The sequence below is a fragment of the Microvirga guangxiensis genome (genome assembly GCF_900102135.1).
GTDB classification, from domain to species: Bacteria; Pseudomonadota; Alphaproteobacteria; order Rhizobiales; family Beijerinckiaceae; genus Microvirga; species Microvirga guangxiensis.
On sequence record NZ_FMVJ01000005.1, the window covers coordinates 269,939 to 324,968 of the forward strand.

Genomic DNA, 55,030 nt, shown 5'->3' on the forward strand with positions numbered 1-55,030 from the left:
GGCGGCGGCGGATCCAGAAATGAAAAAGGCCGGCGCATAGCGTGAGCACGACAAGCAGGAGCCACACGCCCTGGGCGATGTGATTCAGGCTCATCATGCCTGTGAGGAGGATCCCTGACGTCCAGGTCTCCATCAGCCATAGTGCTGCGAACACGATGGCCGCGACCTTCCATTCGTAATGGCGCCAGGTCTCCGGCAGGCCGGTCATGCCGAGATCGCTCGGGAACTGCTCGTCCAGTGAATCGTCGTCGTCGTGCCAAGCGTATGAGCGCTTAGAGCTTCGTTCCATAGCAATGCTTCCGTAATGTTATAGCTTGGCATTAACATTACGGAAGCCGTTTGCAACCTCCGAGAACGGAGGGGATTTTTATCCAAGGAGCAGAAAAGTAACCGGCTCTTACTGTTGGTTGCTCTTCGTATTCTGCGCCTTGTTGTTGTCCTGCTTGGTAGAGTCGTTGCGGTTCTTCATGGTGCCGCCCGAGCCGCGGATGTGATCGCCGGGATGCTTCTTGCTCTCGCCGGAATTGTCGCCGTTCATCTTGCCTTTACCCATGGGGAAGCCTCCTTTGGTGTCGGAGGTCAATGAGCCGTGCCGAACCCGGTTCCTGCGAAAATTCACCACAGCAGGTAATGCGCCAAACCCACGCCGGGGGCGAGAAGGGCGAAGGACCATACCGAAGCCGAGGCCATGTTGGCCGCCTGGAAGAGCACGCGAGGCATCAGGAAGATGCCGGCGATCAGGGGCAGCGTGGCGCGGGTGGGGCCGAAGAAACGGCCGAGGAACATGGCCCAGGGACCGAAGCGGAGAAAGAATTTCTCTCCCTTCTCGATCAGGTCGGGCCTGCGCGAGAGGGGCCAGATTCCATAAGCCCGCTTCTTCACCTTGTGACCGATCTCATAGGAGATCCAGGCGCTCAGGAAGGCACCTGCCGCAGCCCCAAGCCACACATGCCAGAAGGTCACGTCGGCCGCCGCCAGGGCGAAGCCCACGGCCACGAGGATCGTGATCATCGGCAGAACGAGCGAGATGAAGGCGAATGATTCCCCGAAGGTCATGAGGCCTACGATCAAGGGCGCATAGGCCTGATGGGCCCGAATGAACTCGATGATGGTGCCGGTAATGGTCTCAAGATTCACGCGTGGCGTCTCCTTCATGCCTTCCTGCGGCGAACGCGCGGACCTCATGCCACGATCCAGCATCCTCGTGATGAAAAAGATCACATCACGTCATTTGAAGCCGGACCGGCGATGCGCTAACCGAAAGAGAGAAGGGGCTATAGCCATGAATGTTCTCTCGATCCAGTCACATGTCGCTTATGGTCATGTAGGCAACGCATCCGCCGTGTTTCCGATGCAGCGTCTCGGCGTCGAGGTCTGGCCCATTCATACGGTGCAGTTCTCCAATCATACAGGCTACGGCTCCTGGAAGGGCCGGGTCTTCGACGGGCCGGCCATCGAGGAGCTGGTCGAGGGGATCGCGGATCGCGGCGTGCTCAACCGCTGCGACGGCGTGCTCTCCGGCTATATGGGCTCGGCCGATATCGGCAATGCGATCCTTGCCGCCGTTGCAAGGGTGCGAGGGCTCAACCCCGACGCGCTCTATTGCTGCGATCCTGTGATCGGCGATGTGGGGCGCGGCGTCTTCGTGCGTCCCGGCATTCCCGAATTCATGCGCGATCAGGCGGTCCCCGCCGCAGACATCATCACTCCGAACCATTTCGAGCTGGATTATCTCTCGGGCCTCACGACGGAAACCTTGAACGATGTGAAGAAGGCTATCGCTGTGGTGCAGCAGCTCGGACCCCGGGTCGTGCTCGCGACCTCCGTCGAGGCCAAAGAGACTCCCGACGGCTCCATCGATCTCATCGCGGGCGAGGGCGGTCGCTTCTGGCGGGTGCGGACGCCCAAGCTCTCGCTGAGCATCAACGGGGCAGGGGATGCGATCGCGGCGCTGTTCTTCGTCCATTATGCGCGCTCGGGCTCCGCAGCAACGGCCCTTGCCGAAGCATCCGCCTCCGTCTACGGCTTGCTGAAGCGCACGGAGGAGGCAGGAGCCCGGGAGATCCTCACCATCGCCGCGCAGGACGAGTTCGTCTCGCCGACTTACCGTTTCCGCCCGGAAGAGGTTTGATCCGTATGGCCCGTCGCTTCATCACCCTCGACGTCTTCACGTCCGAGCGCTTCACCGGAAATCCCCTGGCCGTCGTTCTGGATGCGGAAGGTCTCGACGACGCGCGCATGCAGACCATCGCGAAGGAGTTCAACCTCTCCGAGACGGTCTTCGTATTCCCGCCCGAGGATTCTCACCAGAGGGCCGATATCCGCATTTTCACGCCGGGCCGCGAGCTTCCCTTCGCAGGCCACCCGACCGTGGGGACGGCGGTGCTTCTCGCGCTGTTGGACCAGAGCGGACAGCCCGGCGCCGTTGCCTTCGGCCTGAAGGAAAAGGTCGGCATCGTGCCTTGCGTGGTTGAGGTGAAGGACGAGCTGAGCGGCATGGCGCGCTTTCGCCTGCCGCGTCTGCCCTCGTCCTGGGGCGAGGGCAAGGAAAGCACCGATTGCGCTTGGGCGCTCGGCCTCGATCCGACGGAAATCGGTTTCGACCGTCACGTGCCGAGTCGTCACTCGGCAGGCGTCGATTACGATCTCGTGCCCGTCGCATCCCTCGATGCTCTGGCGCGCGCCTATCCGAAGGGCGAGGCCTTCGACAAGACTTTCGGCGACAGTAACCATCCGTCGGCCTATGTCTATACGCGTGTGCCGCAGGCCGAAGGCCTTCGCTTCCGGGCACGCATGTTCGGGCCGGGAATGGGCATCCTCGAAGATCCCGCGACGGGCTCCGCCGCGGCCACGTTCGCCGGCGCCCTCATGCAATGCGAGCCTCTGGGCGATGGTGAGCACAACATCATCATCGAGCAGGGTGTCGAGATGGGGCGCCCGAGCGAAATCGCCTTGCAGATGACGATCAAGAACGGCGCGCTCGTGTCCGCCGAGATCGGCGGCTTCGCCGTCATGGTCATGCGCGGCGAGATCGTCGCGTGACATCGGACATTCTCATCACACGCGTATCGCGCGTCGAAGCGAAATCCGTGCCCATGAAATGGGAATGGGCCGAGGCGAACCGCACCTTCATCGAGACGAACTGGAAGCGTCGTACGGCGGATACGCCGAAGATGTTCAATGGTCGCGTCCTGCTGCTCAACGACCTGAAGTTCGAGCAGGGCCTCTGCCGCACCACCTATTTCGAAACGGACTACGCGGATTTCATTGCCTGGATCGACAGCGGCTATCCGGACAAGAGCATCGCCAACGGCTTCGCCATGGGAGCTCTGCGCGGTTCGGACGGCGCTTTCATCTGCGGTGTCATGTCCGCGCATACGGCGAATGCGGGGCGTATCTACTTTCCTGCGGGAACGCCCGACCTCGCCGATCTCAGGCCCGATGGCACCGTCGATCTTGCGGAAAGCCTGACCCGTGAGCTGATCGAGGAAACGGGCCTTCGGGACGGCGAGTTTCACGTGGACGATGAGTGGATCATCGTCCAGCGCTGGCCGACGATCGCGCTGCTGCGCATGGTCACCATGCCGATGACGGCGGAGGAAGGCGCGGCCTTGATCCGCGCCAACATCGCCAAGGAATCCGAGCCTGAACTGCAGGATGTGCGGATCGTCCGCAGCGTGGACGACATCGATGCCGAGATGATGCCTCTCTTCCTGCAGTCCTTTTTCGAATGGGTCTTCACTCACACATAGCCATGACGCGCCTTCGTGGCCCGGATCATGCGCTGTGCCTCCGCATCGCGCCCGGCGGCGCAGGCAGCCTCGGCCTGGCCGATCTCCCGGTCGACCCGGTTGTAGACACTCTGGCCTACATGGCCCATGGCGAGGTCGTTGCTCATGACCGCCCGGTAGCGGGCGATCTCACCCTGACAGCCTGATCCGCCCGGCATCTGGAAGCTCGAGGGCGTGACATTCGTGCTGGCAGGGCCGGAAGCCGTCTGGTTGCAGGCGGCAAGCGGCAGGGCCACAAGACCGGTCAGGCAAAGGCCGCGGATCGCATTCTTCATTCAGGATACCTCTTCTTGGGTTATGCGGCTGGGTAAAAGCCAGGCTTGCTCTGATCTAGAGCATTTCGGCGGCTGGCCAGAGCCTCGGCTCAAAGGAACTTTCGGATACAATCGCCGAGCTTGGACTTTTCGTTTGTTTCAACCGCTTGCCATTCGAAGCCTCGCCCGTTACAACTGTGCCGTTGTTCGCGGGCTTGAGCCGCGGCTTTTGGAGGAATGGGCAGCGATGGCAATCGGCTCCCACAGCGCTGGCAAGAACGGTACCGCTTCCGCGGCCGACCGCGCGCTCCTCCTTGGCCTCCTTCTCCTTAGCCGCCCCTGAGGGTCGTCTGGGCATCGGTGCCTGGACTCTCAGGGGAACAGAAGGCTTCAAGAACAACCTCCGAGCGCCCGGCATACGAACACCTCAATGGCGCTTCTCCCGAGAAGGACCGACACGATGACCGCCTCCAAAGACCGCGTACTGATTTTCGACACCACCCTGCGTGACGGCGAGCAATGCCCCGGCGCGACCATGACGCTCGAAGAAAAGCTCGATGTCGCTGCCCTGCTCGACGCCATGGGCGTCGACATCATCGAGGCGGGCTTCCCCATTGCCTCCAATGGCGATTTCGAGGCTGTGTCGCTCATCGCGCAGCAGGTGAAGAACGCGACTGTCGCCGGTCTCGCCCGCGCCATCTCGGCGGATATCGCCCGCGCAGGCGAAGCCGTGCGCCACGCCAAGAAGCCGCGCATTCACACCTTCGTCTCCACCTCGCCGATCCACTTGCAGCACCAGATGCGCAAGACCGAGGAAGAGGTGCTGGAGATCATCACGGCCACTGTCACGCAGGCGCGCAACCTGATCGAGGACATTGAGTGGTCGGCCATGGACGCCACGCGCACGCCCATCGATTACCTGTGCCGCTGCGTGGAAGCCGCCATCAAGTCAGGCGCCACCACCATCAACCTGCCGGACACGGTGGGCTATGCGACGCCGGATGAATACCGCGCCATGTTCCGCGCCGTGCGCGAGCGCGTGCCGAATGCGGACAAGGCGATCTTCTCCGCTCACTGCCACAACGATCTGGGCCTCGCCGTCGCGAACTCGCTCGCAGCGTTGGAAGGTGGCGCGCGTCAGATCGAGTGCACCCTCAACGGCATCGGCGAGCGCGCGGGCAACGCGGCTTTGGAAGAGGTCGTGATGGCGATCAAGACGCGCGGCGACGTGCTGCCCTACGAGACGGGCATCGAAGCCACCATGCTGACGCGTGCATCGAAGCTCGCTTCCGCGGCCACTTCGTTCCCGGTGCAGTACAACAAGGCCATCGTGGGCCGGAACGCCTTCGCGCATGAAAGCGGCATCCACCAGGACGGTATGCTGAAGAACGCGCAGACCTATGAGATCATGACGCCGGAAAGCGTCGGCGTGTCGAAGACATCGCTGGTCATGGGCAAGCATTCGGGCCGCGCAGCCTTCCGCAACAAGCTGGAGGAGTTGGGCTACAGCCTCTCCGACAACCAGTTCCAGGATGCGTTCGAGCGATTCAAGGATCTGGCCGACCGCAAGAAGCACGTCTACGATGAGGACATTGAGGCGCTGGTCGATCAGAACATCGCCACCGCCCATGACCGCATCAAGCTGGTTTCTCTCTCCATCGTCGCCGGCACACGCGGTCCGCAGCGCGCTACCATGCGCCTGCAGGTGGACAGCAACACGGTGATCGAGGAGCAGGAAGGCAACGGGCCGGTGGATGCGACCTTCAACGCCATCAAGGCGCTGGTGCCGCACGAGGCCGTGCTGGAGCTCTACCAGGTGCATGCGGTGACGGAAGGCACGGATGCACAGGCCGAAGTGTCGGTGCGCCTCTCCGCCGACGGCCGCAGCGTGACGGCACGCGCCGCCGATCCCGACACGCTCGTTGCGTCCGCGCAGGCCTATCTCGGTGCGCTCAACAAGCTGATGAGCCGAGGCGCAAGACTGCACGCGCAGCACGCTGCCGAGTGATCTTTCACGCAGCTCGCAATCAAGATGCCCGGCCTTGCGCCGGGCATTTTTGCTTTAGCACACAAACCTGATCTCCCTTCCCTTTGTCCCTGTTCTCGGAGTGTCTCGCCCATCACAAGGTATGGCGCAGATTTCCCTCCCTCTTGCGGGGAGGGCCAGGGTGGGGGTGTCGGCGTCACGTCTTGGAGCAGTGGCGCTTACACCCCCACCTCCAACTCCTCCCCACAAGGGGGAGGAGGGTTAAGACGGCGTTTCATGAGCCAGCTCCTCAAGATGAGGACAGTGAAATGGAGGGTATTAGAGAAGTCCCACGTGCAGCTGGAGGTGGCGTAACTTCTGCCTAATCCGATACCGGAATCGGACTTGGCGGCTTGATCGTTGAGAGCACGAAGCTCGAGCGCACATCCGCCACACCGGGTAGGGTGAGCAGGCGGTTCATAGTGAACTCGCCGAAGCTCTCGATGTCGCGGGCCACCGCATGGACGATGATATCCACCTCGCCGGCAAGCGCATGGCAGGCGATGACCTCCTCATAGCCCTTTAGCCGCTCCACGAGGCGTGTGCGCCAGCCGGGCTCCGATTGCTCGAGCTTGATGAAAACGAAAGCCTCCACCTCGAAGCCGACGGCCTTGCGGTTCACCATGGCCCTGTAGCCTTCGATGATGCCGTCTTCCTCCAGCGCCTTCAGTCGTCGCAGGCAGGGGGAGGCGGCAAGGCCGACCTTCTCTGCCAAGGTAGAGTTTGGAATGCGTCCATCCCCCTGAATGGCCCGCAGAATTCGACGGTCTGAAGGAGACAGGTGGCGTTTCATCTATGCCTCATGGATTGCGGCCCCCAGGTCATTTTATGACGGCTCCGGCGCTAATCCAGGCGACTTTCGGCGGAAAATGACCCAATGAGAGTGCTATCCTAACGTCACAATAAAGACGGAGGAAACGCCATGAACACCGCCACCGGCAGCGACGATCCGCGCGATTACATGCGTGATCAGGGCTTCGAGAACTACACCGAGGCCGATCATGCCACCTGGAGCATTCTGGCCAAGCGCCAGCGGGAGCTCCTGCAAGGCCGCATCGCCGACCAGTTCCTGGAAGGTCTCGACCATCTCGGTATCGGCGACGAGGGCATCCCCGATTTTCGCGTGATGAACCAACGCCTCAAGGCGGCGACCGGCTGGGAAGTTGTCGCGGTGCCGGGTCTCATCCCGGACCTTGCCTTCTTCCGCATGCTGGCGAACCGCCAGTTTCCCGCGGGCTTCTGGATCCGCAAGCCGGAGCAGCTCGACTATATCGAGGAACCGGACATCTTCCATGACGTGTTCGGCCATGTGCCGCTGATCATGCAGCCGATCTATGCGGATTATCTCGAATCCTACGGCAAGGCAGGCCTTGTGGCCGCCGAGCACGGGGCGCTGAAGTACCTGGCGCGGCTTTACTGGTACACGGTGGAATTCAGCCTCGCGCAGACGCCTGACGGCATGCGCATCGTCGGGGCAGGCATCGCCTCGTCACCAGGCGAGACGATCTTCGCGCTCGAGAGCCCATCCCCTAACCGGGTCGCCTTCGATCTCGGCCGTGTCATGCGCACTCTTTACCGGATCGACGATTACCAGGAGACCTACTTCGTGCTCGATGGGGTCGAAGCCTGGCCCAGCCTCGACATCGACCGCCTGATCCCCTTGTGGAAGGAGCTGGAAGGGCAGGGAGAGATCAAGCCCGGAGAGATCCAGCCTGAGGACCGGGTTTTGACACAGGGTGACGGCAGCTACCATCGGTCGAAATCGAAATCCGCAGCTTAAGGAAAAAACCTCTCCAAATGGGCTAGACAGGGGCCGTACGGTTTGTTACACGCACGGCCTCTTCAGCGGAAACCGCGCCGCTGAAAACGTTTGGGACGGGTGATTAGCTCAGTTGGTAGAGCAGCTGACTCTTAATCAGCGGGTCGTAGGTTCGAGCCCTACATCACCCACCAAATTTTTCCAATATCTCCAAATTTTGACTTTGTTTGGCCCTTCAGCCGAATGATGTCTTTGCTGATGAAGCTCTTCCAGTGAGCAGCACTCGCTCGCGAGTAAGACACGGTCATCGGTTATCGCGCGTCCCTTCGAAGCCCCCGGCCTGAGGATTGGTCAAGATCGAAGGGGCAATCGCAGCCTTCGTGCCGATCGACTTGAGATAGGGTAAGGCAGAGGCATGAATTTCGATATGCCGAGTGCCACGAGCATGCGGTTGCTTTCGCAGCGCCGATTCGTCCTCCTTGCCCGGTCTATTTTAGAAACCAACGCGGAGCGAGGCCGTTATCTACGATCCTTTGTCGATCAAAGTCATGGCCAGCATGCTTCCACGGCAATTCTCCACGCCCATTCTTCTTTCCTGCTTCGTTATTGCATGTCCTGTGCAGTTTCAGCTCGATCTGACGTCCGCCAATTGGCTTGGCTTGGTGGATAGCCCTGCCTTTGCCAAGGGGGGGAACGGAGGAAACGGCGGCAACGGTAACGGTGGTAATGGCAACGGTGGGAATGGCGGCAAGGGAGGAAACGGCGGTAACGCGGGCAATAGCGGAAATGGAGGGAACGCCGGGAATAGCGGGAACGCTGGAGGTGGAAACGGCAACGGCAACGGTAATTCCGGTCGAGGAGGGGGCTCCAGCAGCGCAGGTTCTAACGGGAATGGCCAAGGCAATGGCGGTGCCGGTGGCAATCGCGGAGGCGCAAGCAATGCCAATGGTGGGAGCCAAGGCAATAATGGTAGCAGTCCGGGCAGTAATTCCGGCCGTGGCAATTCCGGGGGCGGTCAAGGGCAGGCGGCTGGAAACTCGGGCGGTGCTTCTTCGAATGGCGGCGGCAAGGGGCGTGGCGGCGCTTCCAATGCCGGTTCTGGCGGCAATGGATCTACCCAGAGCGCATCCGCATCGAAGAACTCCAAGGCCGCGTCCAACTCCGTAGCGCCTCATGGCTTGTCGGCTCTCTTCGGCGCCATTGCAGAGAGGTTCCGCCCAGTCGACACGCGAGCCGCGCCGGCACCAGCCAGGGTGAACTCGCCACAGCGGGGCGCGAAGGCTGCATCATCGCGCAGCAGAGCAGGCAAGGCCCAAGCAGGTAAAAGCCGTGCAGGGTCCAAAGAAGCAAGCGCCAGGACTTCTAGCCGGAAAGCTCAAGCTTCAGCCGAGCGCGCTGCCAGTCAAAAACGCCTTTCGAAGCCGCGCTACGCACCTCGCTCCATCGTCGCAGCGGGATTGTCGCCCGCACAACTGGAGCGGTTGGCAGCGCAGGGCATTCGGGGCGAAAGTTTAACCAAAGGATCGATCGCGAGCGTGGTGCGGCTCAGTGTTCCTCGGGGGATGTCTCTTGCAAAAGCACAGAGGGTCGTCCGTACGGTTGATGCCGCCGCTGCCACCGATCTCGATCACTACTACTACACGGACGAGGGACCATCAGCGTGCGAGGGACAGACCTGTGAGATGGCCGCGCTCGTCGATTGGAATCCGATGGCGGCAGATCAATGCGCGGCAATTCCCGAAATTGGATTGATCGATACGGCCGTCGATCTCAATCATCGGGCTTTGAAGGGGCAATCGATCGATGTGGTCGAGATTGCAAAGGAGGGAGCTCGCACCTCCCAGCCCGACCATGGAACGGCGATTGCCGCACTTCTTGCAGGACGCAGCGATAGCGGAATTCCCGGGCTGCTGCCGAAGGTCAAGATTGTGTCGGTCGATGCTTTTTCGAATGATGGCGGAGGACGTGACCGGACTGACGTGGTGGCGCTTGTGAAGGCCCTTGAAGCTCTTGCCGAACGTCAGGTGCGGATCATCAACATGAGCCTGTCCGGGCCGCCGAACAACGTGCTCAAGCAAGCCATTCAAGCTGCGCAGAAAAAGGGCATCATTATTATCGCCGCCGCAGGCAACAATGGCCCCGGCGCCGAGCCGTCCTATCCTGCGGCCTATGAAGGCGTCATCGCCGTCACTGCGGTTGATCATCAGCGCAAGGTTTATTCGCGTGCGACACGCGGGCCATATGTGGATCTGGCCGCTCCCGGCGTCGGCATCAGAACGGCATCTGCCACTGAAACGGTCGCTGTCCGCAGCGGCACATCCTACGCGGTACCTTACATCACAGCCGCTGCCGCCTTGGCCCGGGCGCATGATCCCGGAATGGATGTCGCGCAAGTCCGGGCGCGTTTGGAGGAGAGCGCACAGGATCTCGGCGAGCCTGGACGCGACACGACATACGGCTATGGCCTCATCCAGATGTCGCGCCTATGCATGTTGCCAAATGATGAGCAACCTGTTGCGCAATCCCAGCATGCGCTCGATATGGGCGTTCCCTGACAAGGCGTGTCTGCGTCGAAGGCTCTCGGCTTTACTTGGATAACCTGGACAGAATTTCTTTCTCTGCCGGAGGCTCCAGCGGGTCTCCTGCTTTCATGCTCTGCAAGTAAGAACCCATGAGATCGCTTCCATCAGCCGGGGCGTAGCTGGAGGTCTGGGCAGGCTCGAGCAAGGCGAATGTGATGTTCCAGTCGGTGTTCGAGCGACAGGCCACGGCGTTTGCCTTGCCTGATGCATCCTGGAGGATGAACTCCCGACAAATCGCCCCATTGTCGGATCTGTATGTCGCCACGATCCGAAGCTGAGCCGCGCCAAGGCCATGCTGCTGGCCGGAGGCGGCCGTGCTGAGCGTCTCCTTGACGGGCACGCTGTTCAAGCGGGCGATCAAGGATTGATCCGCAGGCTCATGATCGTTCTTCATCCACTGCCCTGCGAAGAAGGCAGCCGTCCCGATTGCAAGGACAGCCAAGGAAGCCGCCAGGCGCATCGTGTTGCGCGAGAAGTATGAACTGGAAGGGGCTGTTGACTGGTTCACTGCAGGCTTGGCTGCCGCTGCTGTCTCGACGCTCTTCAATCTCGCTCCTTCGACAGCCAGCACCTGCCGGATGATTGCGGAGTGCAGAGCGGGAGGCACAGCGAGATGGTCCTCAGAGGACAGGGCGGTTTGAACCAAGCGCCGGCTCTCGATGTATGCCGCGATCCGCCAACCGATTTGAGCATCCTTAGCCATAGCTTGTTCAACGACACGTCTGACGGTTTCGTCGAGCTCGCCATCGGCAAAGGCCATGAGGATTTCGTCAGTTAAATGGACCTGTGACAACGCTTCCCCCTCTCTCTTCGGTTTGTCTTCTCAGGCGGCATGGGTTGCCTCGAAAATGCGTTTCCGCGCACGAGCCAATCGGCTCATGACGGTGCCAACAGGAACTCCCAGAATCTCAGCGGCTTCCCGATAGGCGAGATCTTCCACGCAAACGAGGACGAGGACTTCTCTTTGTTCGGTCGGCAGCTCCGCTATCGCACGCTGAACATCGGTCAACGTGAGCTTGCTGATGACTTCGTGTTCACCGTGGCTATGGTCCATGAGGCGATCTTCGTGGTTTCGCACATCGTCCAGAATTACGTCGGCCTTGTGCTGACGTAAGTGATCGATCCAGGCATTGTGCAGAATGCGGAAAACCCAGGCATCCAGACGAGTGCCCGGAGTCCACTGCTCGGCATTGAGAAGTGCTTTCTCGCAGGCGCTCTGCACCATATCGTCGGCAAGGGAAGGAGACCGGGTCAAGGCCAAGGCAAACCGCCTAAGCCGCGGTAAGAGACTTACCAACTCATGCCCGATCGCCGCCATACACCCTCTCTCGATGCCGGATCCACCGAAGAACGGTGATCAGGCGAAGTTTATTCCCGCTTATGGAAGATTTTTGCCCCCGGACCTGAACAGTAAAGATGCGAGGGTGCGATTGGTGAAAATTTTTCTCAGGAAGCGGAATAAACAGCATCCCGCATCCGTTCTCGTGCGTCGACGGAGAATTCATGATGAACGCCGAGTCAGAATTCGAATGGAAGGAAACCTATCGAGCCCGTCTCAATGGCTTGGAGAGTGTGCTTGCGGCTATTGTCGAGCTTCTTGCCTCCGAAAACGCGGCTATGCGGAAAGATCTCTCCCAGCGCCTGGATCTGCTTCAGGTGTTGATGCGAGAGCAAAATGCTCATCTGGCAAGCCTTGAGGTTGTCAACCGATTCCAGGTTTTGGTTTCGGAGGAAGTCAGGGATCCGATAGCTCTCTCATGGTCGTCTGATAGTTGAAGAACAGCTATAGTTTCGGATTTATACGAATTTCCTATGGCTCGGATTGCTATATTCGACCGCTAATAGATTTTATTTTGTTCAATCAGTATAATTCTATTTTATATTTAAAGATAAAGTAATTATTGATGAACTTTGATTGCTTTGATGTGTTTTATCGTCAGGAAATCCTCAAATAGGATATTGATGATGAGAAATACACAGTCGAGCGACATTATTGAGGTGCCCACCGAAGTATCGGGCGTGGCTCCGATGTCTCTTCAAAAGGCCTCTATCGCATTCACGGCATCCGTGTCTGCGTTCATCGGAATAAGCCTTCTCTTGGCAAGCGTTTGATCATGCCACAAGGAAGCCGCGCATCCCCTTCGACGTTCAAGGGAATGCGCGGCTCGGCTTAATAAGCCAGGGCGTGGGATCCGATAGCGATAACTCTTATGCAAGTACCGCGCCGCCAAAGCCTGCGTTCTTCAGGTCCTCTCAATTGACCAAGCATTCCCTCCCCATGCACTCGGGTAGCCATGGCTGAGCCTTGGCATTAGCTGCTTCTTGTGCTGCCAGGAGGGCATCCAGCAAGGTATCCTGAGCCTTCGATATGCCTGCTGCCGCGCTCGCTGTTCTCAGGCGGTACAGAAAACATTCATTAGCCGTCAGGAGCGTGCGGCCTCCACGTAAAAGAGGCTTGAAGGTGAGGCCTTGAACAAGCGGTTAGGACTAAGAAAACCCTTCAATTCAAGGTGTAAATGATCACGTGTGACGCAGCATCGACAATGAAGCGCTGATCGCCAACGACTGCATAGCGGTACGATTTGTGCCCGGGAATTTCAGTAAGCTCAGCCTGATCAATAGATATGGAATCGACTGACATAGGCTCTCCATTCGAGATGCCTAAGAGGCGTACGATGGGCGACAGTGAGCTTTGGCGAGCACTCGCTGTGACGGCTTCAAAAGCTATGCTGCCTGAATCTCTGCCGGATGCTGCATGAAAGTCGAGATGCGCCCCCAATGTGGAGCCGCCAAGCACGAGACTCATGAGAAGTAAATGACAGGGAACACGCATAACTGCCAGCCACCACTGATACGCCCACTCGAGAACGAATGGGAAGCGGCGCTTATTCCCCTACGCTGAAAATTATCGCTTCCATGGAGCGTTTTTAGCTGGGCCTTCTCTGTCTATATGCGTTGATCCGCCGTAGAACCCGTCCGCATGCCACTTATGTGCCTATATTGACGCGTTGTTTGAGCCTTTATAGGCAATTGTGCATTTAGGCTTCGTTCATGTAGCTGAATGCTTCATAAAACTGTGGCTGAACTCCAAAAAGTTTGAAACTACACCGGGCGGTGCGCGTTTGCTGGGCAACGGATGTTCGATCCGGAACAACTTCAGGAGCCTCAAATGTACAAGAAGATCCTTGTGACTAGCGCCCTTCTCGCAACCCTCGCACCTGCTGCCGCATTCGCGCAATCGGGCGGCGCGGCTGCAGGCGCTGCAACCGGCGCCGTGGGCGGCGCTATCGTAGGTGGTCCGGTCGGAGCCGCAGTCGGTGGCGTGACGGGCGCAATCGTGGGCGGCATCGCCGACCAGCAGAAGCCTGAGTTCCGTCAGTACGTCACGACGCAGAGCGTCCCTTCCTACACCTATAAGGAAGAAGTCCGCGTCGGCGCTGTCCTCCCTGAATCGGGCGTCGTCTATCACGAGGTCCCGGCTCAGTATAACGTGAAGGGCTACCGTTACACGGTGGTGAACGATACGCCGGTTCTGGTTGAGCCCAGCACGCGCAAGATCGTTCAGGTCATTCGCTAATACTCAAGCGATCCGGATGCACGGAAGGGCGGCCTGGAAAGGCCGCCCACGTGGGTCTGTTGCCGGCCATCAAGAGATCCGTGCGCTTTGAAGTCGCCAGCTGTCTGCGCGTTCCTGACAACGCCGCCGCAGAGATGCAGCTGAAGCGCGCCGGTTCACATAATTTCATATCTGACTGCATGACATTCTAGGAGAGCCATCAATGCGCAATATCCTGCTTTCGACGGCTGCTGTGGTAGCGCTGTCTCTAGGCGCTGCTCCTGTGATCGCCCAAACGCAATCACCTGGGTCGTCCGAAACTGCGCCCGGGCAAATCAAACCTCCCGCCACGTCCTCGGAAACTCCTGGAAAGTCCGAAAGCGCGCCGGGGCAGAATCGCCCAAGCGCTTCTTCGGCCGTGCCCGGCCAATCGGAAGCTGCTCCCGGTCGCAGCCAGAGCTCCACCGTGTCTTCTGGTGCATCATCGGGGCAGCAGGCTCAGCCGCAACAGCGTGAGGGTTCGTCTTCTCGGGATGCCTCGAACGCCGCTTCGACCCAGCGTCAGAACCCCGATGAGGCAGGGACTGCAAAGTCGCAGGGCACAAGCACCGCTTCTGAAAGCCCGATGCGCTCCCAGCAGAATACATCGCAATCCGCCAGCGGCACTCAGGAAAGACGGGCGCCGGATTCCACCTCCACCTCCACCTCCGAGACGTCCGGCACTGCTCAGCAGCGGTCGACGACAAGCAGCTCCCAGCAGAGCACGCAATCGGAATCGGCCACATCTGCTCAGCAGAACAGCGCGGCCCAGCAGAGCGGCTCGACCGGATCGTCCACCAATGCCGTAGCGAAGCTGGACACCGAGAAGCGCACGGAAGTCACGCAGGCGTTCAGCAGCACGAACGTCAATACGGTGACGAAGGTGAATTTCAACGTGTCGGTCGGCACCACGATCACGGAAGAAGTCCGCCTTGCTCCGCTGCCTGCGGAAGTGATCCGGATCGTTCCTCAGTACCGGGGCTACAGCTATGTGGTGGTGCGTGACGAGATCGTGATCGTCGAGCCTCGGACCAAGAAGATCGTCGAGGTGATCCACAAGTCGGGTAGCCCGCGCAAGTCGGCTTCAATCAGCCTGAGCAGCGAACAACGCAAGAAGTTCAAGACGACGGTTGAGACGACTGGCTCGACGCGGACCTCCACATCGAAGATCGAGATCCGCGAAGGTGTCACGCTTCCGCAGGAAGTCGAGATCCTCGACGTGCCGCAAACCATTATCTCGGATGTACCGGAGCTGCGTACCTATCGCTACGTTGTCATCGGCGATGAGATTGCACTTGTTGAACCGGAAACCCGCCGTGTGATCGAAGTCATCGAATAAGTAACCGGTAGCCTCTACCAACATCGGACCGTGCCTTCGGCACAATATTGTGAAGAGGGTACGGTCTTTGTTTGCGCGCTGTCGAGAAACGGAGGCGCGCTCATTCGATCCTTGCGCGACATATGAGGTCGCATTAAGTTCAACCATATTGGGTGACTTGGTGTTACCTTTGCGAGAGCATGCCGAATGTCGCTATTGTCTCCGGAACAATGCAGAGCTGCCCGCGGTCTCCTCGACTGGACACAGGAGGAGCTTGCCGAACGGGCGGACGTCTCGCGCAGCACAATCCGTGATTTTGAGAACGGTCGCCATCACCTCCATCCCGCGACAGCAACCCAGGTCGTAGCGGCCCTCGAAAAGGGCGGAGCGCTGCTGATCTCATCCGATGAGGCGGGGCCTGGGGTGAGGCTTCGGAAGCCTTTGCCTTAAGACCGATCCGCTTTTTCGAGCGGATGAGCTTATCCTTGCTGAGGCGGGAGCGGATTTTCCGCTGCATCGGCTGGCGGAACGTCGCTGCTGCCCTCCGTGCGATCACGATAAAGGGCAGCCCTGGCGAGCAGCATCAGCGTCACCGGCGTTGTGCATGTGACGAAGACAGCGATCAGGATTTCATGCACCACTGGCCGGGTTTCGAGCACGCTGAAAAAGAGCGCCGATCCGACCAGGATAGCCCCCATCCCGAACGTCGCGCCGAGTGTCGGGGCATGTACGCGCGCATAGAAGTTGCCGAGGCGAAGAAGCCCGATCGATCCGATAAGGGTGACCGCAGAACCCGCCAGCACGCACAACGCGACCAGCCATGCTGCCCAGTCAGGAAAATCTCCCAACGTCGTCATTCGATCACCTCGCCGCGCATGAGAAACTTTGCAAGCGCAACGGTCGCGACAAAGCCGAGAAGGCCGATGATAAGCGCTGCCTCGAAATAAAGAGTGCTGCCTGTGCGAATGCCAAACGAGACAAGCATCAGCATCGCGTTCACATAAAGCGTATCCAGTCCGAGGATACGGTCCTGCGCTCTTGGTCCCGTGATGAGACGGAAGGTTGCGCAGCACATCGCGAGGCCGAGCAGAACCTGAGCGATGACGAGCGACCACATCAGGATGGACAGGCTCATTCGAAGATCTCCATCAGCAGCCGCTCGTAGCGGCCCTTGATCGTCTCGATCCACACAGTCTCGTCGACCAGATCGAGCACGTGCAGCATAAGGGTTCCTTTGGCGGCATCGTAGTCGAGCCAGATCGTGCCTGGCGTCGATGTAATGATGAGCGACAGCACTGCCAGTCCTTGATGGCTTCGCATATCGAGCGGGATCGTCAGGAAGCCGGCATTCATGCCGGGCTCGCGCGAACGCACGATAATTCTCCCAACGGCGATGTTGGAGCGCAGGATGTCGAACAGCACGATACCTGCGAGGCGCAATGCTGCTCCAGGTCTGCGGATGCGGGGCTTTTCGGGTCGCAGGGCCGCCATAACCCAGGATGCGAGAATGGCGATCACAGAGCCGAGCACGATATGACCAGGCGAGATGCTCTGGTTCAGCAGGAGCCATAACGCGAGCAATGCTGCCGACAGCAGGGGATAGGGGAGAAGCCAGTTCATTGGGCCGTCTCCCGCTGGGAACCGGCCCTCGGCGCCTGCAGCACACCTGTGGTGTAGTCCTGCGGAGCGCGCAGGGATTGCGTTGTCGCTTCCATGTAGCGCATGGCGGGGCCGCCGCCGATGGTGAGGCCGAGGCAGAGAAGAAGAAGGCCCACCACCGGAGCCATCTCGATGACGCGCACGCGGGGAATGCTTTCGTCCATGCGGGCCCAGAAGGAGCTGATCCCCGTTCGCGTCATGGCAATCAGCGTGGCCAAGCCCGACACAGTCAGGAGGCCGATCAGCGCCCAGGTCGAGGCGTGGACCGAGGCGCCGTCCATCTTCAGCATTGCCGCCATCATGCCGAATTTCGCGACGAAGCCGGATAAGGGCGGCAGACCTGCCAGAAGCAGGGCGCAGGCGATGAAGCTGCCGCCCAGAATGGCCACGGTCGCAGGAATCGCCACGCCGACCTCTTCCTCGGGGTCGTCGTCACTCTCGCCATAAGCCTCCATCGTGACGGCCAGAACGTCGGCGCCGGGATCGCGCATGCGTTCGACCAGTTCGACGAGGAGGAAAAGAGCCGCAATGCCCAAGGTGGAGCTGATGAGATAGAACAGGGCGGAGCCGATGACGGCTCCGCTTCCGGTGCCGATGGCGGCAATCAATGTTCCGGACGACACGAGCACGCTGTAGCCGGCGAGACGCGGCAGAGATTGTGACGCCAGCACGCCGATCGTGCCGAACGCGATGCTCAGCATGCCTCCGAACAACAGCCAATTTCCTCCGAAACCGGCGAGCGATCCGGCATCCCCGTTGAACATCAGCATCCACAGGCGCAGGATGACGTAGACGCCGACCTTGCTCATGATGGCGAAGAGAGCCGCCGCAGGGGCCGATGCTGCCGCATAGGTGGTCGGGAGCCAGAAATTGAGCGGCCATGCGCCGGCCTTCATCAGGAAGGCGGTGCCGAGGATTGCCGCTGCCGCCGCAAAGAGGGCCGCATCCGCCGGAGCAAGGTGGGGAATGCGATTGGCGAGATCCGCCATGTTGAGCGTCCCGGTAACCCCATAGGCCAGGCTGGCGCCTATCAGGAAGAGCAGCGATGCCGTGAGATTGATGGCGATGTAGGCAAGTCCCGCCTTGACCCGGGCCGTTCCGTCTCCATGCAGGACGAGGCCATAGGAAGCGGCGAGCAACACCTCGAAGAACACGAACAGATTGAAGAGGTCGCCCGTGAGAAAGGCGCCGTTGAGACCCATGAGCTGAAGCTGAAAGATCGTGTGGAACCGGGGTCCCACTCGGTGCCAGCGCGCGAGCGAGTACAGCAGCGCCGCGATGGCGAGCACGCTCGTCAGCACCAGCATGAGGGCGGAGAGGCGATCCAGCACCAGAACGATTCCGAAAGGCGCGGGCCAGTTGCCGAGCTGATACGTCCGAACGCTGGATGTCGCCGGCATCGCGTCCGCCTGTTGCAGCAGGCCAACGGATACGGTCAGTAGGACAAGCGTCGTCGCAATTCCGATTCCGCCTTTGAGCGCGCGGCTGCGCTCTGCAAGAAGCAGCATCACCGCGCCGGAGATGAGCGGCAGCAGGATCGGTACGATGATGAGATGGTCGATCACGCCGGCCATCATGTATCCTCCCGGCCATCAACGTGGTCCGTTCCCGTCAGGCCGCGTGAGGCCAGCAGGACGACCAGGAACAGTGCCGTCATGGCAAAGTTGATGACGATGGCCGTGAGAACCAGCGCTTGAGGGAGAGGGTCGGCATAGAGCGCCGGATCGATGGCTTCGGCGTTCTCCAGAACGGGCGGCGCTCCAACCTGCAATCGGCCCATGCCGAAGATGAAGAGGTTCACCGCGTAGGAGAGCAGGGACAGGCCGATGATGACCTGGAAAGTACGCGGGCGCAGCAGGAGCCACACGCCTGAGGCGGTGAGGATTCCGACCGCGACCGCGAAGACGAGCTCGTTCATGCTTCCTCCTTCAACGCAACGGGGGGCGGGGCGGGGATTCCAGGACGCGCGGCGCGCGGGGTACGGAGCGACTGGTGCGCCAGGGCGATCAGGATGAGCACCGTGGCCCCGACGACAACGGAAAAGACGCCAAAGTCGAACAGGAGCGCAGTGGCTGCGGGTACTTTGCCGATGGCAGGAAGCTCCACATACTGGAAATAAGAGGTCAGGAACGGATAGCCGAACACCCAGGCGCCTATTCCGGTGGAGACCGCACACAGGAGGCCGAGGCCCATCCAGCGGATCGGCCTGATTCGCAGCCGCGCCTCGATCCAGCGCGTGCCGCCCGCCATGTATTGAAGGATCAGCGCAATCGACATGGTCACGCCGGCTGCGAAACCTCCGCCCGGCAGGTCGTGGCCGCGCAGGAAGAGGTAAATGGCAACCACGATGATCACCGGGAACAGCCACTGCATGATCACGCTGGGGATCGTGAGATAATCGGCGAGCGTATCGCCCACGGCCCGATCCGGACGAGCCGTGTCATAGGCATCCTGAAGCTGCTGCTGCTCCGGAGCATCGACGCTTTCCGGTGCAGGGCGGAACCTGCGCAGCAGGGAAAAGACCGTGATCGCCACAACAGCGAGCACCACGATCTCGCCGAAGGTGTCGAAACCGCGGAAGTCCACCAGGATCACATTGACGACGTTGCGCCCGCCGCCTTCAGAATACGCATTCTCGATGAAGTAGCGCGAGATCGTATCCGGAAGAGGCCGCGTGAGCATCGCGTAGACGATCAGCGACATGCCGATGCCAGCGGCCAGAGCCAGCATCAGATCGCGCATTCGTCGGACCCGGGCCTGCGTCCCCATGGTGACGTCCTCGCCCGCGGTCTCGATCCGCTTCGGCAGCCAGCGCAGGCCGAGCAGGATCAGCACCGTCGTGACGATCTCGACGAGAAGCTGAGTGATGGCGAGGTCAGGAGCCGAGAACCACACGAAGGTGATGCAGGTGACGAGCCCCGCGCCACCCAACAGGACCATGGCGGCGAGGCGGTGGAATTTGGCCTGGTAGGCCGCTCCGATGGCGCATATTCCGCCGACGATCCAGAGCATGAGGAAGGCCGGGTCTAAGGCCGTGGCCGGGCGGGAACCTGCCTCGAGGCCTTGGCGGTAGAGGGGCCAAAGCGACGCGACCACTGCGAAGGCCACCAGGAGCCGCAATTGCGGTTGAAGCCGTTGAGTGCCCAACAGACGTTCGAGCGAGCGCGCCCATCGCCATGACAGCTCGACGAGCAGGCGCTCGAAGATCCGCTGGCCCTTGAGGCGACGCATCAGAGGAGGGCCTTCGATCCCCTTGGCGAGATATCCTTGCAAGAGCCAATACAGGATGATGCCGCCAGTCAGCGCAATCAGGCTCATGAGCAGGGGTTCGTTGAAGCCATGCCATACGGCAAGGCTGTAGTAAGGCGTCTCTGGCCCGAGAACCGCATGGACGGCGGCCGAGAGGAAGGGCTTGATGGTCATCGCCGGAAGGATGCCGACGAGCAGGCACACGAGCACGAGAAGCTCAATGGGGAAACGCATCCAGTGCGGCGGTTCGTGCGGTATACGCGGCAGGTCCTTCGCGGGAGGACCAAAGAACACGCCGTGAATGAAGCGCAGGGAATAGGTCACGCTGAAGGCGCTGAACAGCATGGCGAAGTAGGGCAGCGACTGGTCGAGAAGAGAATCCACATGGAAGGCCGCTGCCTCGGCGAAGAACATCTCCTTGGACAGGAAGCCGTTGAGCAGGGGCACGCCGGCCATGGCGGCCGCCGCGACCATCGCCAGAGTGGCGGTGATCGGCATGTACCGGAACAGCCCGCTCAAGCGCCGGATGTCGCGGGTGCCGGACTCATGGTCGATGATGCCGGCTGCCATGAAGAGCGAGGCCTTGAAGGTCGCATGGTTGATCGTGTGGAAGATCGCCGCCACGGCGGCGAGCGGGCTGCCGAGTCCGAGCAGAAGCGTGATCAGGCCCAGGTGGCTGATGGTGGAATAAGCCAGAAGGCCTTTGAGGTCCTGCTGGAAAATGGCTGCGTAGGAACCCAGAAGGAGGGTGCAGAGACCTGCCGACACCACGATGTAGAACCACGCCTCCGTACCGGAGAGCACGGGCCAGAGCAGGGTGAGCAGGAACACGCCGGCCTTCACCATGGTGGCCGAGTGGAGATAGGCCGATACCGGTGTGGGCGCGGCCATGGCGTGCGGCAGCCAGAAGTGGAAGGGGAATTGGGCGCTCTTGGTCAGGGCGCCGAGCAGGACGAGGATCAGCGTCGGCAGGTAAAGATCGCTGCCCCGAACGAGATCCCCGGAGGCAAGGACCTTATCGAGATCATAGCTGCCGACGATGTGCCCGATCAGCAGGACACCCACGAGCAGGCACAACCCGCCCGTGGCCGTGACTGTCAGCGCCATGCGAGCGCCGTCGCGCGCGCTGGCGTTGTGATGCCAGTAGCCGATGAGCAGGAACGAGAAGAGGCTGGTCAGTTCCCAGAAGAAGACGAGCTGGATCAGGTTGCCCGAGAGCACGATGCCAAGCATGGCCCCCATGAATGCAAGCAGGAACGCAAAGAAGCGCGGCACTGGATCGGCAGGTGACATGTAGTAGCGGGCGTAGAGCGCTACCAGAAAACCGATTCCCGTTACCAGCATGGTGAACAGCCACGTGTAGCCGTCCATTCGCAATGTGAAGTTCAGACCAAGGCTTGGTATCCACTCGATCCCGGCATGTAGAACCCTGCCATTTCCAACCGCTGGATATTGGGCGGCCGTCAGGACAGCGCCGCAGAACGCGATCGTCCCAGCAAGGAAGGCAGCGCCGTTTCGTGCATCTTGACGCAGGAAGGTCGCGACAAGGCTCCCGATGAAGGGAAGGACGACGATGGCCAGAAGAGGCATGCCGCTGGACATGGATGAGGTTGTCTCCTTCCGGGTGGGAGCGTGAGCGAAACTCCGGCTTTTTAGGGCTTATGTCGCCCAATATGGTTGAACTAAGTGCTTAGATGCAAGGGCAGGATCCAATAAAAATAATGTCAGACGATGCTGAGAGATGCGGACCTGGAGTGCAATCACCCCTCCTTATTAAAATGTCAGGGTCAGCAGTTTCGGACTAGGGCAGGGAATTCGAGGATAGCAGGACACATCCTCCCGCCTAAGCCAAGGGACGATAGCGGATCCGGATCTGTGTCCTTGCCGCTCCGATCCTGCCCGCTGGCCTTTGATATTCAGAAGGCAGCGAAAGGCTTTCGCAAGGCCATGCTTACTGAGGCTGGACAATCCGTAGGGGGCGGCCATGGCTGACGAAGGAGTAGGTCGCCGTTCCCTGCGTGCCGATCATCACGGCTTCGATGACGGGTTCGCTGATCGGTCCGTCCGCCGCCCAGTCGACCATGAAGTTGGCTCCCATTCCGGCCCTGCGGTCCTCGCCTGCGATGAACATCTCGATGGTGCCGAGCGGCTTGAGAGCCACGGGCTCGTCCAGATAGGTCTGGATCAGGCCTCCATCGGTATTGTGATAATCGACCCGCTCCAGGACGAGCGGCTTATCCCTGGAGGTATTGTGGATGCTCAATGTGGTCGCGAGATCGACGCGCGAACGGCCGCTCGTGATGCGTATGGTCGAGTAGGCTGGTACGTAGACGGTGCGGCGTACCTGCACATTGGCTGGGGAAGCCTCGGCAAGAGACACTTGGAAAAGATCGAGCGGATCCGCTAGCTGCTCGTGAACGGAGCCCCTCCGCAACTCCGATACCGCCATTTTTCCCTGCTCGCGAACTTGAGCAATGTGGGCCGGGTGACGCCCCAGGCCCCAGACGAGGAGACCTCCTGCGACGAGTAGAAGCGCGACGGCTTCGAAGGTGCGTTTGTGCATGACATCCTCCCTGGCGTGGCCTCGTCGCGAACTATAGCTTCCAGGGGTGGCGCTTGTCAGGCAGGGTTCTTTCAAAACAGGGATGAGGAGGGCTGCTGACGAAGGACTTTTCTCTGTACAGATGGCCTCCAGCCCTGGGCTTCCCGGACCGGAATCGGGCTCGGAAGCCCTCACATCGCCATGAAAAAAGCCCGCCTTTGAGGCGAGCTTTCAGGAGGCATTTATGCCTTACGGCATATATTGTCCGCCGTTCAGCTCGATCGTCTGGCCATTGATATAGCCGCTCATCGCGTTGCTCGCGAGGAAGAGGAACACGCCGACGGCGTCTTCTGGAGTGCCGATCCGTGCCATGGGAATCGTCTTGCGCTGCGCCTCGATCCACTCGGGGCTCGAGAAGCGCTCATGGAATGGAGTCATGATGACGCCCGGGGAGACACCGTTCACGCGGATGTTACTGGGAGCAAGCTCCTTGGCCATGTTCCGTGTGATGTTGAGCACGAAGGCTTTCGCGCCCGCATAAAGGCCTGCGCCCGGTCCGCCGCCATTGCGCGCTGCGATGGAGCTCATGTTGATGATCACGCCGCCGCCATCGGCTTTGCTGAGATAGGGCAGGGCGGCTTTCGAGGTCATGACGACGGAGCGGATGTTGGTGTCCAGAACCCGGTCGTACAGCTCGTCATCGATCTCCTGCAACGGCGAACGCTTGATCATCGCGCCGGCATTATTGATCAGGACATCGAGCCCACCGAGCTTGGCAACCGTGTCTTCCACCAGTTGAGCCGCCGCTGCGGAGCGTGAGACGTCGGCCTGGAGGGCATAAGCCTCGCCGCCAGTGTCCTTGATGTCGCGCACGACAGCCTCGGCTTCGCCCACACTCGCATTGTAATGCACGATGACGCGCGCCCCACGGGCAGCGAAGGCTTTGGCGACTGCTGCGCCCATCCCCGTGCTCGATCCGGTGACAAGAACGCGCTTGCCCTTCAAATCGTCTAGCATCTCTTCAAAACTCCTTATCGATGCGTGTCTTCGAAAGCGGCGTAGTCACTCGGGAAGGAATGACCGGCTGCTACCAGTTCGACATTGCCTGCTATGCCGGGAGCCTCGCTCCACGGCTTGGCGAGAGACACGGTGAGGGCGTTGATCTCGTTCATATAGCGGGTCGCCTCATCGTCGAGCTGCCGTTCCATGGCTGCAACGTCGGGATAAGCATCGAACGACGGCCACCAGATCGCGCGGCCGGCCAGGTAGCCATTGGCTCCGGCGCGATAGGCGAAGGTCAGGACGCGGCGGAAGACTTCCATGCTTGCGCCTGCGCTCAGCATCACCCACGGCTTGTCGATGATCTGGGAGATCTGGTTGAACAGCGCCTGAGCCTCGCGGGTCTCCGGGCTGTCCACGTCCGGATCGGGAAGGGCCGACGCGACGACCGGGCTTTCGAGCTTGTAGATGTCGACCCCGTATTCCGGGCTTGCGAAATCTCTCAGGCTCTGCAGCACGAGTTCGGGATACTTCTCTTTGTTCTCCGTATAATCCGTGGTGTGCCCTTGCGAGCCCTTGAACGGATAAACGAGAAGTTCGAGCAGGAAGGGGATGTCGTACTTGCGGCAGGCATCGCCGACCTCGCGCACGAGATTCTTCTGATGCGTGACGACATCCTGCGTCGCATCGGGACGGTACCAGAGCAGGAGCTTGACGCCATCGGCGCCCATGCGCTTGATCTTGCCGACGCTCCAGTTCTTCATGAGGCTCGTCTTGCGACCTTCCGACGTCTCGGAGAAGTTGAAATCCTCGAGCGTGATCAGAAGTCCCTTGCTGGGTTGGATCACGGCTTCCGCCTCGCTGAACCCGTAATCGGGATCGATCAGCAATGCCGAGCCGAGCGGCAAGAGTTTTTTGGCGAGCGCTGCTTTCGCCTTGGCGAGATCCTCATATCCAGGCTCGCGCGGCGCCAGTTTCGGGGCCAATGCTTTGAGCATCGGCGGACGCTGGTCGACGGCGACCATCTTGAAGCGTCCATCATTGTCGGCGAGCCTCCGCATGCCGCGGAGCTTCCCTGCTGAGATCTTCATCAGTCTTCCTTCATGCAGGCGGCAGACGCCCGGAATAGCGATTGCCGCAGAATATTCGACGGTGTCCGCGTCAGCCGTTGACGGCCTTCATGGCCTCGCTGGCGCGCTGGCATCCTTGGTTCAGGAACATCACGTCGTTTCCGAGAATGATCATGTCCACGCCCTTCTCGGCGAGTTTGAGCGCGTTTTCAGGCGTTGGCGGAATGCAGGGCGCCATGACCTTGATGCCGCGGGCGTGACACTTCTCGATCAACTCGTCGAGCTTATCGTTCACTTCCTGGTTCGACATGGAGTAGTCGATCGGGATGAGCCTGGAGAGCGAGTAATCGGCAGGGCCGAAATTGATGACGTCGATCCCTTCGACATCGAGAATGGCATCGATGTTGTCGAAGAACTCGAAGCTCTCCGCCATCGGTATGACAAGGGTTTCCTCGTTCGCGCCCTGCGTATAGGTCGACCACTTGAAGTTCGGTCCCGCGAAGCCGGCCGAGCGGACCGATGCATCGCCGCCACGCCTGCCGAGCGGCGGGAACTTGGCGGCGCGCACGATGGCTTTGGCTTGCTCGGCGGTATTGACCTGCGGAATGATGACGCCTGCCGCACCAAGCTCAAGGGATTTGCGAATGTCCCATTCGATGGTGCCTCGCGTCCGCACCAGCGGCGCGATGCCTGAGAGCTTCGCGGAGAGGATGAGCTTCTCCATATGGGTATCGATGTTGACCGCCGTGTGCTCCGCGTCGATGAAGGCGAAGTCCAGGCCCCAATTTCCGGCAACCTCGATGGCGACATTCGAGCCGCTGTACATCGTCATGCCGAAGGTCGGCTTGCCGGAGCGGAGTTTCTGGGTAAGCGTTTCCTTCTCGGTCATTTTATTCTCGTGTGGTTTGGATCGGGTTTGTTTGGTGCGGCCTGAGGATCAGGCTTTCTCAGTCATGAACTCGTCGAGTTCTTCGCGGGTCGGGATGCCGGCTCGGCCGCCCCATCGCGTGCACTTCAAGGCCGCCGCAGCTCCTGCGAAGCGGCCTGCATCTTCAGTGGAGCAACCTTCGGCCAACGCGAGGGCGAAGGCGCCGTGAAAGACGTCCCCTGCTGCAAGCGTGTCCACCGCTTTGACCGGGAAAGCCCGAACCCGGCGGACTTCGCCGCGCTCGAGCCATGCGAAGCCATCGGCGCCCAGGGTGACGGAGACAATGCCCTTCGTCCGGCTTTGTGCTGCACGCAGGCCGCCTTCGACGTCGTCGGTTTCCGCCAGACGGCGCAGGGCAGGGGCCGAGAACACGGCATGGGAGGCAAGGCCGATGAGCCGCTCGACTGCATCGTCGTTCGTCAGGTCCGCATCGAGGACGGTCGGAATGCCTCTTTCGAGAGCCATGCGCATCACCTTCTCCGAGGCTGCAGGCCAGCGCACGTCGCAGAGGATCGTATCGATGTTCTCTGGAAGCTCGCCGGGGAGCCACGAAGGGTCGGTGTCCAGTTCGCGGTCGGCGAAGGCGATGATGAAGCGCTCGCCCTTGCCATCCACCATGACGGCGGAAACGCCTGTGCGACGATCGGGAACGCGCCGGATCGTGGAGGTGTTCACATTATACTGGGAGAGCTCGGTAATGACGCCGGCTCCGATGCCGTCGTCGCCAACGCGGGCCCAGAGGGAAACATCTCCACCCAGACGCGCAATGGTCACAGCCGCATTGGCGGCAGGCCCACCGCCTACTTGGCGAAAATCCCGTGCGAAGACTTTGGTCGGCTCGGCAGGGAAGTGATCGATGGCGAACATATTGTCGAGAACGGCCACGCCTACACAAAGCACACGGCCTGGATCAGTCGGTTTTCTCATTGCCGGACCTTAATTCCGTATTTCGGAATTCATGAGTAATTGGTCCGTATTGCGGTTGTCAATCCCGGAATTATGTTTCCGTACAGGATGTGGCGCGCTATAGGAGCACGTCATAAGATTGCGACACGCTGTGTCGTGCACGAGGAACTATGGCTACTAAGACCAAGGAAACTAAGAGCGCTTCCGCCCCTGATGTTCAGGCGAACGATCGTGGCTCCCTGAAATCGATGCACAAGCTCATGGCGGTGCTGGACTGCTTCTCCCGCTATGACCGCTCGCTGACGCTGAGCGAGATTTCGGCTCGCTGCGGTATGCCGAAGACAACCGTCCACCGGCTGGTCAGCAGCCTGAGGGAAGTGAAGCTCCTTGAGCAGGACAAGGAGCGCGACCGCTACAGGATGGGAATCCGCCTGTTCGAGCTAGGCAGCATCGTCCTCGGGAACATCGACGTGTACCGCGAGGCGAGGCACTTTGTTGAACGGTTGATGAGCGCAACCGGCGAGAACTCGCATCTGTGCGTGTTCGATGGAACTAACATGGTCAGCATCGAGCATCTCGAGCCGGGCGGCAACAGCGTGAACTGGACGACGACGCTGTCCATCTCGCCGTCCTATTGCACCGGGGTCGGAAAGGCAGCGCTGGCCTTCCAGGATGCGTATGCGGTCGAGAGAGTCATTCGCAGCGGACTCGTTCCCTATACACCGACGACGATTACGGATCCTGACCGCCTCCGCGAGGAACTCGCTCTCACCCGCGAACGGGGGTATTCTATCGACGAGGGCGAGCACCAGCCGGGAATTCGATGCGTGGCGGCTCCGATCTACAATTCGGCGGGCCGTGTCTTCGCTGCGATCAGCGTGTCCGGACCAAAGGATCGCGTGACGCATGACAAGCTGCCGGCGTTGGCTGCACTCGCGGTTGCGACGGCCGAACAGATTTCCCGTCAGCTCGGCTTCGACAAGAAGGCTTGAGAGTTCAGTTTCCGGAGTTGTTTATGTCTGCCTCGCAACTGCCCCGTGGTGTGTTGGCCCCTGTCGCGACGCCTTTCGACGCGCAGGGGAACATCGATGAACGGGCTTACATCGCGCAGCTCGAATGGATGGAGCAGCAGGGAGTCCACGGCGTTGTCGTGGGCGGTAGCACGGGGGAGGGCTATACCCTCTCAGAAGCAGAACTCGGCCGCCTGGTCGAACTGGCGACACATACCCTGAAAGGGCGCCTGCCGGTTCTCGCCAGTATCATCGCCGACAGCACATGGGCCGCGGTCAGCAGAGCAAAACTTGTAACCGAGTTTCCCATCCACGGTATACAGGTCGCTCCACCACACTACATCTTCCGGCCTTCGGATGACGGAATCATCGCCTTCTATGATGCCGTCGCGAAAGCGACGAAGCTCCCGCTCGTCATCTACAATGTGATTCCCTGGACCAATGTGACGCCGGCTCTAGCGCTCAGGATGATGGAGGCCGTGCCGCAGGTGCAGGCGGTCAAACAGAGCGACAAGGACTTCGGTGTCTATGTCGATCTCGTTCGCATGATCGGAGCGGAGCGCGTGTTCGCCGCCATCGATGGTGGACTCATGAGCTGCTATGACGTGGGCGCCATAGGCTCGATCGCTGCCATCGCCAGCGCCGCGCCGAAGGCAAGTGTGGCACTATGGAATGCGGTGCAGGCGGGAGACCGGGAGCAGGCAACTCTGCTTCATAAACAACTGCTGGATGTCTGGATGGCCGTATCGGCTCCCAACCTACCGGCCCAGGTCAAAACGGCTCAGTCGCTTCAGGGCGTGCCTGTCAGCTTCCCCCGTTCGCCGATGGCAGCATCCAGCGAAGCCCAGCAAGCCGCAATCGCGCAAGCTCTCTCGCCTTTCATCTGATTACAGCCCATCTCGAAGGGGTATCCCAAAAGAGAACGGCATGCATGTTTTGCATGCCGGAGAAGGCGTTTGCGCGCTTTTATCCTGTCCCTAACAGGATAGTCTCACATCCATCTTCCGAAACGGAATTGACATCTGAAATGCGGGATGCATTATTTTCGCGTTCCGCAATGCGGTCCGGAGTTCTCTATTCCGGGCTTAGCGGTCAGAAAATAGTAGGGAGGAAGATCGTGAACTGGTTCTCGAAACTGCGCGGCGTTACGCTCGCCACAACATTTGCAGTCGCTGCTGCGACAGCCGCCGCTGTGCCTGCCAAGGCTCAGACGTTGAATGAGATCACCGAGAAGGGGAAGATAACGATCGGCGTGCTGACCGGCATTCCGCCGTACGACACTGTCGACTCGAGCGGAAAGACCGCAGGCTTTCTGGTCGACCTGGCTAACGATGTGGGCAAGAACCTCGGCGTTAAAGTTGATATCGTGCCCGTGAATAATGCCTCCCGCGCCGCGGCGCTCGAATCCGGGCGCGTCGATATGCTGATCGCCCATATGACGGCGACCCCCGAGCGCGCCAAGACCTTCCTCATGACCAATCCCTACGGCGCCTATGAAATGCGCTTCGTGGCACGCAAGGACATGCCGCTGAAGAAGCTCGAAGATCTCGCCGGGAAGCGCGTCTCGGTTCCCAAGGGCAGCACCCAGGATGCGGCTGTCAGCGGCTTCGGCGTCAAAGGGCTCGAAGTTGTGCGCTTCGATGACGATGCTCTTGCGATGCAAGCGCTGATCTCCGGACAGGTCGATGCGACAGCCGCCGTAGCAGCCGTTGCCAATGACGTGTTCAAGAAGAGCAACCTGACGGATTTCGAAGTGAAGTCGGATGTTCCGATCTTCACGCTCTATTGGTCCATGGCCGTCCGCAAGAACGCCACGGAACTGCACCGTTGGCTCAACAACTACATCTACTACAGCGAAGTCACCGGTTCTCTAGGCGCTCTGCACCAGAAATGGGTCGGCATTCCGATCCCGGGCGGCAAGCTCCCCACGTTCTGATCATTACGCGTCACGGGAAACCTCCCGTGACGCGCTGCCCTCCAGGGCATTCTCACGGTTGCCAACCGTTCTCTGTCCGGCGTTCCATACGACCAACGTGAGCCGATTGAATGGCATATCAAATGAATTTTGCGCCCGTGATGGCGCTGGCGCCCCAACTTGCAGAAGGGGCGCTTAATACTTTGATCCTTTCGGGCCAGGCTATCGTCGCGGGGCTTGCAATCGGTGTCGTGGGAGCTGTCGGTCGTACGGAAGGACCGCGCTGGCTTGGCCGCGCCGTCGGCGTTTATGTCGAGCTGTTTCGCAACACCCCGCTGCTCGTGCAGCTCTTCCTCATCTTCTTCGGGCTGCCCTATATCGGCGTGCGGTTATCGGCCAATGCAGCGGCGATCATCGCCATCGCCCTGAACCTCGGCGCCTATTCCACGGAAATCCTGCGCGCCGGATTACAGGCTATTCCCAGGACACAGATTGAAGCCGGTCTCGCGCTCGGCATGTCGCGCCTACAGGTCGTACGCTACGTGGTGATCGTTCCTGCGCTGCGTATCATCTATCCTGCGCTCACAGGGCAGCTCACGCTGACATTGCTCGGCAGCTCCATTGCGTCTGCGATCTCCGCTACCGAACTCACCGCGGCAGGAGCGAGGATCGAGTCGACGACATTCCGCAGCCTTGAGACGTTCCTGTGCATTGCCGTGATCTATATCGCGATGACCTTCACGTTCAGGTTCATCTACTGGCTCATCGGGTTGTGGCTGTTCCGGCGCAAGGCGCCGCCGAAGCCGTCGCTCATTGCTGACGTCACCGAAGTTTCGAGGGCTGGCGCATGATCAAGTCATTCGGTTGGGATAGCGTCGAGTTTCTGATCCGCGGGGCCGGATGGACTCTGCTCCTCTCGCTCATGACCTTCGTGATCGGTGGATTCTTTGCCCTGGTCTTCGCGTTGCTGAGGACTTTGGGGCCGAAGCCCGTGCGAGTTGTCATCGCCGGTTTCATTCAGCTCGTGCAGGCAACGCCGCTGCTCATCATCGTCTTTCTGACGTTCTACGGTCTGAGCTTTGTGGGACTTCACTTCCCGCCCATGATGGCGGCGGGTCTCTCCCTGGCGGTTTATACGACAGCCTTCCTGGCCGACATCTGGCGCGGTTGTATTGAAGCCATTCCGCGCCAGCAATGGGAGGCGGCGGATGCTCTCGCCCTGACGCGGGCACAGCAGCTGCGCTACGTCATTCTTCCTCAGGCTTTCAAGATCTCCCTTGGCCCGACCGTTGGCTTCATGGTGCAGATCGTCAAGAACACATCAGTCGTGGCGCTGATCGGTTTCGTCGAGCTCACCCGCGCTGGGCAATTGCTCAACAACATGACGTTCCAGCCTTTCCATGTATTCCTGACAGTTGCCGCGATCTATTTCGCCATCTGTTATCCGTTGTCCTTCCTAAGCGAGCGTTTGAAGGGGATCCGCAATGTCCGCCCTGCACATTAATGAGATCAAGAAATATTTCGGCTCGCTCCTGGTCCTCGACGGCGTGTCCCTTGATATCGCGCAGAGCGAGGTGGTGGCGGTTATCGGGCGCAGCGGATCCGGCAAGAGCACGATGCTTCGTTGCATCAACGGCTTGGAGAAGATTCAGTCAGGCTCGATCGAGGTGGCAGGGCACCGCATCGGTCCTCAGGGTGGCGACCTGCGCAGCCTTCGCAAGGAAGTCGGCATGGTCTTCCAGAGCTACAATCTCTTCCCGCACCTCACTGTGCTGGAGAATGTTACGCTCGCGCCGAAGGTTGTGAAAGGCGTCGACCGCGAGGAGGCTGAGGAGATTGCACACGAGGTGCTGCGTCGCGTCGGTCTGGCCGAGAAGAGCGGGGCATATGCCGATGAGCTCTCGGGCGGACAGCAGCAGCGCGTTGCCATAGCCCGGTCGCTTGCCATGCAGCCGAAGGTTATGCTCTTCGATGAGGTGACATCCGCTCTCGACCCCGAACTGACAGGCGAGGTTCTGAAGACGATGGAAGAACTCGCCGATGCCGGCATGACGATGGTGCTGGTGACGCACGAAATGGGTTTCGCACGGCAGGTCGCGGACCGTACCGTCTTCATGCACAAAGGTAAGATCTGGGAGCAGGGCGCCTCGGAGGATGTGTTCGCAAATCCGCAAACCCCCGAGCTGCGAAACTTTATCGCTCCCAATCTGAAGTAATCTCATCCGAAAGTCATGGCTGAGTTGCTGCTGGGGATTACGTTGCGGAATTGACAAGGTCGCTCCGGAGCGATTTACTTCCTTGGTCCGAAATACGGAACGGCGATCCGAAAAGAAGGCGCTGACGTGTCGTTGGACGGCCAGCGCTATGAACGTGCGCATCGGGCCAACAGAAACAACTCAAGAGGTCGCTTCCACCAGAGGTGGCAATGCGAACGATGTCACTGGAGGATCCCATGAAGCTTACCCGCCGCCTTGTTCTTGCCGCGGCTGCGGTGCTTGCCGTAAGCACCCCCGCACTGGCGCAATATCCCGAGCGTCCCATCACGCTGATTGTGCCCTGGGCTGCAGGCGGCGGCACGGACGCTACCGCCCGTACCGTTGCGACGCTTCTCGAGCAGGAGCTCGGAAAGCCGGTCAACGTCGTCAATCGGACAGGCGGGGGCGGCATTGTGGGCCATACTGAGATCGCCAATGCAAAGCCGGACGGCTACACTCTCGGCGTCATCACCACGGAGCTTTCCCTTTATCATTGGCTCGGGACTTCGCCGCTCGATTACAAGAACTACACGCCGATTGCCCTTTACAACACGGATGCTCAGAGCATCAACGTGCGTCCCGATGGGGCCAAGGATCTGAAGGAGCTGCTTGCTAAGGCCAAGGAAAAGCCCGGCTCTCTGAAGGCCTCGGGCGCCAATCGCGGCGGCGCGCCCCATCTGGCGATGGCGGGTCTTCTGAATGCATCGCAAATGCCCGTCGACACTATTCCATGGGTCCCGACGGACGGCATTACGCCGGCGCTCCAGCTTCTCACGTCAAATGCGATTGCAGTCGTCGGAACGACGCTTCCTGAGGTGCAGTCGATGGTTGATGCGGGAGAGGTGAAGACTCTTGCGATCATGCGCGCTGAGCGTGATCCGACATTCCCGAATGTGCCCACCGTCAAGGAAGCTGCCGGGGTTGACTGGTACCTGTCATCCTGGCGCGGCATCGCAGGCCCGAAGGATCTGCCGGCCGATGTTGCCAAGCGCCTGTCGGAGGCTATGGCCAAAGTCGTCGAAAAACCGGAATTCAAGTCCTTCATGTCCGCCCGAAAGTTCGGCATGGATTACGCAGACGCGCAGAAGTTCGCGACATTCCTTGCTGATGCCGACGAGCGTTTTGGAACTGCCATCAAGGCTGCCGGTCTCGCGAAATAAAAGGCAGGCGGAAGCTATCTGATATGAGAAAAGCTCCGTTCTTGACAGGTGCGATCCTGTCTCTCCTGGGCGTGGGCGTCATCGCGGAAGCGATGCGCCTTCCCGCCATTCCCGGCCAGACCTATGGGCCGGGTTTTTTCCCAGCCGTGATCGGCATCGGACTGCTTGTTTTCGGTGCGATCTATGCCATGAGCGCGAGGCATCCGGCGCAACCCGTCATCCAGCTGGAAGGCGAGGGGATTGCGCCAGATGAGATGGAGGAGACCGCTCCGGAGCGCCCGTTCTATGGAGCGCTCGCGTCTCTCGTCATCGGGCTCGTTGCAACGATCGCTCTCTGGGAGAGTGTCGGCTTTGTCCTCCTGATGTCGATCGTTCTGACGATCTTCATGATCCTGCTGGGTGTTCGGTTCTGGAACGCCGCACTTGTCGCGGTTGGGTGCACCATCATGGTCTATGCGATCTTCATCAAAATTCTGATGGTTCCTCTTCCCGCCGGTTTACTTGCTCCTTTGGGTCTGTGAGACAAACATGGAAACGCTCGTCGAGGCCATCAAGCTCATTGCGGATCCGCAGGTCATCATCACCGTCCTGCTGGCTTCCATCTTCGGCCTCTTTGTCGGCGCCATCCCCGGCCTGACAGCCACGATGGCGACAGCGCTTCTCGTGCCGCTGACGTTCTTCATGGATCCTTTGTCCGCGATTGCCGCCATCGTCGCATGTACGGCCATGGCGATTACCGCAGGTGATATTCCAGGCTGTCTGCTGCGTATTCCCGGCACGCCTGCGTCAGCAGCCTATACGGACGAGACATTCATGATGACGAAGAGGGGGCTTGGCGCGCAGGCGCTGGGTTCGAGCCTCGTCTCTTCGGTGATCGGCGGCCTTTTCGGCGCCATCGTTCTGATGTTCGCGGCGCCATCGCTCGCGCGTGTCGCAATGAACTTCTCGAGCTTCGAATACTTCTGGCTGGCCTGCATTGGCTTGTCCTGCGCGGCGCTTGTCAGTTCGACCGGCTTCGTCGCCGGATTGCTGTCCCTGTTCATTGGTCTTTTGATCGCGACAGTAGGCATGGATGTGATCAGCGGTTCGCCGCGTTTCACATTCGGATCCGTTCAGCTCATGGGCGGCGTGAGCTTCGTCCCCATCATGATCGGCATGTTCGCCATCTCGGAGCTACTCAATAGCCTGTTGAACGGAACAGCCCGGCAACGTTTTGCAAAGCCTCAGAAGATCACCGGAATCTTTCACGGCATCCTTCCTCTCATCTTTAAGTATCGCAAGAATGTGGCTCGCGGGTCGATTATCGGAACCCTGATCGGCGTCCTGCCGGGCGCAGGCGGCGATATCGCGGCCTGGATCACCTACGCGACCGCTCGGCGCTTCTCCAAGGAACCCCAGAAATTCGGCACAGGACATCCGGAAGGTGTCATTGAGGCTGGCGCTGCGAACAATGGAGGCTTGAGCGGTGCGTGGGTTCCGGCGCTTGTGTTCGGTGTGCCCGGAGACGCCGTCACAGCCATCGCTGTCGGCGTTCTGTTCATGAAGGGCGTCAATCCGGGTCCGCGTTTGTTCGAGACCCAAGGAGCCATGCTCTATGCCGTTTTCCTGATCTTTCTTATCGCCAATATCGCGCTGCTGCCATTCGGGTGGCTCGCGATCCGCGCAGCCAGCAAGATCCTCAGCGTTCCGCGCCCGCAGCTGATGGCCGTAATCCTCATCTTTTGCGTTGTCGGGTCATTTGCCATCAACAATACGGTCTTCGATATCGGCGTGATGCTGGTGTCTGGGGTGCTCGCGTTTGTCCTGTCGGGGGCGGGGATTCCCATTGCTCCCATCATCCTGGGCATCGTTCTGGGGCCGCTGCTGGAGCAGAACTTCCTGACCTCCATGACCATCGCGGATGGCAGCCTGCTCGCGTTCTTTGAGCGCCCGGTCGCCGGAACCTTGGGTGTCTTCGTCCTGCTGTTGTGGAGCATTCCGCTCGTGAGCGCGATCATGCGAGGCATCCGGCATATGTCGCAGGCTCGTGCTATGAAGCTGACCTGACAGGCTGCCGATGAACCGGCATGGGGTCATCGGCTGTCATTACGGATAGCTGTGGCCGTTATTGATGGGCCGTCGATCCCTCTTTCTATTGAATATTGAGGTAGCAGGTGGCAGGATAGGATTATTGGTACGGCGTACACTCAGAGCATGCCTTTTACGGAAAGGACGATCTGATGTTTATTGCTCCGCCGGTTCTTTCCTTGTTGAGCCTGCTCTCGGTCCCTGTCGCCGACCGGCTCCCGAATTTCAATACAGCTCAGATTTGTGAAGCTTCCATCAAGGCTATGGGAAGCTCGCAGGCTCAGACCGTGCAGCAATGCATAACAGACGAAAACGGCGCCAAGTCGGAGATCGAAGCCAATTGGGCGCAATTCTCGTCCTCGCTTCGAGAACGGTGCATTGCGGAGACACAGGTCGGTGGTGGGCCGAGTTACGTGGACGTGCTCGAATGTCTTCGCCTCGGCGCTCGTGAAAAACCGATGTAGAACGGGGGTTAGCCATGTGCCTGGAGCCCGGAAGGCTTAGTCCGGGAGAGTAGGGATCAGGCGCTCTAGGGCCGAGGAAACCTGCCCGTTTCAGGCGTCAAAGCGAGCGTGCAATCAGCACCTTCATGATCTCGTTCGTGCCACCGTAGATGCGTTGGACGCGAGCGTCGACGAAACGCCGGGCGATTTCAAACTCGTCCATGTAGCCATAGCCACCATGGAGTTGCAGGCACTTGTCGGCGGTTTCGAACTGCTTATCCGTTGTCCAGTACTTGGCGATTGACGCCGTGACCTGATCGAGTTCGCCCTTGATCGCTCGCTCGATGCACCAATCGAGAAACACGCGGCCGATCAGCGCTTCGCTCTTCCGTTCAGCCAAAGCAAACGCCGTGTTCTGAAACTCCAGAACGGGCTTGCCGAAAGCCTTGCGGTCCTTGACGTAATCCGTCGTTACCTCAACCATCCGTTCAATTGAGGCCACGGCGGACACCGCAATGGCAAGGCGCTCTTTCGGAAGCAACTCCATCATCTGATAGAGACCACGGCCTTCTTCGCCGCCAAGGAGGTTCTCGGCAGGAACCAGAGCGTCGTCGAAGAACAGTTCGGAAGTGTCCGAGGCATGCATGCCAATCTTGTCCAGGTTCCGTCCACGACGGAAGCCATCGCTGCCGTCGGCCTCCAGCACGAGCAGCGAAATACCCTTTGCGCCTTGGTCTGGGGCGGTTTGGGCTGCAACGATGATGATGTCGGCCACCTGGCCATTCGTGATGAACGTCTTCGACCCGTTCAACAGATAAGCGCTTCCCTTGCGACTGGCTCTAGTGCGTAACGAGCGCAAATCAGATCCGCCTCCCGGTTCGGTCATCGCAATTGCGCCAATGGATTGTCCGGTGGCTAATCCAGGCAGCCAGCGCTGCTTTTGTGCGTGCGAGCCGAAATGCATGATGTATTGCGCTACGATGGCGTTGTGCACGGCTACAGGCAACGCCATTTCGGGGAGCTCGAATTCGAGGTCTTCGATCACGGCTGCAACATGAGCGAATGTGCCGCCAAGACCGCCATACTCCTCCGGCATGTCAGGACAGAGCGCGCCTATTTCACCAAGTGCGAGCCAGGCTTCTCTGTCGATCATCTTGTCATTGCGCCACTTGTGGGCTTGAGGAGACAGAGTGGAGGAAAGATAACGGCGGAAGGTCTCTCGGAAGATGTCCAGTTCCGCCGTCATCCAGGATGATCGATAGTTCATGGACGTGCCTTTCGTGAGGGCGGAAGGATTTTAGACGGAAGTCAACGAATGACTTCCGCGGGAAAAGGATGCCGCCGGTCTAACTGAAGCGCAGGTACCGTTCATCTGCTGCACCTTCCTTCTCCAATCGCGTAGTTCTACCAAGAAGTAGATCTATGACCAAAAAGTAAGCCTCTCTTTTCTCTTCCGTCAAGCATTGGCGTATGCGTTGGAGCGGCATTGGTATTGAGTTGCGTTTACCGCCTTTCGAACAAGGCTGGGGTGTGTTGACTTCTACTCCGGAGTAAGAATACGATTTCGGAGTAAGCCGCCTAACAGCGGCGGATATTAGAAGCCGAGAATGCCATCAAGAAGCATATCCGGCCATGGATCAAAGTCGGCAACAGGCCGACATATCCTATGGGAGGAGATGCTGGTGGTGCAGAGTTCCGACTCGATCACCTTGTCCGTCGCCGATGCTGTCGCGACGATCACGCTCAACCGTCCGTCGGTGCTGAACGCCATCGACGCCGAGACGGCGAGAGCTTTCCTGAATAGCCTCAAGAGAATTGCAGAACATACGGATGTGAGGGCGATCGTGCTTCGTGGAGAGGGGCGGGCCTTCTGCGCCGGCGGCGACGTTGCCCGGTTCGGGCAAGGCGATCCAGAGACCGCAATCGACGAGATCATTGCGCCGTTTCATGAAGCGCTGCGGCTTCTCGCCAGCTTGCCGCAACCATCCATCGCCGCCGTTCAAGGGGCGGCGGCTGGCGCAGGCTTCAGCCTTGCGCTCGCTTGCGATTTTGCCATTGCCGCTGACAATGCCAGGTTCACGCTCGCGTATGCCCGCATCGGCGTATGTCCCGATGGTTCCGCCACCTATCAGCTTCCTCGTATCGTTGGTCTGAGAAAGGCGAAGGAGCTTGCGCTCCTGGCCGACACCATCGATGCGGCGGAAGCCTTCAGGGTCGGGATAATCAACAAGGTGGTTCCGGCTGCCGATCTCGACAAAGAATGCGCGGACCTTGCTGCGCGTCTCGCATCGGGCCCGTCCGCAGCCTATCAGCGCATCCGCGATCTGCTGACCTCGTCCTTCGAGAGAAATCTGGAATCTCAGCTTGAGGCTGAGCATCAGGCCTTCAAAGACCTGTCGAGAACCCACGATTTCAGGGAAGGCGTCTCCGCCTTCCTCAATAAAGCTCCTGCTCACTTCAAGGGACATTAGCGTATGTCAGACGGCCTCAAACGTTCCTCGCGCGAGACCGCCTCTCCGATCCTTAAAGTTGATGCGCTCTCGCTATCGTTCGGCGGCTTGCGTGCGTTGTCCGGCGTCTCTTTCGAGGTGCGGGAAGGTTCCATCACCGCGCTCATCGGGCCCAATGGTGCTGGCAAGACGTCCATGTTCAACGCCATCTCGGGCTTCTACCGGCCGAACACGGGCCGCATCATCTTCGATGGCGAGGACATCAGCCGGGAGCGGCCGCCTTCAAGGGCGAAAAGGGGACTGGCCAGAACATTTCAGAACATTGCTCTCTTCCGTGGCATGACGGTTCTCGACAACATCAAGCTCGGCCGCCATGCCCATCTCAAGACCAACGTGCTGGACGCGCTCTTTTACAGGGGAAGGGCGCATCGCGAAGAAATGGAACTCCGTGCTGAGGTGGAGGAGCGCATCATCGACTTCCTCGAGATCCAGCATATCCGTCATGCATCCGTAGGGGCGCTGCCTTATGGCTTGCAGAAGCGCGTAGAACTGGCCCGCGCGCTCGCCATGCGTCCTCGCATTCTCATGCTCGACGAACCTGTGGCTGGCATGAACCGCGAAGAGACGGAGGACATGGCCCGTTTCATTCTGGACGTGAAGGAAGAGTGGGGCATCACCATCCTGATGGTGGAGCACGACATGGGCATGGTCATGGATATCTCTGATCACGTCGTCGTGCTCAATTTCGGTCAGGTGATCGCGCAGGGCCGTCCTGCCGAGGTGCAGAATGATCCGGCCGTGATCAGCGCCTATCTCGGCTCGGGTGACCTCGCGGAGCGCATCCGCAAGACGGAGGCGGCATGATGGACTGGCTCTACATTTTCGAAGTCTCTCTGGCGGGCCTTGGCGCAGGCGCTCTTTATGCGCTCACCGGTGTCGCCTTCGTGCTCATCTACAAGGCTACCCGCGTGGTCAACCTTGCCATCGGCGAGATCCTCATGCTCGGCGGCTATGTGTTCTTCGGGCTCGTGGCAGGAGCGGGGCTTTCCGTCTGGGCCGCCATACCATTGACGATTCTGGCAGGCGCAGGCCTTGGTGCCGTGGTCGAGCGCGCCCTGATCCGCCCGATGCTCGGTGAAAGCCCGATCTCGGTCTTCATGGTAACCATCGGCCTGGGCTCCATCCTCGCCGGCCTCGTCGAACTTGGTTGGGGAGCAGACCCGTTGCGTCTGCCCGAGTTCATCCCCAATACGCCGATCTTTCTAGGCGAAGCCTACGTTGCTCCGAAAGTGGCGTACGGGGCGCTTGTCGCCGCTCTCTTGATCGCAGGAGCTTTGGCTGCATTACGCTTCTCACGCGGTGGCGTCGCACTGCGTGCAACGGCGCGGGACCAAGGGGCGGCCTATTCCATGGGCATCGATGTGGGACGCGTCTTCTCTCTTTCCTGGATGGCGGCCTGCGCCACCGCAGCCGGGGCCGGCGTGATCGTCGGTGCCATCGGCGGCATCTCGCCGACCATGGGCATATTCGGATTGTCAGTGCTCGTCGTAGTCATCGTCGGCGGTCTCGACTCCGTGGCAGGCGCGTTGGTTGGGGGGTTGCTCATCGGATTGGTCGAGGCGCTTGCGGGCAGCTTTCTCGGTGGTGAATACAAACTGCTTGCCACGTTCAGCCTGCTGATCCTGATCCTGATGATCAGGCCTTACGGAATTTTCGGCACCCATGAGATCGAGAGGCTCTGATGCGCATAGGAACTCTTAAGCTCTCTTATGCCGCTGACGAAGCACTGTTCGACACGAAGGTGCAGTGGATCTGTCTTGCGCTTCTTGGCCTATCTCTCATCCTGTTTCCTTTCGTGGCAGGGCCATACTGGATTTACATGGCCTGTCTCGTCGCCATCAACGTGGCGAGCGCTACAGGCCTCAATATCCTTACCGGCTATACAGGCCTCGTCAGCCTGGGGCAGGCGGCGTTCATGGGGGTAGGCGCGTATACCGTCGCAGTGCTCGAAACCCGCGTTGGCACACCCTTCATCATCAACCTGCTGGCGGCAGGTGGCATGACCGCTGCGGTCGGCGTCGTGTTCGGCATCCCGAGCCTTCGCGTAAAAGGGCTGTATCTTGCGATTGCCACCATCGCCGCCTCGATGATCCTGCACTTCGTGTTTTCCCATTGGGATCTCACCGGCGGAACGCGTGGCCTTTCCATGCCGCCGGCAAGTCTTTTCGGTCTTGCGCTCGATCAACCCCACAAGCTCTACTGGCTTATCATCCCGGTGACCGCCCTCATGGTCCTCGGCGCAGCGAACCTCTTTCGCACCCGGATCGGACGCGCCTTCATTGCCATCCGTGACAGGGATATCTCGGCGGAGGTGCTTGGAATCCCGCTGCTTCAGACGAAGCTGACGAGCTTTGCGCTCTCGTCGTTCTATGCCGGGGTCGCAGGCGGGATGTGGGCCTATTTCTTCCGCGTCGTCACGCCGGAGAGCTTTCCCCTCATCAACTCGATCTTCTATCTTGCGGCCATCATCGTCGGCGGCATGGGCACCATCCTGGGCGGCATTCTTGGTGCAACGTTCATGACCCTGGTGCCGGAGGTTCTAAAGCTAGTGGTCGGCTGGCTCACCCCTTGGGTGCCGGATGCGCTCAGCCTGCTCGCTCCTATCCGAACCATCGTGTTCGGTGCTCTGATCGTCGGGTTCCTCATCTTCGAACCACAGGGCCTTGCCGAAATCTGGCAACGGATCCGACGTTTCTTCCATCTTTGGCCCTTCAGAACATAAAGACTATCCGGAGGAAATCATGAAGCTCACACTATCACGGAGAAGCCTCATAGGAGCGGCGATGGCCGGGCTCGCTCTCGGTGCTGTCGAAGCCCGGGCGCAAGCTCAGGACGAGATCGTTCTCGGTGGATCGATTCCGCTGACCGGCGTCTTCGCTTTCGCAGGCGTTGGCATTCACGCAGGCATTCAGGATTACCTGAAGCTCGTCAACGATGAGGGCGGCATCAAGGGGCGGAAAATCAGGTACGTGGCCGAGGACACAGGCTACAAGGTCGATGCATCGGTCGCCGCCTTCAACAAGATCACCAGCCAGAACAAGGTCACGCTCTACTACGGCGATTCCACTGGCTTTGCGAAAACGATCAATCCCGAGCTCGAGCGCAAGGGCACGATGATCATGGCAGGCGCATCCTTCGCGTCGGAACTGAACGATCCGAAGAAGTTCCCGCTGCAGTTTCTGCCGGGTCCCGACTACACGGAGATGTTCGGCATTCTCATGCGCTACATCGCCAAGGAAAAGCCGGGCGCCAGCGTCGCATTCGTTTATTCCGACACGGAATTCGGCCGCGACCCCATCGCTCCCAGCGAGAAGCTGGCGACCGAACTCGGTCTGAAAGTGGCTGAGAAGATCGTGACGCCCCCGGGCAGCGTGGACGTGTCCACCGAAGTGCTGAAGCTGCGCCGTGCGCGTCCTGACTACACCATCTTCCACGGCTACGTGCTCGCGCCGATTCCGGAATTCATCCAGCAGGCCAAGCAGATGGGCATGCAGAGCCGCTTCATGGGCACCTTCTGGTCCATGGACAATTCCATGGTGCAGCAGATGGGCGAAGCTGCTGACGGCTTCATGGGCGTGATGCCCTACCGCTACTACTACGACAAGGAAGGTACGTCGCCGATGCTGGACAAGATCCGGCAGATGCGTCCCGAGTACCAGTCGACCGCCTACATGCAGGGCTTCCTGACTGCCATGCTCATGACGGAGGCTGTAAAGCGCACGCTCGATGCAGGTAAGGAATTGACGGGTACCAACATGAAGGCCTCGCTCAACACCATCAAGGACTTCGATACGGGCGGCATCGTCGGTGTTCCCGTCTCCATTCCTGGCAACTCCCTGCCGGTCGGCCGCATCTATCGCTTCGACGCGAAACAGAAGCAGATGCTCCCGGCCTCCGATTGGATCCAGCTCGGAAAGTAAGGCTCATGGACGCGGAGATCCTACTGAACATCAACAATGTAGAGGTCGTCTATAACCGGACGATCCAGGTTCTCCGCGGCTTGTCCCTGCGGGTTCCGAAGGGCGAGATCGTTGCCCTTCTGGGCTCTAACGGGGCGGGAAAGTCCACGACGCTGAAGGCCGTTTCCAATCTTCTCGAACTGGAGGACGGTGCTGTCACCGCAGGCCAGATCGAATTCGATGGAACGGATCTTGCAACGCTCACGCCGCACGGTCTTGTGCGGCGCGGGCTCTTTCATGTGATGGAAGGCCGCCGCATCTTCGAGGACCTCACGGTGGAGGAGAACCTCACCGCCGCTACCTTCTCGCTCTCCGGGCGCGGCCTGCCGATCACGCCCTTCGATCTTGTCTACTCCTATTTCCCGCGCCTTTATGAGCGCCGCAAGGGGCTGGCCGGCTATCTGTCCGGCGGCGAGCAGCAGATGCTGGCTATCGGCCGTGCGCTGATTTCGAAGCCCAAGCTCATCCTTCTCGACGAACCATCGCTGGGCCTGTCGCCAAAGCTCGTGGAAGAGATCTTCACCATCATCGCACGGATCAACCGGGAGCAGGGTGTCTCCATGCTGCTTGTAGAGCAGAATGCTGCCGTTGCCTTCTCGGTGGCGAGCTATGGCTACATCATGGAAATGGGCAAGGTGGTGATCGATGGCCCTGTGGAGCGGCTCGTCAAGGATCAGGACGTTCAGGAATTCTACCTTGGCCTTGGCGGAGGCGGCGCTCACAAGAGCTACCGGGATGTGAAGCATTACAAGCGCCGCAAGCGCTGGCTGTCATGAGGACCACGATGCTGCAAGCTCTCAATCGCGACAGCATGACCGTTCCGCAGCTTCTGCGGGATAACGCCCTGCGCATGCCTGAGCGCATTGCATTAAGGCAGAAAGATTTTGGAATCTGGCAGCCAATCACATGGGCTGAATATTATGCGAGGGCCAGGCACTTCGGCTTAGGTATGCTGGCCTCCGGTTTGCAGCCGCGAGGTCACGTGGCCATTCTCTCTGAGAACCGTGCCGAATGGGTGATTGCGCAGCTTGGCGCAGGCCTCGTGAATGCCGTCAGCATCGGCGTCTACGCTACCAGCCCGGCCAACGAGGTTGCATATGTCCTCGGCCATTCAGAAGCTGAGGTTGTGGTCTGCGAGGACCAAGAGCAGACCGACAAGGTGCTCGAATGCCTCGAGGAGTTGCCAAAGCTCAGGCGCATCATCGTGATCGACCCGAAAGGATTGCGCCATTACGAGAGCGACAGGCTTTCGACCTTCTCAGAAGTGATCGAAAAGGGCGCGGCCTATGAGAGAGAGCATCCTGAACTTGTCGACACATTCCTGGCAGAGCAGAGCCTCAGCGATATCGGCCTGATGGTCTACACCTCCGGCTCGACGGGAAAGCCCAAGGGGGCGATGCTCAGTTATCGCAATATGCGCGCACAGGGCATCGGGGTGATCGAGCGCCTTGGTTACACGCAGGATACTACCAATCTTTCCTATCTTCCCTTATGCCATGTGGCGGAGCAGATGCTGACCGTGATGGCGCCATTGCAGGCAGGTTCATGTGTGAGCTTCGGCGAGTCCATCCGCACGGTTCAGGAGGACCTGCGCGAGGTCGCTCCAACCCTGTTCCTGGGTGTGCCCCGCATTTGGGAGAAACTGCACTCCGCCATCCATATCAAGATGATCGAAGCCAAAGGCTTCCGGCGCAGGATGTATGAGAAGGCTGTTTCTCTTTGCGAACCCTTCGCGGAGAAAGCACCTGCCGACCGCAGCTTGCGTGAGAAGCTCGTGTTCGGGGTCTGCTATCTTCTGGTCTTTCGCGCGTTGCAGAACTTTATCGGCCTTCGGCAAACCCAGGTAGCTCTCACGGGGGCTGCGCCCATCTCGCCTCTCATCGTACGCTTCTTTCGCACGCTCGGGGTGCCGCTCATTGAAGTATATGGCTTGACGGAAACCTCTGGCATGGTCACCGGACAGCGTCTCAACGCTCTTCTGCGCGGCGCTGTCGGTCCTGCGGTTCATGGTGCCGAGGTCGATATTGGACCGGATGGTGAGCTGCTCGTCCGCGGTGAAATGGTTTTTGAAGGTTACTACCGCAACGAGGAATCCACCCGCGCTTCAATCCGGGATGGGTGGCTGCACACGGGCGACGTCGCCAAGATCGAAGCCGGTCAGGTCAAGATCGTCGACCGCCTCAAGGATATCATGATTACTGCCGGCGGCAAAAACCTCAGCCCGTCGGAGATCGAGAACACGGTCAAGAGCAGCGCCTTTATCAAGGAATGCATCGTGATCGCAGAGAGCCGGCGGTATCCGGCGGCTCTGATCCAAATCGATGCGGAAACTGTCGGCAAATGGGCTGAAGAGAACCGGGTTCCATTCACGAATTATCGGAGCCTTGCTGAGAACCGGCGCGTGCGCGAGCTGATCGATGGCGAGGTCGAGCGGGCCAATAGACAATTGGCCCCGGTCGCGCAGATTAAAAAGTTTCATCTCCTCACGAAGGAGCTGGATCATGACGACGATGAAGTCACCGCCACCATGAAGGTGCGTCGTGCCAACATCTATAAAAAATATGCTGCTGAGATCGAAGGGCTTTATAGAGAAGCGCCTGCCGTCGCCGCGGAATGAGATAATTTGAATTCAAGGAGTTTTATGAGATGGCACGCAGCGTCGTCATTGCATCAGGAGTCAGGACGGCCATCGGCACGTTCGGCGGCACGTTGTCCAATCACTCGCCAACCCAACTCGGGGCGCTCTGCGTCACCGAGGCACTGAAGCGAGCCGGTCTCGAGGGCGCGGATGTCGACCATGTCGTCTTCGGTAACGTGATCGTTACCGAACCGAAGGATGCCTATCTGGGCCGGGTGGCCGCTATAGAAGGCGGCATTCCCATTGAGGTGCCTGCCATGACCGTGAATCGTCTGTGCGGCAGTGGCGTGCAGTCCATCGTGTCGGCCGCGCAGTCCATCATGCTGGGCGACGCAGAGGTAGCCGTGGCCGGCGGCGCCGAGGCGATGAGCCGTTCGCCCCATCTGCTGCATACAGGGCGCTTCGGGCAGCGGATGGGTGATGCTCTCGTTGTCGATCATCTGACCGGGATCCTCACCGATCCTTTCGGTAACGGCATCATGGGCATTACAGCGGAGAATGTCGCGTCCAAGTGGCAGATCTCCCGCGACAACCAGGATTCCTATGCGGCAGAAAGCCAGCGCCGAGCTGCGAAGGCGGTCAATGAAGGTCGCTTCAAAGATCAAATCCTTCCCATCGAGGTCAAGAAAGGCCGGGAGACGATCTCATTCGACACGGATGAGCACCTCAAGCCCGACACCAGCCGCGAGAACCTATCTTCTCTCCGTCCCGTCTTCCGCAAGGATGGCACGGTTACTGCCGGCAATTCCTCAGGCATCAACGATGGCGCGGCTGCCGTCGTGTTGATGGAAGAAGGTCGCGCAGAGCGCGAGGGGCGGAAAGCGCTGGCTCGGATCGTCGGTTATGCCCATGCGGGCGTGGAGCCGGGCGAGATGGGAATCGGCCCTGTCCCAGCAGTGCGCAATCTGTTGAAGAAGACAGGCATGAAGATCAGTGACTTCGATGTCATCGAGTCGAACGAGGCTTTCGCCGCTCAGGCCTGCGCTGTCGCGAATGAGCTGGGCTTCGATCCCGATCGGGTCAATCCGAACGGTGGCGCTATCGCTCTTGGCCATCCGGTCGGGGCTACGGGCACGATTCTGACGGTGAAAACGGCTTATGAACTCGCCAGATCAGGTGGGCGCTACGGCTTGGTCACCATGTGTATCGGTGGCGGCCAGGGCATCGCACTGGCTATCGAGAGGGTTTGAGAAACCAAGCGGGTTAAGCCTGCCCTGGACGACCCAACGACAGGCCGTTACATGGGCAGGCTCTCATAAACCCTTAGCAATAGGAACCCCATGACGGCATCTCCGTGGAAAAAGCCCGCAGATCGGCAGAAGGAGCGCGAAGTCAAGCGTGATGCCGTGCTGCGCGCCGCCGCTCAGGCTTTCAACGAGAACGGCTTTCACAAGACATCCCTCGATGATGTGGCCGAGCGCCTGAACGTCACGAAGCCGACGATCTATTACTACGTCAAGAACAAGGATCAGATTCTCTTCGAGTGTGTCCGTATCGGCCTCGAGATGCTGGAGGATGCCTCATCCCAGATTGAAGGGACCGATGCCACCGGCCTCAGCAAGATGATCGCCCTGTGGCGTGTCTATGTGCAGATCGTAACGGAGGATTTCGGGCGCTGCCTGATCCTCGTAGGCGAAGATCCATTGCCGCCGGGGACCCGCAAGGAGCTGCGCGCTCTCAAAGGACGGATCGACAAGCGCTTTCGCTCTGTCATCACCGAGGGGATCGAGGACGGCTCCATCAGGCCATGTGATCCGAAGATGGCAGCCTTCGCTGCTGCTGGTGCACTGAGCTGGATCGCGCGCTGGTATGATCCGCGCGGGCCGCTCAATCCGGAGAAGCTTGCGGATGAGATGATCGATCTGCTCATCAACGGCATCGGTGGTGCCAATCAGACAAAGCGCAAGACCAACGGAAAAGCAGGGGTAAAGCTCGCAGCGGCTAACGCGGCCGTATCACCCAAGCAATCCCGGAAATCAGTCGGGCGGCCTTCCTGACTGGCTGCCAAGTGGAAGAACCAGCCCCATGAATGCGACCGAGCAGCGCCTTTATCTCAGTCCCGCGGAATACATCGACAGCGATCATCCCGCGATCCGGCGACGGGCTGAGGAGCTGACTGCTGGAATTACATCGGACGCAGAGCGGGCGAGGGTACTCTACGAAGCCGTACGCGATGGTGTTCGCTACGATCCGTATGTGGACTATACTGACGGCGAGAGCTTCCGGGCCAGCAGCGTTTTTGCCGCCGGGTATGGGTACTGCGTGGGCAAGGCCGCTCTTTATGCCGCGCTGTGCCGATCAGTTGAAATTCCGGCGCGGATCGGGTTGTCCGATGTGCGCAATCATCTCTCGACGCCACGCCTGCTGGAAGCTGTCGGTACCGATGTATTCGCCTATCACGGCTATGTCGAAGTTCATCTTCCCGGCCGCTGGTTGAAAGCGACCCCAACCTTCAATGTAAGCCTGTGCGCCAAGTTGGGTGTCGAGCCGCTTGTGTTTGACGGAACGAGCGATGCCCTGTTCCAGTCTTTCGACGGAGAGGGGCGAGCCTTCATGGATTACATCGTCAATCACGGCACTTTCTTCGATGTGCCTGCTAAGTTCCTCATGGGTGAGATTGCACGCCTCTATCCCGCGCTCAGCAAGCCTGGCGGGTATCGAGGACAGAGCATGGAAGAGGAAGCCGGAGCACCGCCATCCTCGGCTTCTTGAATGGTGATAGGCCTCAGTTACGCAGGGGCTTGCCGGTCGAGAGCATATGCTCGATGCGCTCCCGCGTTTCTGGCATTTTCGCGAGTGCAATTACGGCATCCCGCTCCAGCGCCATCATATCTTCCTCAGAGACTTCATTTTTTGAGAGCCCTGCTCCTGTAAGAACGGACGCCAGCGTTTCGGCAAGTCTCATATCCGTTGCCGAGAGGCCGAGTTCCTCTTTCCGCTTTTCGGCGGGCCCCATGAGAGCCTGCTTGCCATCCGAACCAGCGAGTACGACTCTGGCGCGCTGCGGAATGCTGTATCCGGAACTGGCTAGAGATGCCGCCCGCTGAACAGTCACATCAAAGAGGTGGGCGCGGTTCATGACAATTTCGTCCTGCGAGCGCAGCAAGCCCTTGTCCCATGCATCGAGCGCTGAAGACGATGGATGGCCGGCGAGGATCGTATCGAACGCCAGCTGAGATGTAGCGGCGGGATCGGCTTCATTCCCGAGGCGCTCCTGCGCCCGCAATAGAAGCTGGGTACATCCGCCCCAGCCTGGCACAATGCCCACCTTGGTTTCTGGAAGGCCTGCCGCCAATTCCGCATGTGCGACGATGCCATCGCAATGGAGCATCAACTCGCAGCCGCCTCCTAGCGTAAGCCCGGCGACTCCTGCGACGACAGGGAAGGGCGCATACTTCATCTGCAGGAACAGTTGCTGGCCGCGAACGAGAAAGGCCGATAGGCCAGACCAATCCTCTTTGCGCACGAGGTCGACGAAGTAAGACAGGTCAGCACCGGCGGAGAAGGCACGCTGATCATCGTTGACGATGACAAGCGCTCTGAAATCGGATGCGCATTTGGCGAGACTTTGCTCCAAAGCGTCGAAAACGGCCGGCGTCAAACTGTTCATTTTTGTATGGGACTCAAGGCATGCGATGCCGTCGCCCGCATCCCAAAGCGAGGCTCCTTCGTTCCCCATGATCCTTGGACGCTTCCTTTTGACGGCGCTCAGCGTGAGAACGTCACTCTTTCCTGACGCCTGTGCCCTTGTGCCGTCGGTCCGAAGTGCGAGTCCTGTGGCTTTGTCATAGAAGCCGCCGGCCTGGGTCGCTGAAGTGAGGAGAGGCGGCGCACCGATGCCATCTTGCTTCAGGCGTTCAACGATGTTCTCCAACCCGCAGCGCTCGGCGAGCTTGAATGGGCCTTCACGCCAAGCGTAGCCAAGTTCCATGGCCGTATCGATGGCGGCAACATCATTGGCAACTTCCGGCCCCACTTCAGCGGCATAGACAATGAGACGGGACAGCACGCGCCAAGCATAGACGCCAAGCCGATCCTCGGATTGTAGGAGGGCTGAAAGATCTTTGCCCTTTCCAGGGAGAGCTGCCATGTCGACCCGCTGCTCCGTCCGGTAAAGCCCGGAGGAGAGATCGAGAACATCGCGCGATTTGTCAGCATTGACCCGATAGAAGCCACTCTTCGCTTTGCGTCCCAATTGCCCGGCCGCAATCATTCCTTGAACCGTACGGTCAGAGGGGAGGTCGTAGGTATGAATGTCGTCGGAAGCGGGCAGAGCGGTCATGAGGCTGCCCCATACGTGGGGAATGAGATCAATCCCGATAAGGTCAAGTAACCCGAAAGCGCCGGTCCTCGGCACGCCCAGAGCGGCCATGACCATGTCCGCTTCCTCGATGGTGAGACCTAGGCTCTTTGCTTCCAAGGCAGCCACAGCCAACCAATAGCAGCCGATGCGGTTGGCGATGAAGCCGGGAGTGTCGTGGCAGTCGACAACGGTTTTTCCGAGGATCCACTCCGAACCCGTTTTTGCGCGAGCTACCAGTTCAGGTGAGTTTTCAGGAGAGCTGACGATCTCGACAAGCCGCATGATGCGGGGCGGGTTGAAGAAATGTGTGATCAGAAATTCACCTGCGAATGAAGAGTCCAACTCAGCGATCAGATCCGCGCGGGGTATGGTGGATGTATTGGAGGAAAGGATCGCTCCGGCTTTCTTGATGCTGGCGATCCTGCGATAAAGATCTCGCTTGATATCGAGTTTTTCAATGACAGCTTCGACAATCCAATCGACCTCCGAAAGCCGCTGAAGATCGTCATCGATATTGCCTGGCCTTACGAGCTTGGCAGCGTCGGGATGCATGAACCCATTCGCCCTCAGTTGTCTGGCAATGCCTGCTTCGGCCGGGGCATTCGGCGATGAAGCCTCGCCTCGAATGTCCAGCAGATCGACGAGTATGCCGGCATTGGCAAATTGCGCGGCAATGCCTGAACCCATGGATCCCGCGCCGATGACGGCCGCCCGTTTGATACCCGCTTTCGGAAATTCGACAGCCGATGGGAAATGAAGGGGCTGGTTCATGCTATCTCCACAGGGTACAACCGCTTGGTCGGTTTTGCGGTGCCGAGCGCGGGTGAGCATCCATAGGGCCGAAGCTCAGCTATCGTGCGCTGTGACCCCGATTGATAAAGAGAGTTCCTCGCACGGCGCCGCATTGAAATCTGGCGCAGCGATCTTCGACTCGGATCACCTTGCGCGCAGTATTATTCCTACTGTTCAGTAAGCAGTTGTCAATGAAGTCGGAGAGTTGGGCTCATGGCCATTTGGAGGTTGACAGCCGATGAGGTCGAGCGCGTCAGCGAAACCGAAAACTCTCGCTCTGCTCTTTATGATGCTCGATTGTATCGCTTGTCTGATTTATGGCTTCTTGAGCTCACTCGGCTTGTGGGCTGCGACTTTGCCGGATTTATCGCTCTTCACGATGAACTGCGGATTGTCTTTCGAGGGCGCAACCTTGTGTCCCTTGATCTGTGTAGGGCTGGTCTGTTTCTTGACGACTTTGCCTGTGCTGTGCCCGCCAGACGAGTCCCATGATACTTTGTCGCCAGCCTTGTATGATTTGGTCATGGCTTGCTCTTTTCTCCCGAGCCGGGCTCGGCCATTTTTCGATGCTGTTCGGCCACTAGGCCTGCTGGTGTCACCGAGGCAATGGCACTCATGAGCTTATTCTTCCAGCCGGTCACCACGTCGCCTTGGCCCTTCATCATGGCGTCGAAGCCAGCTCTGGCGACCTCTGCGGGATCATCCTTCTTGGACTGCCCCACCTGGGTGTCCAGCATGTCGGCTCTTTCGAAGAACTCAGTTTCTGTTGCTCCGGGCATAAGGCATGTAACGGTGATATTGGTATCCTTGAGTTCAATGCGCAGGGCAAACGAGAAGGAGTCCAGAAAGGCCTTGCTGCCATTGTAGGCAGCCTGAAAACTGCCTGGCATGAAACCGGCGATCGAGCCTGTAATCAGGATACGTCCCGAATTGCGGGATCGCATATCCCGACCTACCTTCTGAATGAGATACAGAGTGCCAGTGATGTTCGTGTCGATCACATCTCGGATGTCATTGAAGTCTTGATCGAGGAAAGCCTTGCCCAGCCCTCGACCTGCATTGGCCAGAAGCGCTTCAACAGGACGGTTAAACGCCCCTATTGCTTGATAAAGTTTGTCGACGCCATCCATGGTGGCGAGATCCGCCTCGACAGCCTCAACCTTGGCGCCAAATTTTCGGAAGTCGTCTGCGGCCTCGTTGATCCGTGATTCATCGGCCGCAATGACAAGATCGAAGCCATTCTCTGCGCAACATTTCGCCAGTTCATAGCCGATCCCTGTGGAGGCTCCCGTCACGACGGCAAGAGAACGATCTTCAGCCATAGGAATAACCTGTCCGCAGATATGGGTGGGCGAATTGAAAGGTCTCTCTTCGCCAACCGCAACATCCACGCAGGATGAAATGTTCCGCTCAGTTCAAGGCTGCCCGAGCCCCACACAAGGGCATGCAGAATTCCTAAGGTTCAGGAGCGCCACGTTAATTTAACTTCTTTGTCACTCTGAAACGTTTGTGTCAGTTGGAGGGACTGCTTCCGCCAACACAGGCTTCTTAGAAGCACTTTTCCGTTTTGTAGGCTTCTTTGCGCTCTCGTCGGACGTTCTCTTGATGGCTGGCTTTGCGCCCTTGGACTTGGCGCCTTTGCGGATCGCCTCGAGGCCCTCCTGGACAGATTTCAGAAAGCTCTCCGCAGCCGACCCAGGGTCAGAATACGCCACGAGCTTGGTCAAGGTTCGCTCAAGTTTTTCCCCACGTTTCACGGCCTTTGCTATGAGCTCTGAGCGTTTCTGGAGCTGATCTTTATCTGTTTTCGCCATCGGGGACCCCATCGTTGCCGGGAAGGGATAGCAGTCAGACGCTATGCCGCCTAATGAAGTTTGTGCGACTGTTTTGGGATAGGATCGCACTGGGGTGTGGAAGCGCCCAGATCAGGTCATCTCCCAAAGAAGTCCAGCAACATCATGCGGCGAGCGGGAGCACAGGCTGAGGAAAGCCGCCGACGTGGCGGCAGGTTTCGGCGGCTGTGTCGCGCCCGATCTCCAAACAGGTCTGTAGATCATCTCCTCGCGAATAACTTGATATGAATCCGGCGATGAAACTGTCGCCGGCGCCTGTCGTATCGACGATTTCCACGGGGCGGATCCCCGCTGCTGCAACCTGTGTACCATCTGAGGCCATGCTGCCGCGGGAGCCACAGGTAACGACGGCAATCCTTGCGCCGCCCGCGAGGAGGGTGCTCAGGATTTGTTCTGCCTCAGCGTGATCCTCGCCAGCCGAAGCGAACACGCAGTCAAGCCCCTCGATTCCGAGATGCTGCGTATCGGTGTTGACGGAAACATCCTGCGAGACGCTGACACCGGCAGCTTTGAGGGTGCGGCGGAGAGCCCCGCCATCATCGAGCCATCCGATATGGACATGGCGCATCTTCAACAGAACCTGCAGATCAAGATCGCTTGGACGATAGCCTTTGCATACCCCGAACTCCTCGAGGACAAAGGTTCGTTCCCCCGCCTCGTTCACTTCTATGTTGGTGTAGGCGGTCGCTCCTGGTCGGATCTGGACATGATCGGTGTAAAGACCATTGTCCTTGAAGCATCCCAGCATACGGCGACCAGCCTCATCGGAGCCGACCGCACCAAAGTATCCTGTCCTGAGGCCGCGCCTGCTGAGCTGCACGGCAACATTGACTGCATTGCCCCCGATCAGCGAAAGGCCGATAGGGGGCAGGAATCGATCGATGCAGTTGTCTCCAACCGCCGCAAACTCAAAGAAGTTCATTCTGTTTCCCCTCGCTGCGGCGCTCTTCGCTTCTGTCTCAATAGGCGACGCGCTTGTAATAGCGGCGCGTGGACAGCGGATGATTGCGCTTTACTTCCAAGTGTGCGCTGATCCGCTCGAAGATGGTGGCAAGGATCACGGGTGAGATCAAGGTGCGAACCTTGTCGGAAATGCCGGGGAGCTCAAACTCCACTGTATCGAAGACACGGACTTTGTCCGTATACTCGGGCAGGAAGCGTTCGACGCGCTCGACGAGAGGGCGAGCTGCATCTTCACCCTTGAACAGAAGAACGCTGACACCTTTTTCCACGAGTTCCAGCGTGCCGTGGAAGAAGTCCGAGGAGTGAACCGGGCGTGTGCGGATCCACTGCATCTCTTCGAGGATGCACATGCCGTAATAGAATGCCTCGGGCCATGTTGAACCTGCGCCCGTCACGATGTGATATGGCTCGCTCTTGATCTCTTCTGCAACGCGCTCCGCCTTCTCCTCGTATGCCTTCTTGATGCTGAGGAGAGCATGCGGCAGGCGCACCAGTTCCTGGATGGTGTCGTCGAAATCCGCATATTCGCCGTGCAGGTTCATGACCGCAAGAGCAATGATCAGGGATTGGAGATAGAAGGATTCACAGGAGGTATCGTCCTCGGCGAAATTCACGAATGCATAATCAGCGCCCTTGGCCAGGGGGGTCTCGGCATGACCGATGAGGCTGATGACTTTCGCTCCCTTCGTTCTGCAGTATTCCATCGCCGCCACGCTTTCCTTCGTGGTGCCGGAGAGGGAAGGGACGACGACGATGGATTTCGGTCCAAGAGCCCGATGGCCGGTCAGCACCACCTCGGCTGTCATTTCCAGAAATGTGGGGAAGGAAGACTGACGCTGAAGCAACTGCGCAGCAGGCATCATCAGGATCGCAGCGCCACCGGTCCCTAAGAAAAAGAGATTCTCTGCACCCTGTTCGATGCATTCCTGGACCGCGCGATAGAGGCCACCGGCGTGGGATACAGCACCGGACTGGATGCGCAGGAAGCGCTTTTCATCAAAGTTCAGCATGAGGGTTCTCAAAACAGGTGGCGAAAGGACACAAGGACAGTCGTCTGACAACTTGATTTGACATTGCGAGCCTGTCAAGCCGAAACCCTGTGGAACTTCACTTTCGAGCGAGGAAAAAGGGATTCTAGGGCGAAGCATCGTTGATTTGGTTTGTGGACAAATGCCCTAAACTTGCACCCGAGTGCAGAATGGTCCAATCCTGTGGACTGACAACTAGCTCTGGGAGTGACTCAAAATCACTATGTCCTTGATTACGCCGCTTCGCGACGAGCGAACCTTGGTCCTGAAGTTGCGAGATGCCATCACGGCTTTGATCGATGAGCAAGGATTGAAGCCTGGCGATCAACTGCCAACCGAGGCAGAGCTCACCCGCAAGTTTCAAATCTCTCGGCCTGCGCTCCGAGAGGCTCTGAAGCTCATGGAGCAGGATGGTGCTATCTATGTGAAGCATGGCAAAGGACGGTTCGTGTCGGCTGCGGCTGCGCTGCAAGTCGAGCGGCCGATTACCTGCTTCGAGAGCGTCACCGACATGCTGCACAAGTCGGGTTACCGTCCGACCAACAGGGTGCTTTCGATTTCCGAGGAGGTGGCGTCGGATGAGGTTCGAGAGGCTCTGCGCCTGGAGCAGGGCGCTCGTGTGATCCGCCTGGAGCGCCTGAGAATGCAAGGGGATGAAGTCCTTGTGTATTGCTTGGACTACATTCCCCGCTCTGTCATTCCGGATCGGCTCTACGATATCGACTGGAGTGGATCCGTGCTTGATCTCTTGGAGAGGCATGGCTCGCGCCCGCGCATGTCGACGGCAGTTGCAACATCTACTTTGTTGCCGAACGATGTGAGCGAGCGAAATGACTTGCACGATTTCGGTCCCGCTTTTCTGATCACGGAAACCACCTTCACACCGACAGGAATTCCAGTCATCTTTGCGAAGGATTATCACCGCGGCAGTCGCTTCTCGTTCAGCTTCGTTCGTAAATAACGCTGCTGCATGCACCAAGATATCCTGCTTGAGGCCGGTACGGCTTTGCACTTGCAGGACGCGGTTGAAAGCTTCTTTCCCTTTCGACATCCGTCTTGACAGCGTTAAAGATTAGTCGTCTGCTGTCAGACAACATTAATCGGCAAAAAAGCCGAAAGGGAGAGGTTTCATGACTAAGTCACTATCCATGAAGAGTTTTTTCACATTGCCCGTTAGGCGGCTCTGACTATGTCAGAGAACATGTGGAGTGGTCTACAAGCGGGCATCCGGAATCCTTTTGGCACAGGGAGAGCGCAGAAGCGCCTCGGGCCTGACTTCGTGGGGAACCTCAAGCTCAACTTCCATGCGCCGAGCTTTGCTGCGGCTCTGTGCGCCAATCGTCTTGTTCAAGACGCTTCCTGCAGCCTTGCATCGTGTGATGCGAGAAGCGCCTTCAACGCTCGGCAGGATCGGGCGTGAGCTGCGGCTCCAAGAAATAGGACTAACCTATCGCCT

The 55,030-nt window shown here is 59.3% G+C and carries 58 protein-coding genes and 1 tRNA gene (1 of these 59 only partly in view); 32 read left to right on the forward strand and 27 right to left on the reverse strand.

Annotation, left to right across the window (positions count from 1 at the left end; genetic code table 11):
• From BLP10_RS10105 to BLP10_RS10110, 3 genes are all read right to left on the reverse strand, one after another.
• Nucleotides 1–289 carry the 5' portion of a hypothetical protein gene (locus BLP10_RS10105; protein WP_091133935.1) on the reverse strand. Its footprint begins 65 nt before the window's first position, so only the first 289 of its 354 coding nucleotides appear in the window; the start codon lies at nt 287–289; the stop codon falls past the left edge of the window.
• A gap of 108 nt (nt 290–397) precedes the next feature.
• On the reverse strand, nt 398–553 hold the full coding sequence (locus tag BLP10_RS23155; RefSeq protein WP_175493859.1) for a hypothetical protein: 156 nt from the start codon (nt 551–553) through the stop codon (nt 398–400).
• A 62-nt stretch (nt 554–615) separates the two neighbouring features.
• The gene (locus BLP10_RS10110; protein ID WP_244510471.1) at nt 616–1,185 is read right to left on the reverse strand and encodes a DedA family protein; all 570 of its coding nucleotides are present in this window, start codon (nt 1,183–1,185) and stop codon (nt 616–618) included.
• A 97-nt stretch (nt 1,186–1,282) separates the two neighbouring features.
• On the opposite strand from BLP10_RS10110, the gene pdxY reads away from it, so the two are divergent.
• Genes pdxY through BLP10_RS10125 form a run of 3 tightly spaced genes read left to right on the forward strand, consistent with a single transcriptional unit; the run spans nt 1,283 to nt 3,752 of the window.
• On the forward strand, nt 1,283–2,131 hold the full coding sequence (gene pdxY / locus BLP10_RS10115; RefSeq protein WP_091133937.1) for a pyridoxal kinase PdxY: 849 nt from the start codon (nt 1,283–1,285) through the stop codon (nt 2,129–2,131).
• Between the two features lie 5 nt (nt 2,132–2,136).
• On the forward strand, nt 2,137–3,042 hold the full coding sequence (locus BLP10_RS10120; protein ID WP_091133939.1) for a PhzF family phenazine biosynthesis protein: 906 nt from the start codon (nt 2,137–2,139) through the stop codon (nt 3,040–3,042).
• Nucleotides 3,039–3,752 carry a hypothetical protein gene (locus BLP10_RS10125; RefSeq protein ID WP_091133941.1) on the forward strand — a complete coding sequence of 238 codons (714 nt, stop codon included), beginning with the start codon at nt 3,039–3,041 and terminating at the stop codon, nt 3,750–3,752. The genes BLP10_RS10120 and BLP10_RS10125 overlap by 4 nt, the downstream gene beginning before the upstream one ends.
• On the opposite strand, the gene BLP10_RS10130 is transcribed toward BLP10_RS10125, so the two are convergent.
• Nucleotides 3,743–4,066, reverse strand: a complete 324-nt coding sequence (locus BLP10_RS10130) for a hypothetical protein (protein WP_091133943.1) — start codon at nt 4,064–4,066, stop codon at nt 3,743–3,745. The genes BLP10_RS10125 and BLP10_RS10130 overlap by 10 nt on opposite strands.
• Before the next feature lie 439 nt (nt 4,067–4,505).
• Here BLP10_RS10130 and BLP10_RS10140 point away from each other — a divergent pair, with 439 nt between their 5' ends.
• Complete coding sequence (locus tag BLP10_RS10140; protein WP_091134311.1) at nt 4,506–6,053, forward strand: 2-isopropylmalate synthase; 1,548 nt, start codon at nt 4,506–4,508, stop codon at nt 6,051–6,053.
• 340 nt (nt 6,054–6,393) lie between these two features.
• On the opposite strand, the gene BLP10_RS10145 is transcribed toward BLP10_RS10140, so the two are convergent.
• Nucleotides 6,394–6,864, reverse strand: coding sequence for an Lrp/AsnC family transcriptional regulator (locus BLP10_RS10145; RefSeq protein WP_091133947.1), 471 nt, complete (start codon nt 6,862–6,864; stop codon nt 6,394–6,396).
• A 129-nt stretch (nt 6,865–6,993) separates the two neighbouring features.
• On the opposite strand from BLP10_RS10145, the gene phhA reads away from it, so the two are divergent.
• Both phhA and BLP10_RS10155 read left to right on the forward strand, forming a co-directional pair.
• Nucleotides 6,994–7,851, forward strand: a complete 858-nt coding sequence (gene phhA / locus BLP10_RS10150) for a phenylalanine 4-monooxygenase (RefSeq protein WP_091133949.1) — start codon at nt 6,994–6,996, stop codon at nt 7,849–7,851.
• A gap of 97 nt (nt 7,852–7,948) precedes the next feature.
• A tRNA-Lys gene (locus tag BLP10_RS10155) sits at nt 7,949–8,024 on the forward strand.
• Nucleotides 8,025–8,318: 294 nt separating this feature from the next.
• Here the strand turns inward: BLP10_RS10155 and BLP10_RS22810 are convergent.
• Entirely contained in the window at nt 8,319–8,849 is a 531-nt protein-coding gene (locus tag BLP10_RS22810) for a hypothetical protein (RefSeq protein ID WP_139165463.1), read from the reverse strand.
• Between the two features lie 543 nt (nt 8,850–9,392).
• On the opposite strand from BLP10_RS22810, the gene BLP10_RS10165 reads away from it, so the two are divergent.
• A complete protein-coding gene (locus BLP10_RS10165) occupies nt 9,393–10,385 on the forward strand; it encodes a S8 family serine peptidase (protein WP_091133953.1) in 993 nt (330 codons plus the stop codon).
• 31 nt (nt 10,386–10,416) lie between these two features.
• On the opposite strand, the gene BLP10_RS10170 is transcribed toward BLP10_RS10165, so the two are convergent.
• Nucleotides 10,417–11,172, reverse strand: coding sequence for an anti-sigma factor family protein (locus tag BLP10_RS10170; RefSeq protein ID WP_091133955.1), 756 nt, complete (start codon nt 11,170–11,172; stop codon nt 10,417–10,419).
• Nucleotides 11,173–11,235: 63 nt separating this feature from the next.
• Entirely contained in the window at nt 11,236–11,730 is a 495-nt protein-coding gene (locus tag BLP10_RS10175; protein WP_091133957.1) for an RNA polymerase sigma factor, read from the reverse strand.
• 185 nt (nt 11,731–11,915) lie between these two features.
• On the opposite strand from BLP10_RS10175, the gene BLP10_RS22815 reads away from it, so the two are divergent.
• Nucleotides 11,916–12,188, forward strand: coding sequence for a hypothetical protein (locus tag BLP10_RS22815; protein WP_139165464.1), 273 nt, complete (start codon nt 11,916–11,918; stop codon nt 12,186–12,188).
• 724 nt (nt 12,189–12,912) lie between these two features.
• On the opposite strand, the gene BLP10_RS23160 is transcribed toward BLP10_RS22815, so the two are convergent.
• Nucleotides 12,913–13,053, reverse strand: a complete 141-nt coding sequence (locus tag BLP10_RS23160) for a hypothetical protein (protein WP_175493860.1) — start codon at nt 13,051–13,053, stop codon at nt 12,913–12,915.
• Nucleotides 13,054–13,581: 528 nt separating this feature from the next.
• Here BLP10_RS23160 and BLP10_RS10180 point away from each other — a divergent pair.
• The 3 genes from BLP10_RS10180 to BLP10_RS10190 all read left to right on the forward strand — a co-directional run bounded on the left by BLP10_RS10180 (nt 13,582) and on the right by BLP10_RS10190 (nt 15,775).
• The gene (locus tag BLP10_RS10180; protein WP_091134313.1) at nt 13,582–13,989 is read left to right on the forward strand and encodes a DUF1236 domain-containing protein; all 408 of its coding nucleotides are present in this window, start codon (nt 13,582–13,584) and stop codon (nt 13,987–13,989) included.
• A 445-nt stretch (nt 13,990–14,434) separates the two neighbouring features.
• On the forward strand, nt 14,435–15,346 hold the full coding sequence (locus BLP10_RS10185) for a DUF1236 domain-containing protein (protein WP_175493861.1): 912 nt from the start codon (nt 14,435–14,437) through the stop codon (nt 15,344–15,346).
• A gap of 186 nt (nt 15,347–15,532) precedes the next feature.
• A complete protein-coding gene (locus BLP10_RS10190) occupies nt 15,533–15,775 on the forward strand; it encodes a helix-turn-helix transcriptional regulator (RefSeq protein ID WP_091133960.1) in 243 nt (80 codons plus the stop codon).
• 29 nt (nt 15,776–15,804) lie between these two features.
• On the opposite strand, the gene mnhG is transcribed toward BLP10_RS10190, so the two are convergent.
• The 11 genes from mnhG to BLP10_RS10245 form a co-directional block, all read right to left on the reverse strand.
• Nucleotides 15,805–16,182, reverse strand: a complete 378-nt coding sequence (gene mnhG, locus BLP10_RS10195) for a monovalent cation/H(+) antiporter subunit G (protein ID WP_091133962.1) — start codon at nt 16,180–16,182, stop codon at nt 15,805–15,807.
• A complete protein-coding gene (locus BLP10_RS10200) occupies nt 16,179–16,460 on the reverse strand; it encodes a K+/H+ antiporter subunit F (protein WP_091133964.1) in 282 nt (93 codons plus the stop codon). Before BLP10_RS10200 ends, mnhG begins: the two co-directional genes overlap by 4 nt.
• Nucleotides 16,457–16,945, reverse strand: a complete 489-nt coding sequence (locus BLP10_RS10205) for a Na+/H+ antiporter subunit E (RefSeq protein WP_091133967.1) — start codon at nt 16,943–16,945, stop codon at nt 16,457–16,459. Before BLP10_RS10205 ends, BLP10_RS10200 begins: the two co-directional genes overlap by 4 nt.
• Nucleotides 16,942–18,558 (reverse strand): monovalent cation/H+ antiporter subunit D, encoded by a 1,617-nt coding sequence (locus BLP10_RS10210; protein WP_091133969.1) that lies wholly within the window; start codon nt 18,556–18,558, stop codon nt 16,942–16,944. The genes BLP10_RS10205 and BLP10_RS10210 overlap by 4 nt, the downstream gene beginning before the upstream one ends.
• Nucleotides 18,558–18,902, reverse strand: coding sequence for a Na+/H+ antiporter subunit C (locus BLP10_RS10215; RefSeq protein ID WP_091133971.1), 345 nt, complete (start codon nt 18,900–18,902; stop codon nt 18,558–18,560). The genes BLP10_RS10210 and BLP10_RS10215 overlap by 1 nt, the downstream gene beginning before the upstream one ends.
• Nucleotides 18,899–21,835, reverse strand: a complete 2,937-nt coding sequence (locus tag BLP10_RS10220) for a monovalent cation/H+ antiporter subunit A (RefSeq protein ID WP_091133974.1) — start codon at nt 21,833–21,835, stop codon at nt 18,899–18,901. Before BLP10_RS10220 ends, BLP10_RS10215 begins: the two co-directional genes overlap by 4 nt.
• Before the next feature lie 349 nt (nt 21,836–22,184).
• On the reverse strand, nt 22,185–22,796 hold the full coding sequence (locus tag BLP10_RS10225; RefSeq protein ID WP_244510472.1) for a DUF3124 domain-containing protein: 612 nt from the start codon (nt 22,794–22,796) through the stop codon (nt 22,185–22,187).
• Nucleotides 22,797–23,024: 228 nt separating this feature from the next.
• Complete coding sequence (locus BLP10_RS10230) at nt 23,025–23,792, reverse strand: SDR family NAD(P)-dependent oxidoreductase (RefSeq protein ID WP_091133976.1); 768 nt, start codon at nt 23,790–23,792, stop codon at nt 23,025–23,027.
• 14 nt (nt 23,793–23,806) lie between these two features.
• A complete protein-coding gene (locus BLP10_RS10235) occupies nt 23,807–24,865 on the reverse strand; it encodes a tagatose 1,6-diphosphate aldolase (protein WP_091133978.1) in 1,059 nt (352 codons plus the stop codon).
• Between the two features lie 70 nt (nt 24,866–24,935).
• Nucleotides 24,936–25,733 carry an HpcH/HpaI aldolase family protein gene (locus tag BLP10_RS10240; protein ID WP_091133980.1) on the reverse strand — a complete coding sequence of 266 codons (798 nt, stop codon included), beginning with the start codon at nt 25,731–25,733 and terminating at the stop codon, nt 24,936–24,938.
• A gap of 48 nt (nt 25,734–25,781) precedes the next feature.
• Nucleotides 25,782–26,699 (reverse strand): PfkB family carbohydrate kinase, encoded by a 918-nt coding sequence (locus BLP10_RS10245; protein WP_091133982.1) that lies wholly within the window; start codon nt 26,697–26,699, stop codon nt 25,782–25,784.
• Nucleotides 26,700–26,848: 149 nt separating this feature from the next.
• Here BLP10_RS10245 and BLP10_RS10250 point away from each other — a divergent pair, with 149 nt between their 5' ends.
• From BLP10_RS10250 to BLP10_RS10295, 10 genes are all read left to right on the forward strand, one after another.
• On the forward strand, nt 26,849–27,670 hold the full coding sequence (locus tag BLP10_RS10250; protein WP_091133984.1) for an IclR family transcriptional regulator: 822 nt from the start codon (nt 26,849–26,851) through the stop codon (nt 27,668–27,670).
• A 23-nt stretch (nt 27,671–27,693) separates the two neighbouring features.
• A complete protein-coding gene (locus tag BLP10_RS10255) occupies nt 27,694–28,575 on the forward strand; it encodes a dihydrodipicolinate synthase family protein (RefSeq protein WP_091133986.1) in 882 nt (293 codons plus the stop codon).
• Nucleotides 28,576–28,805: 230 nt separating this feature from the next.
• Nucleotides 28,806–29,624: a transporter substrate-binding domain-containing protein gene (locus tag BLP10_RS10260; RefSeq protein WP_175493862.1), complete on the forward strand. Its 819-nt coding sequence runs from the start codon at nt 28,806–28,808 to the stop codon at nt 29,622–29,624.
• Nucleotides 29,625–29,746: 122 nt separating this feature from the next.
• The gene (locus tag BLP10_RS10265) at nt 29,747–30,454 is read left to right on the forward strand and encodes an amino acid ABC transporter permease (RefSeq protein WP_244510473.1); all 708 of its coding nucleotides are present in this window, start codon (nt 29,747–29,749) and stop codon (nt 30,452–30,454) included.
• Nucleotides 30,451–31,107 (forward strand): amino acid ABC transporter permease, encoded by a 657-nt coding sequence (locus BLP10_RS10270; RefSeq protein ID WP_091133992.1) that lies wholly within the window; start codon nt 30,451–30,453, stop codon nt 31,105–31,107. The genes BLP10_RS10265 and BLP10_RS10270 overlap by 4 nt, the downstream gene beginning before the upstream one ends.
• Nucleotides 31,088–31,819, forward strand: coding sequence for an amino acid ABC transporter ATP-binding protein (locus BLP10_RS10275; RefSeq protein WP_091133994.1), 732 nt, complete (start codon nt 31,088–31,090; stop codon nt 31,817–31,819). Before BLP10_RS10270 ends, BLP10_RS10275 begins: the two co-directional genes overlap by 20 nt.
• Nucleotides 31,820–32,055: 236 nt before the next feature.
• Complete coding sequence (locus BLP10_RS10280) at nt 32,056–33,018, forward strand: tripartite tricarboxylate transporter substrate binding protein (RefSeq protein ID WP_091133996.1); 963 nt, start codon at nt 32,056–32,058, stop codon at nt 33,016–33,018.
• 41 nt (nt 33,019–33,059) lie between these two features.
• Nucleotides 33,060–33,539 (forward strand): tripartite tricarboxylate transporter TctB family protein, encoded by a 480-nt coding sequence (locus BLP10_RS10285; protein ID WP_175493863.1) that lies wholly within the window; start codon nt 33,060–33,062, stop codon nt 33,537–33,539.
• 7 nt (nt 33,540–33,546) lie between these two features.
• Nucleotides 33,547–35,064 (forward strand): tripartite tricarboxylate transporter permease, encoded by a 1,518-nt coding sequence (locus BLP10_RS10290; protein WP_091134000.1) that lies wholly within the window; start codon nt 33,547–33,549, stop codon nt 35,062–35,064.
• 173 nt (nt 35,065–35,237) lie between these two features.
• Nucleotides 35,238–35,549, forward strand: a complete 312-nt coding sequence (locus BLP10_RS10295) for a hypothetical protein (RefSeq protein WP_091134001.1) — start codon at nt 35,238–35,240, stop codon at nt 35,547–35,549.
• A 97-nt stretch (nt 35,550–35,646) separates the two neighbouring features.
• On the opposite strand, the gene BLP10_RS10300 is transcribed toward BLP10_RS10295, so the two are convergent.
• Nucleotides 35,647–36,795, reverse strand: a complete 1,149-nt coding sequence (locus BLP10_RS10300) for an acyl-CoA dehydrogenase family protein (protein ID WP_091134003.1) — start codon at nt 36,793–36,795, stop codon at nt 35,647–35,649.
• A gap of 415 nt (nt 36,796–37,210) precedes the next feature.
• Between BLP10_RS10300 and BLP10_RS10305 the strand changes: the two genes are divergently transcribed.
• The 10 genes from BLP10_RS10305 (at nt 37,211) to BLP10_RS10350 (ending at nt 47,347) form a co-directional block, all read left to right on the forward strand.
• Nucleotides 37,211–37,999 carry an enoyl-CoA hydratase/isomerase family protein gene (locus BLP10_RS10305; protein ID WP_244510474.1) on the forward strand — a complete coding sequence of 263 codons (789 nt, stop codon included), beginning with the start codon at nt 37,211–37,213 and terminating at the stop codon, nt 37,997–37,999.
• Between the two features lie 3 nt (nt 38,000–38,002).
• Nucleotides 38,003–38,842, forward strand: coding sequence for an ABC transporter ATP-binding protein (locus BLP10_RS10310; RefSeq protein ID WP_091134009.1), 840 nt, complete (start codon nt 38,003–38,005; stop codon nt 38,840–38,842).
• On the forward strand, nt 38,839–39,720 hold the full coding sequence (locus BLP10_RS10315) for a branched-chain amino acid ABC transporter permease (protein ID WP_091134012.1): 882 nt from the start codon (nt 38,839–38,841) through the stop codon (nt 39,718–39,720). The genes BLP10_RS10310 and BLP10_RS10315 overlap by 4 nt, the downstream gene beginning before the upstream one ends.
• Entirely contained in the window at nt 39,720–40,760 is a 1,041-nt protein-coding gene (locus tag BLP10_RS10320; protein WP_091134014.1) for a branched-chain amino acid ABC transporter permease, read from the forward strand. Before BLP10_RS10315 ends, BLP10_RS10320 begins: the two co-directional genes overlap by 1 nt.
• Before the next feature lie 61 nt (nt 40,761–40,821).
• Nucleotides 40,822–41,958 (forward strand): ABC transporter substrate-binding protein, encoded by a 1,137-nt coding sequence (locus BLP10_RS10325; protein WP_244510475.1) that lies wholly within the window; start codon nt 40,822–40,824, stop codon nt 41,956–41,958.
• Nucleotides 41,959–41,963: 5 nt separating this feature from the next.
• Nucleotides 41,964–42,773, forward strand: a complete 810-nt coding sequence (locus BLP10_RS10330; RefSeq protein ID WP_091134018.1) for an ABC transporter ATP-binding protein — start codon at nt 41,964–41,966, stop codon at nt 42,771–42,773.
• 8 nt (nt 42,774–42,781) lie between these two features.
• Complete coding sequence (locus BLP10_RS10335; RefSeq protein ID WP_175493864.1) at nt 42,782–44,614, forward strand: AMP-dependent synthetase/ligase; 1,833 nt, start codon at nt 42,782–42,784, stop codon at nt 44,612–44,614.
• A 29-nt stretch (nt 44,615–44,643) separates the two neighbouring features.
• Complete coding sequence (gene bktB / locus BLP10_RS10340; protein WP_091134019.1) at nt 44,644–45,825, forward strand: beta-ketothiolase BktB; 1,182 nt, start codon at nt 44,644–44,646, stop codon at nt 45,823–45,825.
• 90 nt (nt 45,826–45,915) lie between these two features.
• Complete coding sequence (locus tag BLP10_RS10345; protein ID WP_091134021.1) at nt 45,916–46,632, forward strand: TetR/AcrR family transcriptional regulator; 717 nt, start codon at nt 45,916–45,918, stop codon at nt 46,630–46,632.
• A 28-nt stretch (nt 46,633–46,660) separates the two neighbouring features.
• On the forward strand, nt 46,661–47,347 hold the full coding sequence (locus BLP10_RS10350; RefSeq protein ID WP_091134023.1) for a transglutaminase-like domain-containing protein: 687 nt from the start codon (nt 46,661–46,663) through the stop codon (nt 47,345–47,347).
• Nucleotides 47,348–47,360: 13 nt separating this feature from the next.
• On the opposite strand, the gene BLP10_RS10355 is transcribed toward BLP10_RS10350, so the two are convergent.
• From BLP10_RS10355 to BLP10_RS10380, 6 genes are all read right to left on the reverse strand, one after another.
• Nucleotides 47,361–49,709 carry a 3-hydroxyacyl-CoA dehydrogenase/enoyl-CoA hydratase family protein gene (locus tag BLP10_RS10355; RefSeq protein WP_091134024.1) on the reverse strand — a complete coding sequence of 783 codons (2,349 nt, stop codon included), beginning with the start codon at nt 49,707–49,709 and terminating at the stop codon, nt 47,361–47,363.
• A gap of 336 nt (nt 49,710–50,045) precedes the next feature.
• Complete coding sequence (locus tag BLP10_RS10360) at nt 50,046–50,255, reverse strand: hypervirulence associated TUDOR domain-containing protein (RefSeq protein ID WP_091134026.1); 210 nt, start codon at nt 50,253–50,255, stop codon at nt 50,046–50,048.
• Nucleotides 50,252–51,052, reverse strand: coding sequence for an SDR family NAD(P)-dependent oxidoreductase (locus tag BLP10_RS10365; protein WP_091134318.1), 801 nt, complete (start codon nt 51,050–51,052; stop codon nt 50,252–50,254). Before BLP10_RS10365 ends, BLP10_RS10360 begins: the two co-directional genes overlap by 4 nt.
• 171 nt (nt 51,053–51,223) lie before the next feature.
• Nucleotides 51,224–51,544, reverse strand: coding sequence for a hypothetical protein (locus BLP10_RS10370; RefSeq protein ID WP_091134028.1), 321 nt, complete (start codon nt 51,542–51,544; stop codon nt 51,224–51,226).
• A 142-nt stretch (nt 51,545–51,686) separates the two neighbouring features.
• On the reverse strand, nt 51,687–52,505 hold the full coding sequence (locus BLP10_RS10375; RefSeq protein ID WP_091134030.1) for a PfkB family carbohydrate kinase: 819 nt from the start codon (nt 52,503–52,505) through the stop codon (nt 51,687–51,689).
• Between the two features lie 37 nt (nt 52,506–52,542).
• Complete coding sequence (locus BLP10_RS10380) at nt 52,543–53,556, reverse strand: SIS domain-containing protein (protein ID WP_091134033.1); 1,014 nt, start codon at nt 53,554–53,556, stop codon at nt 52,543–52,545.
• 247 nt (nt 53,557–53,803) lie between these two features.
• Between BLP10_RS10380 and BLP10_RS10385 the strand changes: the two genes are divergently transcribed.
• Nucleotides 53,804–54,535, forward strand: coding sequence for a UTRA domain-containing protein (locus tag BLP10_RS10385; protein ID WP_091134320.1), 732 nt, complete (start codon nt 53,804–53,806; stop codon nt 54,533–54,535).
• Nucleotides 54,536–55,030 lie beyond the last annotated feature (495 nt).

Coding starts and splice junctions, on each gene's coding strand:
- BLP10_RS23155 (WP_175493859.1), bottom strand. CDS start 553: ATGGGTAAAGGCAAGATGAACGGCGACAATTCCGGCGAGAGCAAGAAG.
- BLP10_RS10110 (WP_244510471.1), bottom strand. CDS start 1,185: ATGAGGTCCGCGCGTTCGCCGCAGGAAGGCATGAAGGAGACGCCACGC.
- pdxY (WP_091133937.1), top strand. CDS start 1,283: ATGAATGTTCTCTCGATCCAGTCACATGTCGCTTATGGTCATGTAGGC.
- BLP10_RS10120 (WP_091133939.1), top strand. CDS start 2,137: ATGGCCCGTCGCTTCATCACCCTCGACGTCTTCACGTCCGAGCGCTTC.
- BLP10_RS10130 (WP_091133943.1), bottom strand. CDS start 4,066: ATGAAGAATGCGATCCGCGGCCTTTGCCTGACCGGTCTTGTGGCCCTG.
- BLP10_RS10140 (WP_091134311.1), top strand. CDS start 4,506: ATGACCGCCTCCAAAGACCGCGTACTGATTTTCGACACCACCCTGCGT.
- BLP10_RS10145 (WP_091133947.1), bottom strand. CDS start 6,864: ATGAAACGCCACCTGTCTCCTTCAGACCGTCGAATTCTGCGGGCCATT.
- phhA (WP_091133949.1), top strand. CDS start 6,994: ATGAACACCGCCACCGGCAGCGACGATCCGCGCGATTACATGCGTGAT.
- BLP10_RS10165 (WP_091133953.1), top strand. CDS start 9,393: ATGTCTCTTGCAAAAGCACAGAGGGTCGTCCGTACGGTTGATGCCGCC.
- BLP10_RS10170 (WP_091133955.1), bottom strand. CDS start 11,172: ATGGCCTTTGCCGATGGCGAGCTCGACGAAACCGTCAGACGTGTCGTT.
- BLP10_RS10175 (WP_091133957.1), bottom strand. CDS start 11,730: ATGGCGGCGATCGGGCATGAGTTGGTAAGTCTCTTACCGCGGCTTAGG.
- BLP10_RS22815 (WP_139165464.1), top strand. CDS start 11,916: ATGATGAACGCCGAGTCAGAATTCGAATGGAAGGAAACCTATCGAGCC.
- BLP10_RS23160 (WP_175493860.1), bottom strand. CDS start 13,053: ATGTCAGTCGATTCCATATCTATTGATCAGGCTGAGCTTACTGAAATT.
- BLP10_RS10180 (WP_091134313.1), top strand. CDS start 13,582: ATGTACAAGAAGATCCTTGTGACTAGCGCCCTTCTCGCAACCCTCGCA.
- BLP10_RS10190 (WP_091133960.1), top strand. CDS start 15,533: ATGTCGCTATTGTCTCCGGAACAATGCAGAGCTGCCCGCGGTCTCCTC.
- mnhG (WP_091133962.1), bottom strand. CDS start 16,182: ATGACGACGTTGGGAGATTTTCCTGACTGGGCAGCATGGCTGGTCGCG.
- BLP10_RS10200 (WP_091133964.1), bottom strand. CDS start 16,460: ATGAGCCTGTCCATCCTGATGTGGTCGCTCGTCATCGCTCAGGTTCTG.
- BLP10_RS10205 (WP_091133967.1), bottom strand. CDS start 16,945: ATGAACTGGCTTCTCCCCTATCCCCTGCTGTCGGCAGCATTGCTCGCG.
- BLP10_RS10210 (WP_091133969.1), bottom strand. CDS start 18,558: ATGGCCGGCGTGATCGACCATCTCATCATCGTACCGATCCTGCTGCCG.
- BLP10_RS10215 (WP_091133971.1), bottom strand. CDS start 18,902: ATGAACGAGCTCGTCTTCGCGGTCGCGGTCGGAATCCTCACCGCCTCA.
- BLP10_RS10220 (WP_091133974.1), bottom strand. CDS start 21,835: ATGTCCAGCGGCATGCCTCTTCTGGCCATCGTCGTCCTTCCCTTCATC.
- BLP10_RS10225 (WP_244510472.1), bottom strand. CDS start 22,796: ATGCACAAACGCACCTTCGAAGCCGTCGCGCTTCTACTCGTCGCAGGA.
- BLP10_RS10230 (WP_091133976.1), bottom strand. CDS start 23,792: ATGCTAGACGATTTGAAGGGCAAGCGCGTTCTTGTCACCGGATCGAGC.
- BLP10_RS10235 (WP_091133978.1), bottom strand. CDS start 24,865: ATGAAGATCTCAGCAGGGAAGCTCCGCGGCATGCGGAGGCTCGCCGAC.
- BLP10_RS10240 (WP_091133980.1), bottom strand. CDS start 25,733: ATGACCGAGAAGGAAACGCTTACCCAGAAACTCCGCTCCGGCAAGCCG.
- BLP10_RS10245 (WP_091133982.1), bottom strand. CDS start 26,699: ATGAGAAAACCGACTGATCCAGGCCGTGTGCTTTGTGTAGGCGTGGCC.
- BLP10_RS10250 (WP_091133984.1), top strand. CDS start 26,849: ATGGCTACTAAGACCAAGGAAACTAAGAGCGCTTCCGCCCCTGATGTT.
- BLP10_RS10255 (WP_091133986.1), top strand. CDS start 27,694: ATGTCTGCCTCGCAACTGCCCCGTGGTGTGTTGGCCCCTGTCGCGACG.
- BLP10_RS10265 (WP_244510473.1), top strand. CDS start 29,747: ATGAATTTTGCGCCCGTGATGGCGCTGGCGCCCCAACTTGCAGAAGGG.
- BLP10_RS10270 (WP_091133992.1), top strand. CDS start 30,451: ATGATCAAGTCATTCGGTTGGGATAGCGTCGAGTTTCTGATCCGCGGG.
- BLP10_RS10275 (WP_091133994.1), top strand. CDS start 31,088: ATGTCCGCCCTGCACATTAATGAGATCAAGAAATATTTCGGCTCGCTC.
- BLP10_RS10280 (WP_091133996.1), top strand. CDS start 32,056: ATGAAGCTTACCCGCCGCCTTGTTCTTGCCGCGGCTGCGGTGCTTGCC.
- BLP10_RS10290 (WP_091134000.1), top strand. CDS start 33,547: ATGGAAACGCTCGTCGAGGCCATCAAGCTCATTGCGGATCCGCAGGTC.
- BLP10_RS10295 (WP_091134001.1), top strand. CDS start 35,238: ATGTTTATTGCTCCGCCGGTTCTTTCCTTGTTGAGCCTGCTCTCGGTC.
- BLP10_RS10300 (WP_091134003.1), bottom strand. CDS start 36,795: ATGAACTATCGATCATCCTGGATGACGGCGGAACTGGACATCTTCCGA.
- BLP10_RS10310 (WP_091134009.1), top strand. CDS start 38,003: ATGTCAGACGGCCTCAAACGTTCCTCGCGCGAGACCGCCTCTCCGATC.
- BLP10_RS10315 (WP_091134012.1), top strand. CDS start 38,839: ATGATGGACTGGCTCTACATTTTCGAAGTCTCTCTGGCGGGCCTTGGC.
- BLP10_RS10320 (WP_091134014.1), top strand. CDS start 39,720: ATGCGCATAGGAACTCTTAAGCTCTCTTATGCCGCTGACGAAGCACTG.
- BLP10_RS10325 (WP_244510475.1), top strand. CDS start 40,822: ATGGCCGGGCTCGCTCTCGGTGCTGTCGAAGCCCGGGCGCAAGCTCAG.
- BLP10_RS10330 (WP_091134018.1), top strand. CDS start 41,964: ATGGACGCGGAGATCCTACTGAACATCAACAATGTAGAGGTCGTCTAT.
- BLP10_RS10335 (WP_175493864.1), top strand. CDS start 42,782: ATGCTGCAAGCTCTCAATCGCGACAGCATGACCGTTCCGCAGCTTCTG.
- bktB (WP_091134019.1), top strand. CDS start 44,644: ATGGCACGCAGCGTCGTCATTGCATCAGGAGTCAGGACGGCCATCGGC.
- BLP10_RS10345 (WP_091134021.1), top strand. CDS start 45,916: ATGACGGCATCTCCGTGGAAAAAGCCCGCAGATCGGCAGAAGGAGCGC.
- BLP10_RS10350 (WP_091134023.1), top strand. CDS start 46,661: ATGAATGCGACCGAGCAGCGCCTTTATCTCAGTCCCGCGGAATACATC.
- BLP10_RS10355 (WP_091134024.1), bottom strand. CDS start 49,709: ATGAACCAGCCCCTTCATTTCCCATCGGCTGTCGAATTTCCGAAAGCG.
- BLP10_RS10360 (WP_091134026.1), bottom strand. CDS start 50,255: ATGACCAAATCATACAAGGCTGGCGACAAAGTATCATGGGACTCGTCT.
- BLP10_RS10365 (WP_091134318.1), bottom strand. CDS start 51,052: ATGGCTGAAGATCGTTCTCTTGCCGTCGTGACGGGAGCCTCCACAGGG.
- BLP10_RS10370 (WP_091134028.1), bottom strand. CDS start 51,544: ATGGCGAAAACAGATAAAGATCAGCTCCAGAAACGCTCAGAGCTCATA.
- BLP10_RS10375 (WP_091134030.1), bottom strand. CDS start 52,505: ATGAACTTCTTTGAGTTTGCGGCGGTTGGAGACAACTGCATCGATCGA.
- BLP10_RS10380 (WP_091134033.1), bottom strand. CDS start 53,556: ATGCTGAACTTTGATGAAAAGCGCTTCCTGCGCATCCAGTCCGGTGCT.